This is a genomic window from Ruegeria sp. BG5 (assembly GCF_056538425.1).
On sequence record NZ_JBQFTC010000001.1, the window covers coordinates 2094742 to 2149596 of the forward strand.

Genomic DNA, 54855 nt, shown 5'->3' on the forward strand with positions numbered 1-54855 from the left:
CTCGCAGTTGCGCCTGATCAGATAAGTACCCGATCACGCCACGCCAAGCTTTGCGCGCACCTCGGCGGTCCAACCTAACGTCAATGCTCCGTCATTTTCGATCAGCGGGCGCTTCATCAGCGTCGGATGGTCTTGCAGCAATTCCAAAGCCGGGCGCGTGCGCTGCGCCTCATCCAATCCACGCCAGGTTGTCGAGCGGGTGTTGAGCAAAGCCCCGCCGAACTCGGCAAAAGCCTGCGCCAGTACAGTTTCGGGAACTCCGTCGCTGCGCACGTCTAAAAACTTGGCATCTGGTAGTGATTTCAGCGCCTTACGGCAGGTGTCGCATGTTTTCAGACCATAAAGGCGCATTTGGGGACTGCTCCGGTATTTGTTTCAATTTTAGGCGATTGTGCCAGTTTCCAGCGGTTATTCTTGATTTTTTACTTCACCGTGCAATGTTGAAAAAGGTGAAACGTGCAAATCGGACTGTAACCCGATCAGGAAACAGTCCGTTTTTTGCGGTCTTGCCAACCACCGCCCCACCAATTTGTGGGACAATGCGAAAGTAGAAGGAGACACGGGAGATGCCAACTGGCACCGTGAAATGGTTCAATACCACCAAAGGCTATGGGTTTATTGCCCCTGACGAAGGGGGCAAAGATGTGTTTGTTCATATCTCGGCCGTAGAACGGTCCGGACTGACCGGGCTCGCAGACAATCAGAAAGTCTCGTACGAGTTGCAGGACGGGCGCGATGGCCGTCAGATGGCAGCTGATTTGAAGCCGTTGTAACGACGCCCCCGTGTGACGCGGGGTTCTTCAATTAAGATTGGCGGCCAATTTCCGGCCGTCAATCGCCCCCTTTTCCGGCGAATGCCCTACCCCCGTGCTGGCTTGTCCTCGGCATGCGTGTGCCAGTCTTGTCCCATCGCAACGATGCAGGACGTACCGGCGGCATAGGTCACGACCATGGTCCAGTCGCCCCTTTCGCTGCTCCAGACCTCCATGATCTGTTCAGGGCCACGCATTCCCGTTGCCACACGCTCGGACCGGAATTGTCCCTTGAGCTTGTCATGTAGCCGTTGAGTCGGCTCGCACAACACCTCGGCAATCGGGGATTTGGCCTGCGCGGGCACAGCCAGCGCAAAGGTCAGGCCCAGAACGGAAAGAAACGAAGCATGGGTCATGAAACCAAGGTAACAGTTTCATGACAACCTGTATAGCGGATTGATATGCGCCCGGTTCAGCCTTCGCGGATGATGGCCTCAAACTCACGCCATTCGCGCGCGGTCATTCCCGAGTTGTCTTGCGTGACCGTTTCACCCGCCAACATCCGACGCAGACTGTTGACCATCTGAGCCGACAGATTGACCGCGCCAAGGCGATAATCCTCGAACGCGCGATATGCGAATGGGACCCAATCGGCCACGATCTTGCACATCATCTCGGCATAGACCCGGATCTCGTATTGCGCATGCGGGTCAGCGCGCAGGCGCAGGAAGTGGAACAGGTTGTGCAGGTCGACCTTCCAGTACCACTGCGTATAAACGTTCGCGGGCAGGTTCATCCGCGCCAATTCGCGCGCCAGCCCCTGTTGCCCGTCCTGATTGATCATCGCCTCGTAATTGTCATAGCAACGGGTGCTGTCGGCCTTCAGGATTTCCAGCACGCGCGCGGCCTCTTCCCCTTCCAGCGCCGAACCGCGCCCCTGATTGTTCACCTCGGACTGGGCGGCGACATGTTCGGGCGCGGGGATATAGAACTCACGGTCCAGAATCGAATACCGCGCCGAATATTCGTTCACATTGGCGGTCCGGTGACGAATCCACTGACGGGCCACAAAGACCGGAAGCTTCACGTGCAGCTTGACCTCGCACATCTCGAACGGGGTCGAGTGCCAGTGCCGCATCAGATAGCGGATCAGCCCTTCGTCGTTCTGGACGGATTTCGTGCCTTTGCCATAGGATACGCGCGCCGCCTGACAGATCGCGGCATCGTCGCCCATATAGTCGATCACACGGACAAAGCCGTGATCCAGCACCTGATGCGCGGTATACAGGTGATCTTCCATTCCCGCTGCAACGACGCGGCGTGTTTGATGCGACTGCGCGCGTTGCGCTTCGATCTCGGCCTGTTGGTCGGCAGACAGCGGCATGAAAACATCCTTTCCGATAATGAGTCGCCGCCTACTATATATCGTCAGTTCCGGCGCTGGAACCGCATGATGTGCCGCACATGGATGATTTCCGGAAATGTGTTCGCAGCCCCCCTCGACACGCCCCCGAAGCGCGCTAAGCTGATGGCGAACTCATGCAGAATAAGGATTGCCGTGATGGGGCTGAAATACCTTCACACTATGGTTCGGGTGAAAGATCTGGAAAAATCTCTGGCGTTCTACGAGTTGCTCGGCCTCAAGGAAACACGCCGCTATGACAGTGAAGAGGGCCGGTTCTCGCTGATCTTCATGGCGCCTCCGGGGCAAGAGGATCGACCGATTGAACTGACCTATAACTGGGATGGCGACGACGAGCTGCCAAATGACAGCCGCCATTTCGGCCACCTCGCCTATGGGGTCGACAATATTTACGAGACATGCCAGCACCTTCAGGACAATGACGTGGTGATCAACCGGCCCCCGCGTGACGGGCGCATGGCATTTGTGCGCTCGCCCGACAATATCTCGGTCGAACTGCTGCAGAACGGCGATGCGCTGGAACCGGCGGAACCCTGGGTCAGCATGGGCAACACCGGCCACTGGTGATCCGCACCTTGACAGCCGTGGGTCTGGCCGCGCTGGCCAGCCCTGCCCAGGCCGAGACCTGCCGTCTGGCCCTGGCACTGGCGCTGGATATTTCGGTGTCGGTGGATGAAAGCGAAGACTCGCTGCAACGGCAAGGGCTGGCCGCCGCCCTGATCGCGCCCGAGGTTCAAGAGGCCTTTTTCTCCTCACCCATGCCCGTTGCCCTGGCTGTTTACGAATGGAGCGGGCGGTCCACGCAGCATATCATCATGGATTGGCGGATGATCCGGAACACCGGCGATCTGCTGGCCGCCGCGACACAGATCAGCCAATCCGAACGGTCGGATGCCGGGTCGGCTACGGCGATGGGCTATGCGCTGGCCTTTGGGGCGACCTTGCTGCAACGGGCCCCGCCCTGCCTGTTTCAGACGATCGATCTGTCGGGGGACGGGTCGAACAATGACGGGTATGGCCCGCAGAACGCCTATCGGCACTTTCCGTTCCGCGACGTGGTGGTCAACGGGCTGGTCATCAATGCCGCTGATTTTGAAGGCGAATTGTTCCTGATCCCGTTTTTTGAGAACAACGTTCTGCACGGCCCCGGCGCGTTTCTTGAGGTGGCGCAGGGGTTTGAAGATTTCGAACGCGCAATGCGCCGGAAACTGGAACGGGAATTGCGGGGCCTGCAAATTGGGGCGTTGCAGGACGTGACCGAATGATGCTGCGCATCCTGATGACATCGCTGTGTCTGCTCGCGACTCACGCCACCGCTCAGTGCAGGCAGGCTCTGGCCTTGGGGTTGGACGTGTCGGGCTCGGTCGACGCGCAGGAGTACAGGTTGCAACTGCGCGGGCTTGCGGCAGCTCTGCGTCGTCCGGACGTAGCGCGTTTGATCCTGTCCAATCCTGGCGCGCCTGTACGGATTGCCGTGTTCGAATGGAGCGAACCCGATCATCAGAAACTGCTGTTGGACTGGACCGAGATCCGCACCCAGTTTGATCTGACCCGCATTGGGCAACAGCTAGATGCCGTGAAACGCAGCCCTGCCCCGCAAGGCACCGCCGTGGGTTCGGCCATGGCCTTCGGTGCCAATCTGCTGATCCGGCAAGAGTGTTGGAAGCGGACGCTGGACCTATCCGGCGATGGCAAACACAATCTGGGGCCGCATCCGCGCAAAGTAAAATCTCAACTGCACTCCACCGGCATCACAATCAACGGGCTGGTCATTGGCGCAGACGATCCGAGACAAGGCGATCAACGGCAGGTGCAGGTCGGTGAGCTTTCAGCCTATTACAACACTTGGGTCATCCTCGGCCCGGATGCGTTTGTCGAGGTCGCCCTGGGATTTGATGCCTACGAAGATGCCATGGCGCGCAAACTGATCCGAGAGCTGGAGGGCCTTGTGCTGTCGGACGCGCGCCCCGGATCAGTAGATATAGCGGATTTGGTCCGTCCAGTAACGCTCGACCCGGCGCAATGAGTTTGTAATATCATCGATCCCTTCCAGGCCCAGCACACCGCGATTTTGCAACCCTTCGGCATGGCGGGCAAACAGGTCTGACACAATGTCCCGAATCTCGCGCCCGCGCGGCGTCAGGCGCACCCGGACCGAACGTCGGTCTATCTCGCACCGTTGATGGTGCATATACCCCATCTCAACCAGTTTCTTGAGGTTGTAGCTGACATTGCTGCCCTGATAGTAACCCCGGCTCTTCAACTCACCCGCCGTCACCTCATGATCGCCGATGTTGAACAGCAACAGCGCCTGAACTGCGTTGATTTCCAGCACGCCGACCCGCTCGAACTCGTCCTTGATCACGTCCAGAAGCAAGCGGTGCAACCGTTCCACCAGGGCCAGCGCCTCAAGATAGCTGGTCATGAACCCTTTGGTCCCCGGTGCCGAGACCTGCAATTCCATACTCATCCAACCCTCCGATTCAGTCGTGCCTTTCCGACACGATGAACCGAAATCCCGAAAAATCAGTTAAGCCTGTTTTATCCTTACTTTTGAAAGGTCTGGGCGATATCCGCGATCAGGTCGGCCAGTGCCTCGGGCGGTTGGACCTGCCCTGTCACCCATTGATACAGGTCCTGATCGTTTTCGCTGAGCATCGCATCATAGGTGTCCAGACCGTCGGCATCCATTCCGTCAAGATTGCGGTCAGCATAGGCGGTCAGGATCAGGTCCATCTCTTTGATGCCCCGCCGCATCGACCGCATTTTCATCCGTTTGATCCGAATATCGCGGGGTTCGGTCATTTGCTGGCCTCCAGCATCAGGCGCAGTTTCTTTTCCAGCCGCGCGGCGCGTTCCGAGCAGGCGCGCATCTCGCCCCGGATGGCGCGCAGTTCGGCCACGGCCCCCGCCAGATCCAGATTTGCATGCTCTTCGTCCACAGGCGCATCCATCCCCTCGCCTTCGCCGGTCAGCAGCCACTTGATCGAGACGTTGACCATCCCCGCCATCATCGACAGACGGTTGGCGCGCGGCTCGGACAGGTCGTTTTCCCAATCCCCGATCGTTGACTTCTTGACCCCAAGCCGACGCGCCAGTTCGGCCTGAGTCATCCCCGCCGCCTCGCGCGCGCCTGCCAGCCGATCCCCAAATGTCGCCGCGTCTGGTCCGAACCAATCGTTTTCGTCGCTCATTCAGGTCTCCGATTCCCGGTTTCATATCGCTTGATCGTCATTCGGGCGCACCCTATGACAGTCAGGCTGAACATACAAACCGAGGCCGCCCATGAGTTTCCTGTCTGCGACATTGTCCCGCGTCAAACCTTCGCCGACCGTCGCAATGACGGCTAAAGCGGCCGAATTGAAGGCCGCCGGGCGGGATGTCATTGGCCTCAGCGCCGGTGAGCCCGATTTCGACACGCCGCAGAACATCAAGGACGCCGCCGTTGCCGCGATTGCCGCTGGCAAAACCAAATACACGGCCCCCGACGGCATCCCCGAGCTGAAACAGGCCGCTTGTGCCAAGATGAAGCGCGATCACGGTCTGGATTACACACCCGCACAGATCTCGGTCGGGACCGGCGGCAAGCAGACGCTTTATAACGCGCTGATGGCCACGATGAATGACGGGGATGAGGTTATCATTCCCGCCCCCTATTGGGTCAGCTACCCGGATATGGTGCTGCTGGCCGGTGGCACACCGGTTGTTGTCGAAACCAGCGTCGAGAACAGCTTCAAACTGACACCCGAGCAGCTTGAGGCCGCGATCACCCCCAAGACCAAGTGGTTCATCTTCAACTCGCCGTCGAACCCCACCGGCGCAGGGTACAGCCGGGATGCGTTGAAAGCTCTTACCGATGTGCTGATGCGCCACCCGCAGGTCTGGATCATGTCGGACGACATGTATGAACATCTGGCCTATGACGGGTTCGAGTTTTGCACCCCTGCCGAGGTGGAACCGGGGCTTTATGATCGCACGCTGACCTGCAACGGGGTTTCCAAGGCCTATGCGATGACCGGCTGGCGCATTGGTTACGCGGCCGGGCCGGTCGAGATCATCGCAGCCATGCGCAAGATCCAGTCTCAGTCGACCTCGAACCCCTGCACGGTCAGCCAATGGGCGGCGGTCGAGGCACTGAACGGAACGCAGCATTTTCTGGCCACCAACAACGAGATTTTCAAACGCCGCCGCGATCTGGTGATCGGCATGTTGAACGAGATTGACGGGGTGCAATGCCCCACCCCCGAAGGCGCGTTCTATGTCTATCCGTCCATCGCCGGGCTGATCGGCAAGACCACCCCTGCAGGCACCCTGATCGACAATGATGAAGCCTTTGCCACCGCCTTGCTGGAAGAGGCCGACGTCGCCGTCGTCTTTGGTGCCGCCTTTGGCCTGTCGCCGAACTTCCGCGTCAGCTACGCAACCTCGGACGAGGCACTGACCGAGGCCTGCACCCGCATTCAGACCTTCTGTGCGTCCTTAACCTAGGCGGAGCCTTTCATGTCCACTGAATTGCCAGAATACTACTTTCGTGTCCGCGAGAATGGTGCGGCAGTCTTTCGGATCGACACCGAGAACCGCCAGCGCCGGATCGAGATGGACCAGATCGCGGTCATCAATATCCGCAACGGCGAGGTCAAACCACACGGGCAACGCACGCTGAGCGAGGCCGACAAGACCGAAATCGCGCGCTGGATGGACGAACGTAAGGCCCTGCTGGCCCAGCGCGACATCGACGACATCCATCGCGCGGTCGATTACCTGAACCTGACCACCCAGTGGGCGCAGTCCAAAGCGACGGACGAACAGCTGGAAGACGTCACCGACAGGCTTTTGATGGCAATGCACGATCTGCGCTCGGTCCTGGTGCGCAAAAAAGCGGACCGGATGGGGAAAGAGTAACGGCTATTCCGCCGGAACCCCAACCTCGCGCACGGAACGCATCCAGAACCGGGCCATCAACAGCACCGCCGCGCAGGCCAGTCCAAGCACAAGGCCCAGCCAGACGCCAATTCCGTCCATCCCGCGGATAAAGCCGAAATAGTATGACGACGGAAGCCCCACGACCCAATAGCTGAGCGCCGCCATCAGCATCGGAATTTTCGCATCCTGCAAGCCGCGCAACAGCCCCAGCGCAATGACCTGAGCACCATCCACCAGTTGGAACAACGCGGCCATCGCCAGCAGCCCGGTACCGATCATCAGGATCTGCGCGCGCTGCGGGTCGTCCGCCTCCATGAACAGGGAAATCAGCGGCTCGGCGCAGGTCAGGAACAGGATGATCGTCAGCACGGACATGACCAGCGACATGGCAGTGACCGCGATTGCACCTTTCTCAAGGTGCGGGCGATCCCGACGGCCCAGCGCGTTGCCAGCCCGAATGGTCGCGGCGTTGGACAGGCCCAGATGCACCATGAAGGTGGCCGATGCCAGATTGAGCGCGATCCCGTGCGCGGCCAGAGGTACCTGCCCCAGCCAGCCCATCATGACAGCCGATGTGGCGAACAACGTCACCTCGGCCAAAGTCGTCAATCCGATGGGTACACCAAGGCGCAGAACGCTTCCGAACATCTCCCAATCGGGCCGCCAGAACCGGCGGAACAGGCTGTGTTCCGGCAGCACTTTCACGGCATAAATCACAACCGCCACCAGCGACACGACCTGCGTCACGATCGAGGCGATCGCCGCCCCCATGACCCCAAGCTCGGGCGCGCCCCAATTGCCGAAGATCAGCGCATAATTCGTCAGACCGTTGACGACCGCAGCGACAACGGTGATCCAAAGGACGATCTGTGTGCGCTCCAGCGCCGCAAGGTAGGATTTCAGCACCATCACCAGCAGCGCCGGGAACAGACCCCATCCGGCCACACGCAAGTATTCCGCTGCGGTTTCAGCCACTTGCGGCTCTTGCTTCAAGGCGATCAGGATCGGGTGCGACCACCACAGCAGCGGCATCATCAGCGCCGCATACAGCAAGGACAGCCACAGCCCCATCCGGGTCGAGCGGCGAATGCTGGTCTCATCCTCTTCGGCCGCAGCGGTGGCCACCATGGGCATGACAGCCCAGCCGAACCCGGCCCCAAACAGGAACAATACAAAGTAATAGCTGCTGGCCAGCGTCACCGCCGCCAAAGCCTCGACCCCGTACCAGCCCAGCATGATCGTATCGGTCAAGCCGATGGCAAACTGCGCCAGATGTCCACCGACCAACGGCAGGCCCAGAACAGCAATGGCCTTGAAATGGGCCGGATATGTCATCACCTTGTTCATCCGACCAGCCATATGCCCGGCTTGACGCCGGGACAAGACCAGATCAAGCAAATTTCAAATTGAGACTAATCCGGCCTCTGCCTGCCATCGGTGCAACGCGAAACAGGGGGAACCTTCAGCGCGTCTCGGGGTGCAGGGCAGTACCCAGAATATGCTCGGACCGGTGGATGACGTGATGGGCCTGCCCGACGATCAGGGGATCGGGTTCGCCAACGATCTCATGATCCTTGCCGGGGTAGTCCAGCGTCGATAGGAAATGGCGCATACAGTTCAAACGCGCGCGTTTCTTGTCGTTCGATTTGACAATGGTCCAGGGCGCATCAGCGGTATCGGTGTAGAAAAACATCGCCTCTTTCGCCTCGGTATAGTCGTCCCATTTGTCCAGGCTTGCCTTATCGATGGGCGACAGCTTCCATTGTTTCAATGGATCGGTCTCGCGGCTTTTGAACCGGCGCTGTTGCTCGTCCTGCGTGACCGAGAACCAATATTTGTAAAACTGAATGCCCGAGCGGACCAGCATCCGCTCCAGATCCGGTGTCTGCCGCATGAATTCCAGATACTCGTTGGGCGTGCAGAACCCCATCACACGTTCCACCCCTGCCCGGTTGTACCAGGACCGGTCGTAGAACACCATTTCGCCCACTGTCGGCAGTTCCTGCACGTAGCGTTGGTAATACCACTGGCCCTTCTCTTCCCATGTCGGTTTGTTCAACGCGACCACACGCGCCTGACGCGGGTTCAGATGCTCCATGAACCGTTTGATCGTGCCGCCCTTGCCGGCCGCGTCGCGCCCTTCGAACAGCAGGACAAAGCGCTGCCCTGTCTCCTGTGCCCAAAGCTGCACTTTCAGCAGCTCGGCCTGTAACAGCGCCTTTTGCTTTTCATAGGCCGGACGGGCCATCTTGCGCCCATAAGGGTATTTCCCACTTTCAAACGCCTTGCGGATTTCTTCCGGGCCGGGTGTTGAGTTTTGCGTGTTTTGAGGCGGAACCTGCTGGTTCGGAACGGATTTCAGATCGAGTTGAGCCACTGCGTCCATGCACATTTTCCTTTTTCACTGTCCTGCAGAAGCTCTAGCAGAAACAGGGAAAATGCGCTTTGATTGGTATCAAACTGATGCCCGAAAACGCCGATTGTTCCGAAGTCGTAGGAGAGAGAGTTGGACAGCACCTTCACCGATCTGAACGGCCAGACATTTTTTGTCCGAACATGGGGCGACAAGGCTAATCCTCCGTTGCTGATGCTGCACGGGTTTCCGGAATATGGCGGTGCGTGGGTCGATCTCGCCCCGTATCTTTCACAGCACTTCCTCTGCGTCGCACCGGATCAGCGCGGATACGGACAAAGCTGGGCGCCAGAAGGCGTTCGGCACTATGCGCTTTCAAAGCTGGTCGGGGACATGGCGACGCTGATCGAACAACTGGGGGCACCGCTTGCCGTTCTTGGGCACGACTGGGGTGCATCGGTGGCCTACGGGTTGGCGATGTTCCGGCCTGATCTTGTCAGCCATCTGATCATCGCAAACGGTGTGCATCCGGTTCCGTTTCAGCGGGCCATGGCGGCGGGAGGCGCGCAATCCGAGGCCTCGCAATACATCAACCTACTGCGCGCGTCCGATGCCGTGCAAAAGCTGGCCGATAACCGCTTTGCCAGGCTAGAGCGGTTCTTCCGCCACGGTATGGGCCTTGACTGGCTGTCTGATGACCGGATGGAGGACTACCGGGCCGAGTGGGCGCGCCCCGGACGGCTGGAGGCGATGTTGAACTGGTACCGCGCCTCACCCCTGGTCGTGGCCAAACCGGGTGAACCGCTGACCCACCTGCCTGAATTGCCGCTGGACCGGCTTCATATCACCTGCCCCCATCTTCTGCTGTGGGGCCCAGAGGACAAGGCCCTGTTGCCCGAAACAACAGAAGGGTTAGAGGACTTTGCGCCAGACCTGACGCGGATCGCGATTCCGGGAACCGATCATTGGCTGCACCACCAGAACCCCAAAGCCGTGGCTGAGGCAATTCTGGGCTGGCTCGGACATCCCTCATAAACCTTACCGATGCCCCCAATCGTCAGGATTGTCCGAATTGTTGGGCGACAGGCCCAGCACATCGCCCTTGGTCGAGCAGCCCAGCCCCAGAACCGTGCGGTTCGCGTAGGAGAAATAGGCGCAGACCTGATTGATCTCGAGGATTTCGCCATCGTCCCACCCGGCCTCCCGCAGGGCAATCACATCCGCCTCGACCATTTCCGCCGGAGCTTCGGTCAACTTTCGCGCATACCCCATCGCCGCAATCTGCGCCCTGTTCAGCGGCGCATCATCGGGACGACGCTGCTCAATCGCTGCTCGGATCTTATCGCCACGTGCCGGGTCCTTCAGCAGCCTTTGCAAGCCGTTGAAATGATGCTCGACACAATAGCTGCATTGATTGAGCGAACTGACCCAAACACCAAGCGTCTCAAGAAACCACTTCGGCACCGTGTTGCCCGAATGATGCAGCACGTTTTTATAGATCGCCATATGGCCTTCCATCGAATGTGGCCGCAGCGAATGCGCCATCATGATGTTGTCCACATTGTTGCCGGGCCCCGTGACCCGCTCATAAAGGGTTCGTAGCTTCCCCGTAGCTTCGGCAAAGGGAATTGTTCTGATCCAGCTCATACGCGGCCTGCCCGTTTTGGAGAGTTTCAGGCAACATATAAACAACAGAACCCATGCCCGAGAAGAGCGTGTATCGCCTGAATATCCCTGCCAGCCCCCGGTAATCACTAAACACGACTGAAATGTGTTTTTTCACACCCATGTCGTGTATTGTAGAATTCTATTTGTTGAAAAAGTTGTACCGCGCGAGTTGGCAGAATGAAATTTGTCACGATTCTAGAAATAGATAACGACCCGCTTGGCTTTACGGATGTCACCGTCCTGAATTCCTTTCAGGTCGCCGTTATTGACGATGACGATACGCTGGAAGACCCTGATGCCGATGGCAGTCAGCAGTTGGATGTATCCAGCGTTCCGGGGTTCATCGGTGATTCAACAAACTTTCAGACCTTTGAAACTTATAGCGGAGACATTGGCGGATCGCCGGTCACATTCACGCTGATTCAGTTTTCCGACCCCCAATATATCATTGTCACATCAGGCAATGTGGATGTTGGCGACACGATCGAAAACACCAACAATTCGATCATCACCGCCCCGCCGGTGGATTATGACACCCTGCCCTCTTTCGTCTGCTTCACTGCCGGGTCGCTGATCCTGACCCCGTCTGGAGACAAGCGGATCGAGACCCTGCGCCCGGGCGACCCCGTAATCGTTGCGGATGGCAGCAGCCGCCCTGTCCGGTGGATCGGACGGCGGCACCTTTCGGTGCGCGACCTGAGAAGACAACCGAAATTTTGCCCCATTCGCATCAGAGCCAACAGTTTTTCGCACGGCTGCCCGGCGCGCGACCTGCTGGTTTCGCCGCAACACCGGATCGTTGTGTCGTCTTACAATACGCAGCTGTTTTTCGGCGACGACCTGATGCTGGCCCCGGCCAAGGGTCTTGTAACCGGCGACGCGATCTCTCAACTGCCGCCGGACCGGGACGTGGATTATGTTCATATCCTGTTCGACCAGCACGAACTTGTCCGTGTCGAAGGCGTCTGGTCCGAGACATTCTTTCCCGGCGACACAAGCCTTGACGCCATGACACGTGCCACCCGGCAAGAGCTTCTGGACCTGTTTCCCGAGCTCATGACGCCCAATGGTCCATTCAGCGAAACCGCCCTACCTGTCCTGAAACCGCATGAGGCGCGTTTGCTGCGATCTGATCTAACCTCTCCTGCCGGAACTGTCTTTCCGCTTTAGCGTTTGAAAGGGACGGCACACCGTCAATCCAAGTTCGACGGTGATCGCAAGCAATTTGTCCACAACACCTCGTGGCCCTCTTCCCCCGAACCACATCCCCTGCCATAATGGGGGAAACTCAAAAGCAAGAGCAGCCCATATGCCCGACGATCTGTTGACGCCTGACGCGACCACTACCTATGACGCCTCGTCCATCGAGGTGCTGGAAGGTCTGGAACCGGTCCGCAAACGCCCCGGCATGTATATCGGCGGCACGGATGAGCGTGCGCTGCACCATATGGTGGCCGAGATCCTCGACAACTCGATGGACGAAGCGGTTGCAGGCCATGCCAACCGGATCGAGGTGGAACTGCACGCAGATTACGCCCTGACCGTTCGCGATAACGGGCGTGGCATCCCGATCGATCCGCACCCCAAGTTCCCCGACAAGTCGGCGCTTGAGGTGATCCTGTGCACCCTGCACGCGGGCGGCAAGTTCTCTGGCAAAGCGTACCAGACCTCGGGCGGTCTGCACGGTGTGGGTGCGTCGGTGGTGAACGCTCTGTCGGATTCGATGGTCGTACAGGTGGCGCGCGACAAGACGCTGTTCGAACAACGGTTCTCTCGCGGTGTCCCTCTGGGCCCCGTGGAAAAGATCGGCGCAGCCCCCAACCGGCGCGGCACCACTGTGACATTCCACGCGGATGCCGACATCTTCGGCCACCACAAGTTCAAACCCGCGCGGCTGTTCAAATCCATCCGCTCCAAGGCCTACCTGTTCTCAGGCGTCGAAATCCGCTGGAAATCCGCCATCGATGACGGTGAAACCCCGACCGAGGCCACCTTCCATTTCCCCGGCGGCTTGTCCGACTATCTGAAGGAAACGATGAACGGCTCGTCCACCTATGCCGAGCAGCCCTTTGCGGGCACCGTGGATTTTCAGGAAAAATTCGGCACCCCCGGTAAGGTCGAATGGGCGATCAACTGGACGCCCTCGCGCGATGGGTTCATTCAGTCTTACTGTAACACCGTCCCCACGCCCGAAGGCGGCACCCATGTGGCCGGGTTCTGGGCTGCGATCCTCAAGGGGATCAAGGCGTATGGCGAGCTGATCAACAACAAGAAGGCCGCGCAGATCACTCGTGATGACCTGATAACCGGCGGCTGCGCGCTGGTGTCGTGCTTTATCCGCGAACCGGAATTTGTCGGCCAGACCAAAGACCGTCTGGCCACGGTCGAAGCGCAGCGGCTGGTCGAAAACTCGGTCCGCGACCATTTCGACAACTGGCTGGCGGCTGACACGAAATCCGCCGGCGCCATTCTCGACTTCCTGATACTGAGAGCCGAAGAACGTCTACGCCGACGGGCCGAGAAGGAAACACAACGCAAGTCCGCCACTAAGAAACTTCGTCTTCCCGGCAAGCTGGTGGACTGTTCTAGTTCAACACGCGACGGCACGGAATTATTCATTGTCGAGGGCGACTCGGCGGGTGGGTCTGCCAAAATGGGCCGCGACCGCAAAACACAGGCCCTGCTGCCCCTGCGCGGTAAAATCCTGAACGTGCTGGGCGCGGCCAGTTCGAAACTGGGTACGAACGCCGAGATCAACGACCTGACCCAAGCGCTGGGTGTGGGGCTTGGCACCAAGTTCAACGTCGACGACCTGCGCTATGACAAGGTCATCATCATGACCGACGCGGATGTGGACGGGGCGCATATCGCCTCGCTGCTGATGACGTTCTTCTTCACCCAGATGCGCCCCATGATCGACGCGGGCCATTTGTATCTGGCCTGCCCGCCTTTGTACCGTCTGACCCAAGGTGCCAAACGCGTCTATTGTCTGGACGAGGCCGAGCGTGACGAATGGCTTGAGAAAGGTCTGGGCGGCAAGGGCAAGATCGACGTGTCCCGCTTCAAAGGTCTGGGCGAAATGGACGCCAAGGACCTGAAAGAGACCACAATGGACCCGGCATCCCGTAAACTGATCCGCGTCACGATTGATGAGGATGAACCCGGCGAAACCGGCGACCTGGTCGAGCGCCTGATGGGCAAGAAGCCCGAACTGCGGTTCCAATATATTCAGGAGAATGCGCGGTTTGTGGAGGAGTTGGATGTTTGAATTTCTAAATAACAGTTTTGACTAAGAAGAAAAAACGTGCCCTTAATTTCCGCTATTGAGCATGAAAACCAGTCTAAGACTCGTAAGGCGCTTTATTTTAGTACCATTTTTACTTTCGCGACTGCAAATGCGGAACTTTTAAGCAACGAGATGTCCATCTTTGGGCTTCGCATTGTCGTGGTGCAAGCAGACTTGGTCGCCTTTGGGCAGATTATTACTATACTTCTTTTTGCAATCTTCACTCTCCACTCCTCAGTGGCTGCTTCACAGGCAATCTCTGCCACTCTTAAGGAAGTGAATGTTCGCTGGAATCAACGCTCATTGACAGACATTCAAAGAATGAATGATCATCTTGACTTAGATCCCAACTATGAACACGAAGATCCACTTGGCGGCTTGGAGCCTTGGGAGTACGAACATCATAAAGAGTATCTCAAACGACAACACCAAGAAAGTATCGCAGATCTTACAGTCAAATTATTATCTCGATTGAGAAATTTTTTGATTGAGTATTTTCTAGTACTCGTCGCCACAGTGTTTGCTCTACTAAATCCGCGGATCGTCGATCAAGCTATTAAGTTTTGGCAAAGCTTGTAGTGCTTTGGAAGCAAGCTCCCAGTAATTCGCTATACAATACGCGATTGTTTAGTTGGTAAATCTACATCCCGCGAGGCCCACTACCTCGCGCCCGCCCTGGGGGGCGGGTCGGGCGCGTGCTTGATGCTTTGCATCAAGCATTGGGTGGATGGCGCAAAACATCCCTACACCCCGTAGGCCGGGCTTCAGCCCGGCACCCGCAACCCCCTTGCCTAACCCGTTGATCCCGTTCACAGTTACCCTCAACCCGTCATCCAAGAACGACATTTGAGGCTCCGGGCGTCCAAGACCCAATTTGACCACGAACAGATTTTCGAACGGGAGGACGACATGAAAACACTAACCCTCGGGCTAGCCTTTGGCCTGCTAGCCTCGGCAGCCGCCGCGCAGCAGGTGCTCAGCACTGCGTCTCCGATCCCGGATGGGGCCGAGACCCGGTTTTGCTATTACGAAGGCATGGCCTATTCGATGGACTCGTTCATCGTCATCAGCGGCGACAATACCGTCACGCCCACGGTCAACACGCGTGAGGAACGGCTGCTGCGCTGCGTCCCAAGCGAGGCCGGGCCGATGCATTGGAAGCCGCAAAGCACGTTTCAGGTCAGCAAGTAACGCCTGTCAGACCGCCAGTCCGATCAGGGCGACGCCGCCCGCCATCAGGACGGCTGCGCCGAGGCGGCGGATCCAGTTGCCCTCGTGCAGGAAGATGAACCCGATCAGGGCGGCGAAGATGACGGATGTTTCGCGCAGGGCCGAGACCGCGCCCAGCGGGGCAAAGTTCTTGGCGTAAAGCACCAGACCATAGGCGGTCATCGACACCAGCCCGCCAAGGATGCCGATCATCCAGACCTTGGCGGGCAGTGCCGCCAGAGTGTCCCGCTTTCGCGCCCCCACGAACCCTGCGATGAACAGGTGCAGGAACGCGCCCCAGGCCCAATAGCTGAGCGTATTGCCCGACAGCCGCACGCCGATTCCGTCGACCACCGAATAGATCGAGATGCAGAACCCCGTGCCCAGCGCAAAGCCCAGCGCGCTGCGCCCGACGCCGGATCGCAGGGCGCTCCAACTGCTGAGCTGGATGCCCAGCGCGATCAGGGCGATCCCGGCCCAGGCTTGCAGGGGCAGAACCTCGCCCACGAGCAGCATGGCCCAAAGCGAGACCAGCGCGGGCACGATGCCGCGCGCGATGGGGTAGACGACGCTGAGATCGCCGTGTTGGTAGGCTTTGCCCAGCATGAAATAATAGCCGAAATGCACGACGGTCGAGAGGGCGATGTAGATGAAGCTCTCAGCGCTGGGCAGCGGCAGCAGCAGGATCATCACCGAGGCCGGGATGACGTGCCCAAACGCCACAAGGCCCAGCGTTGTCGTCCGGTCGGCGGCGGTTTTGACAATGGCGTTCCAGACCGCGTGCAGCAGGGCCGCCGTGAGAATGATGAGGATGACAAACAGGGTCACGCTTGTGCCTTCCGCGCTGAGTATTGGTCCTGATTGGGTCAATTACGCAGGTTGCACAGCGTTTGAGCGATCTCAATACGGGATGTGTGGCTTAATCCAGCTTTTCCTGCAGCCAATCAGCGATTTGGGCGGCTGGTCCCTCCCACCCCGGCTCCATAAACAGGAAATGCGCGTGGTTTTCGACCGGCAGGAAGGTCGCGCGATCCCCATACAGTTTCGAAAGCGCCCGGCAGGTGTTGGGGTTCACGGCCCGATCCTCGGTGCCGGAAACAATCAGCACGGGGCAGTCGACCTTGTCGATATCGACCTTCATGGCGTGGTGGTCATCGAACATCCAGAAGAACATCTCGAACATCACCCGCCCGCTTTCGGGGCCAAGTTGGTCGAACACCTCGTGCTGCTGAGACTCGGGCATCTTGTTGAGCGCGAAGGGGGCCATCAGGTCGAACTCGACCCGCATGGGCTGTTTCCAGAACGCCCCGCCCTCCATCAACGCGCGCGGGACGGCGCGTTCGTCGTCGGTTTCGGGCAGCGTTCCCCAGGCGGCGTTTGGGTTGATCAGGACAATCGCACTGGCCAAGCCGCGCGCGGCCACCTGCTGCGCCACGACGCCCGCAATCGCGTGGCCCAGAAGGACGGGTTTGCTGTCCAATCCCTGAACGAACTCGGCAATGTCATTGGCATAATCCGTGACGCTGGTATCGATCAGGCCCGGATCCGGTTCAGCCTTCGGGTCACCGCCGTGATAGCGCAGCGCCGGGGCGTGGACGGTCCAGCCGCGATCACGGAAGAAACCTGCGTAATCTTCCATACACCATGGGCCTGCAAACGCGCCGTGGATCAGAACGATGTGTTTGGTCATGAAAATCTCCCACCTCAGCGCGTCCAGTATGAGCATCCTGTAAAACGAAACAACTGCGCGTGATCGCTGTTGCGTGAGGGGGCGGACCACTTAAACTCAGCCCTATGACATTTGTGACCGAAAACCAGTTGCCACTGCTCATCCTGTTCTTTCTGATCGGATCGGTCGGAACAGGCTTTCTGTTCCGCAAGCCAGCAGGGCACCGGGCTTGGAAACTGGCTGATCTGGTCTGGGTCGTATTGGGCGGCATCGGGGCTTTGGTGGCGGTTCTGGCGGGGCTTTACACGGCCGACAGCTCTCGGCTGGACCGACAGATTGATGTGGCATTTGCGGCCTCATCAGCCTTTGACCGCGACGCTGCGCGGTTCCGGTTGCGGTTCTGCGATCCGGCCTATGACCCGGATACAGGCGTTCTGTGCGAGAAGGTCGAGTTTCTGTCGGCCTCAACCGCCAGCAACGCAGATCTGCCCCTGTTCATCGAAGTCACGAACGAGGTCGCCCCGCTGCAAGGGCTGCATTTCCTGTTCGGCCGGGACGACAAGGACGAGATGGAGCAGATGGCCGCCAAGGCCGATGCGTTCGATATCGACCAGTTTCTGGTCTTCACCTCGATGGATGACGAAACACAAACCGCCATCGACAACATGCGCCGCAAGGTGCCCGCGATTGCCGGAGACTATCTGATCCTGGCCCAAAGCTATGACGACCTGATCCAGCAGGTCAGCAAGCTGAAAGACGAATGGGAATATCTGCAGGCCAACGCGCATATTCTGGTCTTGCAGATCGTCGCCTTGTGTCTGGTCAGTTTCGCAGCACCTTTCCGATTGGGGAAATCCATTGTCGAGCTGCGGACAACCCTTATCGCCGATACGACTGAGCCAGCTGTTCCGGATCGGCCCCAAGAAGATACCGTGTCAGAGTCCACAGATTCCGAGCACCCCGCCGCAGCCAGCCAGCCCGCTCATAGCGTTCCGCACTTGTAACGGCCCGCGGGTCAAGCAACGTGATCCGCGGCAAGGCACGGGCAAGGGCGACATCCTCCATCAACTGCTGATCTTTGTATTCCCCCGCGCGGATATAAAGATCGCGCGGGACAAGCAGACCCTGATCGCCATAGGGCAAACTGAACAGACGGCTGCGCAGATTGGCCCAACCGGCGACCCATCGCGGAGCGATCCCCTTGGCCCGAAACGCCAGCCGAAACGCCGCCGGGGTTTTGGACGCCAAATGATCTGCCACGGGTTTTGCCCATCCCGGTTCCAACACAGTATCGGCATGCAAAACCAACACCCAGTCACCTTTTGTCAGCGCGCATCCTCGCCTGAGCTGCCCCCCGCGCGAGGCGGGTCCTTCGACAACCTCGGCCCCGGCTTCCTCGGCTATGTTCAAGGTCTGGTCGGTTGATCCGCCATCGCTGATGATCAGTTCGCGGATCAGACCGGCGTGCAGCCCCTCCATTAGAGCCTGAAGGCAGGCGGGCAACGCGGTTTCAGTGTTCAGCGTGGGGATCACGATGCTGATCGGGGCGGGCACGGCGGATAACCTCTGGTCTTGGCAGCGGAACTTCCTATATCACGAGGCCAAGGCAAATGACGAGGACCCTGCCATGCCCAATCGCCGCATCCTGCGCCTGACCGGCTCGGACACCGAGAGCTTTTTGCAGGACCTCATCACCAACGATATCGGCGGATTGGACACGGGGCTGGTTTATGCGGCGCTGCTGACGCCTCAGGGCAAATATCTGGCTGACTTCTTCCTGAAGCGTGACGGCGATGCTGTGCTGCTGGACGTGGCCGAGGACATGGCGGATGGGCTGGCCAAGCGACTGGGCATGTACAAGCTGCGGGCGGATGTGACAATCGAACCGTCTGGCCTGAACCTGCAACGCGGTACCGGGCCTGCACCGGACGGCGCCCTGCCCGATCCGCGCCATGCCGATATGGGCTGGCGCGCATACTCTGACATTCCCGAAGGCGATGACGGTACCGATTGGGACGCGATCCGCGTGCGCCACTGCATCCCCGAAAGCGGGGTGGAACTGACACCGGACAGCTACATTCTGGAATCCGGGTTCGAGGGTCTGAACGGCGTGGATTTCAAAAAGGGCTGTTATGTCGGTCAGGAAGTCACCGCCCGCATGAAGCACAAAACCGAACTGCGCAAAGGGCTGCGCCGCGTCCGGATCACCGGCGATGCGTCCGCCGGGACCGAGATCACTGCCAATGGCAAACCGGTGGGCATCCTGTTCACGCGATCCGGCGACCACGCCATTGCCTATCTGCGCTTTGACCGCGCAAGCGGGCCGATGCAAGCTGCAGACGCTATTGTCACTCTAGCGGATTGATCCGACGCTGTTGCCGATCCGTTACGCTTGGGTTGCTATGCACACCCTGCCGGTTTGACGTAGTCCTCCCCACTGTCACAGTACGGGCAACGGAACCACCCGGATGCCCGCATGCTACAGCTTTACCTTGCGATTTGGCGCGCCAGTGCCGGTCGGCAGATCATCTTGATCGTGCTGTCCTTGGCCGTTGCGGCGCTGGCCGCCGTACCCCTTGAGTTTCAGCGCGACATCATCAACCACCTGACCTCGGACGATGTAGGAACCGAGCGCTTGATCCTGCTGGGTCTGGGCATGATGGGTGTCATCCTGCTGAGCCTCGGGCTGAAATGGGTTCTGGGCTACCGCGCGGGCACTCTGGGCGAAGACCTCATTCGCATGATCCGGCAACGGCTGCTTTGGCGCTCGACCGATTTGAACGAATCCGGTGAAACGGTCCGCAAGGGCGCGATGAGCACGGCCATCTCTGCCGAGGCTGAAGAGTTGGGCAAATTCGCAGGTGGCGCGTTCTCGGACCCTGTGGTGCAGATCGGCACATTGATCAGCGTGATCGGCTATATCTCGTCCACCCAGCCGGGGCTTGGGATGATTGCGTTTTCGATGATCGTGCCGCAGATCATCATTGTCCTCCTGTCCCAGCGCAAAGTGAACGTCTTCGTCGCCCGGCGCGTACAAATTCTGCGCAGTGCCACCGACAGCCTGACGGTCGAAGACCTTGAGGCCGTCGAAAAAGACATCGATGCGATGTTCGACGATATCTACGAAACCCGGCGGAGGATGTTCCTATGGAAACTGTCCGCCAAGTTCCTGCTGAGCGTCATCAACGGCGCGGGCACGGTCGGGGTTTTGATGCTGGGCGGCTGGCTGGTCCTGCAAGGCAGAACCGATGTGGGCACCGTGGTTGCCGCCGTCAGCGGGCTGGGACGCATCCAGGGGCCGACGGCCTTTCTGATCGCCTTCTACCGGCAGGTCAGCGCCAACCGCATCAAATACGAACTGATGCTAGAGCTTTTCGGCCCGGATCCGACCCGCTATCGGAAGATGCACAGAAAATAAAAGTCCGCGCGGGCGGGTGCCTGCGCGGTCTTTTCGATCCGGTAACGCAGCGTTACGCGCGTTCGGAATATTCCATGGATTCGGTGTTCACGATGATCATCTCATCCTGCCCGATGAAGGGCGGCACCATGACCTTGACGCCATTGTCCAGAATCGCCGGTTTGAACGAGTTCGCAGCCGTCTGACCTTTGACCACTGGCTCGGTCTCGACGATCTTGCAGGTCACTTTCTGGGGCAGCGTCGCGTTCAGCGCTTCGCTTTCGTAGAATTCGACCACGATGGTCATGCCGTCCTGCAGAAACGGGCGGCGTTCGCCCAGCAGGTCAGCGGGCAGTTCGATCTGCTCATAGGTCTCGGCATCCATGAACACCAGCATCCCGTCGGACTCATAAAGGAACTGCTGATCCTTCTGTTCCAGGCGCACACGTTCGACCTTGTCCGCCGAGCGGAACCGTTCGTTCAGCTTCGATCCGTTGCGCAGGTTGCGCAGCTCGACCTGGGCAAAAGCGCCGCCTTTACCGGGCTTTACGTGATCCACTTTCACAGCCGCCCACAGCCCGTCGTTATGCTCAAGCACGTTGCCGGGGCGAATTTCGTTCCCATTTATCTTGGGCATGACATAAATCCTTCACAAACGGTTGATGCGTCAGTTGCGGTCCCTATATCTGGCAGGACCAACCCTGACAAGACAACGAGACCTAGTGCTGCACTTGCAGCAAGCCATGCACATGACGCAACGCAACTATGCATTTTAGGTGTATCCGAATCGCACCTAATAGGTCATAAGGACCGTCACGCCGAAAATGCAAGAGCAAGAACAACAAGGAAGACGAGATGAGAGATTTCGTTGACGGCACTGCCTTTAACAACGAGCAAGGCAATCGTGCACGCAAACTTTTCGCGGCCGTTGTGTTGGCTGCACTTGATGACGCTATCGCCGATGACAAGAAATACGGCAATGGCCCCGAACAGATCGCCCGCTGGGCACGCTCGCGCGATGGGCGCGAGGTGCTGTCCTGCGCCGGTATCGACCCGAATGAGCGGGTTGTCAGCGGACTGATGGAGTTCGTTGGCCGTGGCGTGCGGACCTCGGTCGCGCTGTCGCGTGAAGAAAGCGAGCGTCGCAATGCCGCTCAGCAGGCCGAAGCTGCCTAGACACTGGGCGACTTCCCTTTGAAAAAGCGCGCTCCGTCAACAGGGGCGCGCTTTTCTGTTGCGGGGTCAGAAAAACAGCAGCCACTGCCGCAGCACCCAGACCTCGGCCATCAGCAGCAGGGCAAAGAACAGCTTTGCCGTGATGGACAGGCCGCGCTGCCATAAGGCGACATAGGCCAACAGGCAGATCATGGCGGATACAGGGGCCACCCACAGCGCATGATGGGTGCTGTCCCAATAGCTGACCGGGCTGTGAAAGACCCAATCGCTGATCGGCCAGAACTGAGGCCGCCCGTCGCCCGCGTGCAGGAAAAAATCCATCACCAGATGCAGCAGTCCTGCGGAAGCGGCCACCGTCAGAAACGACCAGTCCCGCCACATCCCCAACGCCAAAGCCAACCCCCACAGAATGAATGAGTTGTCGATGGCAAAGACCGTTTGCCAGGCGGGCGAGAAGTAAAGTTCGTCAAACACGACCTGTGGCGGGATGCCGAGGATATACAGCGACGTCCCCGCCATCAGATACAAGGACAGATCCGGCAGCAGTGATCCCAGCACCGCCGCCCACAGGATGCGTCCCCGTGCGGGCCGCGCAAAGGCGGCAGCACCGATCAAAAGATGCGCTGGCGTGTTCATCCGGGGCTTTCCCTTTGGCCTTAAATCAGGTCATCTGCGCGACAAGGTATAGGAGACGACCATGGTTCGCGCCATAATGATTCAGGGCACCGGCAGCAATGTCGGAAAATCGGTATTGGTAGCCGGACTGGCGCGCGCTTATACGCGACGCGGGTTGCGGGTGGCCCCGTTCAAACCTCAGAACATGTCAAACAATGCCGCCGTGACCGAAAACGGGGGCGAAATCGGGCGCGCTCAGGCCCTGCAAGCGTGGGCTGCGAACCGTCCGACGCATACCGATATGAACCCGATCCTGTTAAAACCTGAAACCGACACCGGTGCCCAGATCATCGTTCAGGGCCAGCGCGCAGGCACGATGAAGGCCGGGGATTACCGCAAGGACAAATCCAAACTGCTTGGCGCGGCTTTGGAGAGTTTCAACAGGCTGTGCAGCGACGCCGATCTGGTGCTGATCGAAGGCGCGGGCAGCCCGGCGGAAACCAACCTGCGCAAAGGCGACATTGCCAATATGGGCTTTGCCCGCGCAGCCGGTGTGCCGGTGGTGCTGGTCGGAGACATTCATCGGGGCGGTGTGATCGCGCAGATCGTTGGAACGCAGGCCGTGCTGGACCCCGGCGATCTTGACATGATCAAGGGCTTTGCCGTGAATCGGTTCAAGGGCGATGTGTCGCTGTTTGATGAGGGCCGCGACGATATAGCCGCACGCACGGGCTGGCCCTGTCTGGGCGTGGTGCCGTGGTTTCACGATGCGTGGAAGCTGCCCGCCGAGGATATGATGGACATCCGCTCACACACCGGCGGGGCGTGCAAGGTCGTTGTGCCTCAGCTTGAGCGCATGGCCAATTTCGACGATCTGGACCCTCTTTCCGCCGAACCCGGTGTGAGCGTCGAGATCATCCCCGCAGGCCGCCCCCTGCCCGGCGATGCCGACCTTGTGCTGCTGCCGGGCAGCAAATCCACCATTGGCGATCTGACCTATTTCCGGGCGCAAGGCTGGGATATTGACCTTCTCGCCCATGTACGCCGCGGCGGGCATGTTCTTGGCCTGTGCGGCGGCTATCAGATGCTGGGCAGAACAATCTCGGACCCCGACGGGGTGGACGGTCGGCCGGGCAAGGTTGAAGGGCTGGGCCTGCTGGATGTGGACACTGTCATGGCCGGTAAAAAGCATGTCACGCTGACCGAAGCCTGCGCCCTGCCCAACCGCGAACCTGTCAGCGGGTATGAGATTCATATGGGTGAAACGGAAGGCCCGGATTGTACGCGGGCCTGGCTGGAGGTTGAGGGCCGCCCCGAAGGCGCAGCCAGCGCCAATGGGCGCATTCTGGGCAGCTATCTGCACGGCATATTTTCGTCCGACGCGTTTCGGGCGCAGTTTCTGGCAAAACTGGGTGTGAAATCGGAAACCGCCTATGAGGATGGTGTCGAGCAAACGCTGGATGATCTGGCCGATCATCTAGAGCAGAACATGAACCTGGATTTACTGCTGGACCTTGCGGAGCCGCCGCAGCGGGGCTGAGCTGTTACTCCAGCTCCTGCGCTGCCAGCGCCCGGTGAATCTCGCGCCGGACCATCTTGCGCACGTTGCGGGTGATCCGCTCGCCCAGCACGCCCTGAAGCTCTTGCCGGACAACCTCGGCAATCATGTCACGCAGCGCGTCTTCGTCGATGGCCACGTCGCGCGCGGGCACAGCGTCTTCGGCCACAGGCATGACTTCGGGCGAACGAATGAAGGTGGCCGGTTGCGGTTCTTCCTGCTCGGGCTCGGCCGCTGCAGCTGCGTCCTCACCGTCTGTTGCCTGCTCTGCAGGCACATCCTCTGGCTCGGGCTCTTCGAACCCTGAATCCGTGGTCCAGGCGAGGCCCTGAGTCGGCGTCCCTGAATAGGCATCGTCACTGTCGCCATCGGGTTCCCACTGATCTTCGGTCCGTGCGATTGCAGCTTCCAGCGCTTCGATCTTCGCGCTCAGGCTGGTTGCGGGGTCTTCGGTGGCCTCAGGCTCTGGCCTGGCCTCTTCCTGACGCGGCGCATCGCTATTGGCCGCCGCATCGGCCTTCACGATGTCACAGGCGCGCAGCAGCATTGGTTTCGCCGACTCCTCGGCGCTGTATTTCGGTTCCAGCTTCAGCGGGGGCTGTTCAACCTGAGCGGGTTTTGAGATTCGCAACGCCTCGGTCAGCACCAGACGCCCGGGCTTGCGCGCGCCCGAGGACGGGGCTTTGCGCCCCTCTTCGCTGACCAGACGTTTGACCGAAGACAAAACGTCTTCGATCCCGGCTTTTACGACATTGTCCGTCATTTTGCTCTACCGCTCTTTCCTCAGGCCCGAGTGTAGCCAATCCTGTCAGAGCGAACAACAGATAGTATTGCCCGTCAGTCCCGACGCAACGCTTTGAGGACGCGATCCAGGTCTTTGCTCTGTTTGCTGACCTGTGCAGGGGCTTTCTTGACCAGATTATAATACAGCGTCGGGTCATAGATCTGCACCGCCAGACCCAGACGTTCCGCCGTCAACAGGCCCTGAGCCTGCAACAGCTGATAGGCAGCGCGCGAACGCTCTGTGCGCGAGGCGACCTCGTTCAGCTGCGCATCCAGCAAATCCTGCTGCGCGTTCAGAACGTCCAGCGTGGTCCGTGCGCCCAGGGTTGCCTCTTCGCGAATCCCGTCAAAGGCGACCTGCGAGGCGCGTACCTGCTCGGTCGATGCCCGCAGGCTGGCCGAGGCGGCCTGAAAGTTTGCATAGGCTTCGGACACGCCCTGCGTGATGTCCTTTTGCACGTTCAGAAGGTTCGCGCGCGACGCATCGCGGGTGGCCATCGCCCGGCGCACCGATGCCGCCAGACGTCCGCCGGCATAGATCGGCTGGTTGAAGTTCAGCGAGACACTCGCATTTTCGGTGTCATCGTCATTATCATAGCTTTCCGTAATGCCCGCATCTGCATTCAGCGTGACATTCGGCCCCAGATTCGCCCGCTGCTGCTGCACCTGCAAATCAAGCGCACGCACTTCGTGCTGGGCCGCAAGAATGGCCGGATGGTTGCGGCGCGCGAACGAAATCGCCTCTGACTCGGACCGGGGCAGTGACGGAAGGCTGGGCTGACCAGCGGTCGCCCCCGGTAGTTTGCCGACGGCATTTACATATTCCGCCTGCGCCGTGCTCAGGTTACCGCGTGCAACTGCCAGATCGGCCTGGGAACTGGCCAGCTGTGCCTCGGACAGGGCGACGTCCGTGCGCGTGACTTCACCCACTTCGAAACGGTCCCGCGAGGCCCGAAGTTCCTCGGCCGACACATCGACGTCATTCACCTGAATCTGCACGGTTTCTTCCTGCAGAACGACGTTGAGATAAGCGTTTGCTGCGCGGAACAGAATGGCCTGCTCGACATCGATCAGGCTTTGGCGCGTGGACAACACGATTTCCTGCGCGGATTGCTTACCGAGAATCGAGAACCCGCCATCATAGATCAACTGGGCCAGCGTGAGGCCGGTAAAGAATGTCGAAGGCTCGTTCCGGACCACTATACCGCTAGTCGTTGTCCGCGTGTAATCCTGCGAAACGCGCACTGTCCAGTTGATGATCGGACGCAGCGCGGACACCGCAATGGCAACATCTTCATCAGCGGCACGCAACAGCGCGCGGTTCTGTTCAAGAAGACCGCTGGTGTTATACGCCCCGATAAAGGCATCGGTCAGGTTGTCCGCCCATGCCAGGCGTACAGGCATAACGCTAAGGGCAAGACCAGCGGTCACCGCCAAGGCCCTGACCAGCTTACCAGTTGCCGTTCCACGCATCACCAAATCCTCTCAAATCAAAATTACACTGCCCTGCGGGAAGTTTGCGTTGCCGTTTTCAACTAATCAAGGTGGCAGAAAAAACCACCGCCCGACTATAGCGAAAATGCACACTCGACTGAAAAACTGTCCAGTGTCGGCGCACTGGCGTTGAAAGCGTCGCGCCAGCTGACCCGGTCACCAGCCTTGCGCCCGATCCGAACGACGCCCAGACCATCCTGCACAAACAGACAGGCGATGCGCCCGTTGTCTTTCAACTGACCCAGCAGAGCGTCCGGCACCTGCTGCACGCCGCCCTGTATCATGATCACGTCGTAAGGCCCGTGTTCCTCGGCCCCTTGCTCCAGCGGGCCCACATGCACCACGGCATTGTCTGCATCCGCCTCGGTCAGGGCATCCTGCGCTTCTGCGGCCAGCGCCTCATCGCTTTCAACAGCAACCACCAGTTCAGCCATGCGCGCGGCAACGGCGGTGGAATACCCCAGCCCCGGCGCGATATCCAGAACCGCCTCATCTTTGCAAATATTCACAGCGTCCAGCATCTTGGCCAGAGTCCGAGGCTCCAGCATGCTGCGCCCGTCCCCCAGATCGATTATGCCTTCAACATAGGCGGCCTCGCGCTGCGCATCCGGCACAAAATTTTCACGCGGGACGGTCAGCATGGCATCGATGATCGGGAATTTCGTGACATCAGAGGGCCGAATCTGCGTATCGACCATAGTGCGGCGTCGGGTTGCGAAATCTGTCATTTGATCTCTCGTCTGAATTCCCACGTTTTTTTGGCTTTTGCCACATCCCGCAGCAACCGGCAACGGCCCTGTTGCCACAGCCCGGCCCGTGCGACAGGTTTGTGATCCGGCCCAGATCAGCATTTCCCGCCTCAGGCGCCAAAATTACACGCAATCCTCTGGACGCCCCATAAGAAAGCTGCTAAAACGCCTGTCACACCACGGCAAGTATTTGATTTTACTTGAAAAGGCGAGTTGGCGGAGTGGTGACGCAGCGGATTGCAAATCCGTGTACACCGGTTCGATTCCGGTACTCGCCTCCACTTCCTTCAATACCTTCACCTCGCGACGCAAAGACGAAAGCGCGCCCCTCTTAGGAATCGCGCCCCGCCGGGATAACCTCATAACCCGGTTCTTCAGGTTCATCGTCCTGCATTTCAGGTGGAAAGCCGGGCGCGCGGATGTCGAGGCCGGTGGCGTCTTCCAGGCGTTTGATGATGTTGGGCGACAGTTCGCGTTCGCCGTAGCGTGCGATGCCGTCCTCGAAGATCTTGATCATGATCGGGTTGATCTCAAGCGGGACACCCGCGCGGTCGGCGACGTCCTGAAACAGGCCGATATCCTTTTTGACAAGGTCCATGGTAAAGGAAATATCGCGCGAGCCGTTCAGGATGACCTGGCTTTCGGTCTCATGCACAAATGAGGTGCCAGACGAGATCTTGATCGCCTCATAGGTCGTGTTCAGGTCCATCCCGGCGGCTTTGGCGGTCACCAGCGCTTCGGCGCAGGTGATCAGGTTGGCGGTGGCCAGATAGTTGGTCAGAACTTTCAGAACCGAGGCCGAGCCGAGATCGCCGGTATGCAACACCCGACGGCCCATCGTTGTCAGGAAGGGCAGGATTCGCTCAAAAGTATCCCGGTCGCAACCCGCGAAGATCGAGATATTGCCGGTTGCCGCCCGGTGGCATCCGCCGGAAACGGGGCAATCAACCGCCGCCCCGCCCCGTTCGATGACCATGGCACCCAGCCGCTTGGCCTCGGCCTCGTCGGTGGTGGACATTTCCATCCAAATTTTGCCGGGGCCGACCTCGGGCAACATCTCCTGCATCACCGCGTCCGAGGCGGCAGGCGATGGCAGGCAGGTGATCACCGCGTCGCAATCGTGCATCAGCTGGGCCGGGCTTTCGGCGGCCTTTGCGCCCTTTTCGACGAATTCTGCCACCAGGTCTGCATTGAGGTCATGGACCGTCAGGTCGATCCCGTTGCGCAGCAATGAGCCCGAGAGTTTTCCGCCCACATTTCCAAGTCCGATGAACCCAACTTTCATTATTCGCGTCTCCCTGCGTGTTTTCCGGTATGCGACCATGTCGCGGGCACCGCGTCATGCCGCCCAGCGACGCTGGCAGGTCGCTTTTCATCCTAGCCACGCGATGGTGGTCGCATCGCGCTTGACAACCTGCCCGCACGTGCCGCATGTCCCTGTCGTTGGTGTCGGCGACAGCCGATGAAAAGGGAATGCGTCAACGGTTTATCCGCCAAACGCAGCCGCCCCCGCGACCGTGACCGGAGAGGGTGCCCAATGCCACTGGCCTGCCAGGCCGGGAAGGCGGGACATCCGACAGAGGAGCCAGACGAACCGGGCCTCTGACATCCGCAAGCCGGGAGACCTGCCAGCACCCGAAGTTGAAACCGGGCGGGGTGTTCCGGTGTCGGGTCCATGTGCATCGCGTGGCCCGCATGAAACCCCGTCCCCCGCGAAGAGGATTTGGGGGGATGAGAGACATGACCGAGACTGCGCCGGTCGAGCTGCTGGTTTGCACCACGTGCCGCCGTGGTCTGCCCATCGAGGATGATGACCAGCGCCCCGGCACATTGCTGCACAAAGCGCTGGAACAGGCGGACCTGCCCGAGGGCGTCACACTGAAAGCCGTCGAATGCCTGTCGAATTGCGATCAGGGCTGTTCCATCGTGCTGCGTGGCGGGCCGGATCGCTGGACCTTTGTCTATGAGAACCTCAACGAAACCGATCACGTTGACGTCATCGTCGACGGAGCGACCAAGTATCTGGCCACCGAGGACGGCTTGGTCAAATGGCGCGAGCGCCCCGAACATTTTCGCAAAAACTGCGCCTCGCGCATTCCCCCGATTGGAGCCCTGAAATGAGCAACCTCGAAAAACTCCCCGTCACCGTCATCACCGGCTTTCTGGGCTCGGGCAAAACGACGCTGGTCAAGCATCTGATGCAGAACCCGCAAGGCAAACGTCTGGCCGTGGTGGTCAACGAGTTCGGCGATGTGGGCGTTGATGGCGACATCCTGAAATCCTGCGCGATCCCGGATTGCCCGGCGGAAAACATCATGGAACTGGCCAATGGCTGCATCTGCTGCACCGTGGCCGATGACTTCATCCCCACCATCGAGGCGCTGATGGCGCTGGAGCCGCGCCCGGATCATATCCTGATCGAAACTTCAGGCCTCGCCCTGCCGAAACCGCTGCTGAAGGCGTTCGACTGGCCCGATATCCGGTCGAAGATCACCGTGGACGGCGTGATCGCCTTGGCAGATGCCGAGGCTGTCGCCGCCGGTCGCTTCGCCCCGAATGTCGAGGCGGTGGATGCCCAGCGCTTGGCCGATGACTCGATCGACCACGAAACACCTTTGTCGGAGGTGTTCGAGGACCAGATCTCCTGCGCCGACATCATCCTGCTGACCAAACCCGATCTGGCCGGTCCCGAAGGTGTGGCGAAAGCCAAAGAAATCATCGCGGCCGAAGCCCCGCGCCCTCTGCCCGTGGTTGAAGTGGCCGAAGGTGCCGTGGACGTGCGCGTCGTGCTGGGCCTTGAGGCCGCCGCCGAGGATGACATGGACGCTCGACCGTCGCATCACGACGGCCACCACGACCACGAGCATGACGATTTCGAAAGCATCATCGTCGAACTGCCGGAACAGACCGAACCCGCCGATCTGGTCGCCAAGATCGAACGTCTGGCGAATGAGCTGAACATCCTGCGCGTCAAGGGCTATGCCGCCGTTCAGGGCAAACCCATGCGTCTGCTGGTGCAGGCCGTCGGTGCCCGCGTCCGGCACCAATATGACCGCCCCTGGGAGCCCGGCGAGGACCGTCGCTCACGTCTGGTCGTGATTGCCGAGCATGACGACATCAAAGAGGCCGCGATCCGCGATATCCTCGTGGGTGTGACCGAGGCTGCCGAGTAAACCATGCACGTCGTCTTCCGCGAAAGCCACGGGTTAGAGGAAACCGAGACCCCGACCGATCTGGGCCAGAGCCCGGCGGATCTGGTGGTGCTGTCGTTCTCGGACAGTGACCTCGGCGCCTTTGCGGCGGGCTGGCATCGCGGTGGCGGCCCCGAGGGGCGGATGCCGACGATGCGGCTGGCGAACCTAACGGCGCTCAAGCACCCTCTGTCGGTCGATACCTATGTGGAACAGACGCTGGAGGGCGCAAAGGGTATACTGATCCGCCTGATCGGCGGTGTGCCCTACTGGTCCTACGGGTTGCAACAGGTTCTGGCACTGGCGCAGGCCAAGGGCATCGCGCTGGCGGTCCTGCCTGCGGACGGGCGCGAGGATACGCGGCTGGATGACTATTCCACCCTGCCCATCTCGACCCTGCGGCGATTGGCGCATCTGTGCGACACCGGCGGAGAGGTCGCGGCGCAGGCCGCCCTGGCGCAAATGGCGCTGGCGGCGGGGCTTTATGCCGGGCCGGTGATGGGGGCCAAGACGTTGCCCGAATGCGGCGCGTGGTGCCCGGATCGCGGCGTGATCCCGGTGGATGCCGCCTTCACGGGCGATGCAAAACGCATCCTTGTGACCTTCTACCGGGCCTATCTGACCTCAGCCGACACCGCTCCTGTCGCGGCTCTGATCCGCAGCCTCCGCGTGCGGGGTTTTGAGGCGGTGGGCCTGTTCGCTCCGTCTCTGAAAGCGCCCGCAGCAGCCGATTGGCTGCGTGAGCAGGTCGTGGCGCTGGCCCCGTCGGCCATCATCAACGCCACCTCATTCTCGGGCAAAGGCGCGTCGGGCACCTCGCCTCTGGACGCCGCCAACGTGCCGGTATTTCAGGTCGCGCTGGCCACCTCGCGCCGCAAGGCATGGGCCGAGGCGGAACGCGGGCTATCCCCCGCCGACCTCGCCATGCATGTGGTACTGCCCGAAGTGGACGGGCGGATTTCAGCGGGCATCGCCTCGTTCAAGGAACCGGGCAAGCGCGACCCGCATCTGGAATATTCCCGTTTCGCCCACCGGGCCGAGCCCGAGCGGATCGAAGCGATCATCGACCGCGTGTCAGGCTGGCTTAACCTGCACGACAAACCCAAAGCCGATCAGACGCCTGCGCTGGTGCTGTCCACCTATCCCGGCAAGGACTGGCAGATGGCCCATGCGGTAGGCCTCGACGCGCTGACCTCGGCCGAGGCGATGCTGTCCGATCTGCAAGGCGCAGGCTATGACACCACCCCTGCCGAGCCGATTGCCGATGCGCTGCCGGATGTCCGGATTTCATGGCCGCTGCAGGACTACCTGACCGCATTGGCCGAATTGCCCGAAACCCTGCGCAGTGATCTGCAATCCGTCTGGGGCAAGCCCGAAGATGATCCGGCCTGCGCCGATGGAGCCTTCCATTTCACCGCCCTGCGACGCGGCAAGGCCCTGATCGCACTGCAACCGGAACGCGGCTCGCCCGAGCTGCGCGATGACGATTACCACGACCTCTCGCGCACTCCGCGCCACGGCTATGTGGCGTTTTACCTGTGGCTGCGCCAAGGGCTGGGTGCGGATGCGCTGATCCATATCGGCGCGCATGGCACGCTGGAATGGCTGCCCGGCAAATCCGTCGCCCTGTCCGCCGATTGCTGGCCCGAGGCGCTGATCCGCGATCTGCCGGTCATCTACCCGTTCATTGTCAACGACCCCGGCGAGGCCGCGCAGGCCAAACGCCGGATCGGGGCCGTCACGCTGGGCCATATCCCGCCCGCGCTCAAGGAAAGCGGTACGCCGGATCGGATGGTGCGGCTGGAATCTCTGCTGGACGAGTTTTCAAACGCCGATGGGCTGGACCCCAAGCGCCGCGACCGCCTGCAAGAGGATATCCGGGATGAGGCGCAGGCCATCGGGCTGGAAAGCGACCTGGACCTCGATCAGGCCACCTGTACCGCCGAGGCGATTACCCGCATCGACCGCTTTGTCTGTGACATCAAGGAAAGCCAGTTCGGCGACGGGCTGCATGTCTTTGGCCGGGTGCCCGACGTGACCGGCAATTTCGACCCCGCGCCCTCGGCCCATGCCGAACGCACCGCTTTGCTGGACGCATTGGCGGGCAAACGGATCGAGGCTGGCCCTTCGGGTTCCCCCTATCGGGGTCGGTCGGATGTGCTGCCCACCGGGCGCAACCTCTACACCACCGATCCACGGTCCGTGCCCACGCGTGCCGCCTATACCCAAGGGGTCAAACTGGCCGAGGAACTGGTGCGGAGGCATTTGCAGGAAGAGGGCGATTATCCCAAGGGGCTGATCGTCGACCTCTGGGGCTCGGCCACCATGCGCACCGCCGGGGAAGAATTCGCCATGGCGCTGCACCTGCTGGGCGTCAAGCCGGTCTGGGACAAGGGGTCCGAGCGCGTCTCAGGCATCGAAGTTCTGCCGATCACCGACCTCAGCCGCCCGCGTCTGGATGTCACCCTGCGCGTCTCGGGACTTTTCCGCGACGTGTTCCCGACGCTCTCTGCGCTTTACGGTCAAGTGGTGCGGGTCTTGTCCGAACGGGATGAGGCACCGGACTGGAACCCCTATGCCGGGCAGGCCCCGGCTGCGCGCGTGTTCGGCCCCGCGCCGGGCAGCTATGGCGTGAACATGACGCAACTGTCTGAAATTTATACGGATGAGGCCCGCACGCAGGCGGGTGAAGCATGGTTGCAGGCCAGTTCCTATGCGCTGGAAGGCGAGCATATCGCGCAGGACGTCGATGGGATCACGCAGCGCGTCGCCAATGCCGACAGCTTTGTCCACCTGCAGGACCTGACCGAGACCGACCTGCTGCTGGCCAACGATTACGCCACGCACGAGGCCGGGTTTGCAGCGGCCAAAAAGGTGACCGGCGGCGAGGCGCAGCTGTACCATCTGGACAACACCAACCCGGACAATCCCCGCGCGCGCACCCTGCCCGAAGAGATCAGCCGCGTTGTCCATGCCCGCGCCGCCAACCCTGCTTGGATCGCCGGAATGCAGCGGCACGGGTTCCGGGGCGCTGCCGAGATCGCGGCAACATTGGATCACATGGCGTCCTTCGCGCATCTGTCGGGCACGGTCGCGCCGCATCTGTTCGATCTGTATCACGACGCGACGCTGGGCGATCCGCAGGTCGATGCCTTTCTGGCCGAGGCCAACCCGCAGGCGCATCAGGCCATGCAGGACCGGTTCCGCGCCCTTTTGGAGGCGGGGCTTTGGAACACCCGCCGGAACTCGATCCGCGCGGATTTGGAGGGGCTGGGATGAGCGCCCCCGTTGTTCAAGGTTGGTGCCCGGGCGCGCACCGCCCGATGATGTCGGGCGACGGTCTGGTGGTGCGGGTACGGCCTCGGCTGGCGCGCCTGACGGTCGATCAGGCGCTGGGTCTGTGCGACCTTGCAGATCGGTTTGGAAATGGCTCGATCGACCTGACCAACCGCGCCAATCTGCAACTGCGGGGGGTCGAGGACTATGACCACCAGCCACTGCTCAAGGAACTGGCGGCACTGGACCTGCTGGATGCGGAACCGGGCATCGAGGTGCGGCGCAACATTCTGGTCACGCCGCTGTATCAGGCGGGCGATCTGACCGCGCGCCTGACTCAGGAACTGATTGACCGGCTGGCGGAACTGCCTGCCCTGCCCGCAAAGTTCGGCTTTGCCATCGACACCGGGCCCGCGCGACTGCTGAGCGCGGATTCGGCGGATATTCGTCTGGAAACCGGCGCTGACGGTCTGATCCTGCGCGCCGACGGCTGCGAGACCGGGCGGCCTGTGGCCGAGGCCAATGCCATTGTCCATGTCATCGCTTTGGCACGGTGGTTTGCAGAAACATATACGCCCGAGACGCGCCGCATGGCACGGGTCATCGACGCGCTGCCGCAGGAATGGCAGGGACACGCGCCCGGCCCGGTCGGCGAAAAACTGCACCCCGGCCTTTATGAACTGGGTGCGCTGTATGGCGCAGCTTTTGGGTCGCTGCCGGCCCGCAAACTTTACGATCTGATTGACGACAGTGGCGCAACAGCCCTGCGTGTCACTCCGTGGCGGCTGATCCTGCTGGAAGGCGGGGCGGCGATACCTGCCCCGGACTTTGTCACGGATGGTGCCGACCCGCTGATGACCACCGACGCCTGCCCCGGCGCGCCATTCTGCCCGCAGGCGCATGTGGAAACCCGCGACATCGCCCGCGCTTTGGCCGCGCGCGTTCCCGGCAGCCTGCATGTCTCGGGCTGCGCCAAGGGATGTGCCCGCATGGGCCCCTCCGACGTCACTTTGGTCGGCAACAACGGACGATTTGATCTTGTCAAACGGGGCCGCGCGGGGGATGAGCCCTGTCAGCGCGGGCTCAGCCCCGAAACACTTTTGACCATGGACCTGACCTGATGCCTTATGAATACGAAACCGACGGCGCAGCGATCTACAAAGAGAGCTTTGCCACCATCCGGTCCGAGGCCGATCTGGCCCGTTTTGATACCGACGAGGAGCAGGTCGCCGTCCGCATGATCCACGCCGCTGGCATGGTTGGTCTGGAAGAGTTCGTGCATTTCTCGCCCGGTTTCGTGACCGCCGCCCGCACCGCGCTGGAAAATGGCGCGCCGATCCTGTGCGACGCGCGGATGGTCAGCGAAGGTGTGACCCGCTTCCGCCTGCCCGCCGACAATGAGGTGATCTGCACCCTGCATGACGACCGCGTGCGCCCGCTGGCGGCTGAGATGAGCAACACCCGCTCGGCTGCCGCGCTGGAGCTTTGGCGGCCGCATCTGGAGGGCGCTCTGGTCGCCATCGGCAACGCGCCCACGGCGCTGTTCCACCTGCTGAACATGCTGGAAGACCCCGACTGCCCGCGCCCTGCCGCCATCATCGGCTGCCCGGTGGGCTTTGTCGGCGCGATGGAATCCAAGGACGCGTTGTGGGAGGCACAGCCCGTGCCGTCCTGCATCGTCAAGGGCCGTCTGGGCGGCAGCGCCATCACCGTGGCCGCAATCAACGCCATCGCGAGCCGCGCCGAATGAGCGTAGGTAAAATCTACGGCGTGGGCCTCGGCCCCGGCGACCCGGATCTGATGAGCGTCCGGGCCGACCGGCTGCTGCGCAATGCCCGCCACGTGGCGTTTTTCCGCAAGTCGGGCCGCAGCGGTCAGGCGCGCAAGATCGTCAACGGCATGATACCCGGAGACGCGGTGGAATTCCCAATGGAATACCCTGTTACCACGGAAATTCCCGTGACAGACCCGCGCTACAACGAATTGCTCGCCGCTTTCTACGAAGACTGCGCACGACATCTGAAAACGCTAGCCGACAAAGGCGAGGACGTTGTTGTTCTGTGTGAGGGTGATCCGTTCTTCTACGGGTCATTCATGCATCTTTACAGCCGCTTACGCGATGAAGCTGATGTAGATGTGGTGCCTGCAATCACTGGCATGTCCGGCGCGTGGACGGCAACGGGCGACCCGATCACATGGGGCGATGATGTGCTGACCGTGCTGGTCGGAACCTTGCCCGAAGATGATCTGGCGCGACGTATGGCGCAAACCGATGCGTTGGTTGTGATGAAGATCGGGCGCAATATCGACAAGGTCAAACGGGCGCTGAAGACTGCCGGTCTTTTTGACCGGGCCTGGATCGTCGAGTTTGCGCAGATGCCCAATCAACGCGTGCGGAAACTGTCCGAGGACGGGGACGGCATTACCCCTTATTTCTCGATTATCATCGTGCATGGCCAAGGACGCAGACCATGAGCGGGTGGGTCAAGATCGCCGGCCTGGGCCCCGGTGATGAACAACTGGTGACGCCCGAAGTATCCGCAGCGCTGGCCGAGGCTACTGATGTTGTCGGCTACATTCCGTATGTTGCCCGTGTGGCTGACCGTGAGGGATTAACCCTGCATGCCAGCGACAACCGGGTCGAAATCGACCGGTCCCAACATGCGTTGCAAATGGCGGCTGAGGGGAAGCGCGTGGTCGTGGTGTCGTCGGGTGATCCGGGCGTGTTTGCCATGGCGGCGGCAGTGTTCGAGGCGATGGAAAACGGGCCGCGTGAATGGCGTGATATTCCGGTGGACGTACTGCCGGGCATCACCGCGATGCTGGCCGCCTCGGCCCGTGTCGGTGCGCCTTTGGGCCATGACTTTTGCGCCATTAACCTGAGCGACAACCTCAAGCCATGGTCCCTGATCGAAAAGCGCCTGCGCCTTGCGGCACAGGGCGATTTCGCCATGGCGTTCTATAATCCGCGCTCAAAGTCCCGCCCGGAAGGTTTTGTAAAAACGCTGGAAATCCTGCGGGAAGAATGTGAGCCAGAACGCTTGATCCTGTTCGCACGGGCCGTGACTCGGGTGGATGAAGCGATCCGAATCTCAACGCTGGCCGAGGCGACACCGGATATGGCCGACATGCAGACGGTTGTGATTGTCGGATCCTCTCTGACGCGCGTGATCGAACGCGACGGCGCGCCGATTGTCTACACGCCAAGGTTCACTCTGGCCGAGGGTCAGGGATGAGCCAGCCAGTCCAGAACTTGCGCGACCGAGGACAGTTCCTGCCGGGGCGGCAGGCTGGGCCGGTCGATCATCAGGACTGGCACGCCCAGCGCCCGCGCGGCGTCCAGCTTGGCGCGCGCGCCGGTGCCGCCGGCGTTTTTCGAAATCACCAGTTCGGTGGCGTGGCGTTTCATCAGCGCAAGATCGCCCTCAACCGTGAACGGCCCGCGCGAGACGACAATATCGGCGTTTGGCAGCGGCACATTGTCAGGTTCGTCAACCAGCCGCAGCAAATAGTCATGCTGGGGTTGCGCGGCAAAATCCTGCAGGTGCATCCGGCCCACAGCCAGAAAGACGCGCCGAGCGGGGCCTGCCAGTGCTGCAACGGCCGCCGGAATGTCCGGAACATGCTGCCAGCGGTCGTCGTGCTGCGGAATCCAGGCCGGTCGGGTCAACGCAACCAGCGGAACACCTGCGGCTTCGCAGGCGGCGATGGCATTCCGGCTCATCTGCGCGGCAAAGGGATGCGTTGCGTCCACGACATGCGTGATCGCGTTGTCGCGGATATAGCTGTGCAGTCCGTCGGCCCCTCCGAACCCGCCGACGCGCACCGGCAAAGGTTGCGGGCGAGGATTGTCCACACGCCCGGCGTAAGAGTAGATTGCGCGCACCCCCCTTTCGGCAAGGCTGCGGGCCAGTGCATTGGCTTCGGTCGTGCCGCCAAGAAGCAGGAGGTTGGGCATGATTAAGGCTCCGTGGCTGACCATTCTGGGGCTGGGCGAAGATGGACTGGATGGCCTGCCGCCCGCAAGTCGTCAAGTGCTGGATCGGGTCGAGGTCGTCATGGGCCCGCCCCGTCATCTGTCGCTGATCCCCGAAACACAGGCTGAACGGATCGAATGGCCCGTGCCGTTTGCCGATGGCATCCCGATACTGACGGGTCTGCGCGGGCGGCCAACGGTTGTGCTGGCCTCGGGCGATCCGTTCTGGTTCGGTGCGGGATCGGTCATTGCCAGAACCTTTGACGCGGGTGAATGGACTGCCCTGCCCGGTCAATCCACCTTTTCGCTGGCCGCTGCCCGGTTGGGTTGGCCGCTGGAAAGTACGCTGACCTTTGGGCTGCACGCCGCGCCGCTGACCCGGCTGAGACCGCATCTGGCGGCGGGGTTGCGTGCCATTTTGCTGCTGCGCGATGGCAAGGCGGTGGCTGAATTGGCCACCTATCTGACCGAGACCGGTTTCGCCGACAGCGCGCTGCATGTGATGCAAGCCCTGGGCGGGCCACGCGAAAACACGCAGACCGTGACACTGACCGAAGCCTTGCTGGGCACGTTCGATCACCCGGTCTGTGTTGGGCTTGAGGTCACCGGCCCCGGACTGGCTTTCCCCAAAGCAAGCGGAAAACCGGACGACATCTTTGAAACGGATGGTCAGATCACCAAGCGGCCCATCCGGGCGCTGACCCTGTCCGCGATGGCACCGCTACGGGGCGAGCATCTGTGGGACATCGGTGGCGGTACCGGTTCGATCAGCATCGAGTGGCTGATGTGCGACCCGACCCTGACCGCAACCTCGATCGAGCCGCTGGCCGAGCGTGCAGACCGAATTAGGCGCAACGCGGACACGTTGGGGCAGGATCGGCTGGAGGTCGTTCATGGCACCGCGCCCGATGCTCTGCCGGGCTTGGCCATGCCTGATGTGGTTTTTATTGGCGGCGGGCTGTCCGAGGCTTTGCTGGTCTGGCTGCGCGACAACCTGAAACCGGGCACGCGGCTGGTCGCCAATGCCGTGACGCTGGAAAGCGAGGCTTTGCTCGCCCAATGGCACGAGGCCCTTGGCGGCGACTTGCTGCGGATTGAATTGGCGCAGGCGGGCGCTCTGGGCCCCCGCCGCGGATGGAAATCCGCCTATCCGGTGGTGCAGTGGAGCGTGACCCTATGATCGTCGCCGGTCTTGGTTTTTCCAGCTCCGCCACGGTGGACAGCCTGAAGGCGGCCTATGATCAGGCGTCCTCGGGCCATGCCGTGGATGCGCTGGCGACGGTCGCGGACAAGGACGGCCACGCCGCGTTGGACGCCTTTGCGGCAATCGTCGACCTGCCCTTGCACCTTGTTGCACCCGCTGACCTGGCCGGACAGCGCACCCTGACATGCTCAGCCCGCAGCGGCGCCAGCTATGGCACCGGCAGCGTGGCCGAAGCATCCGCTTTGGCTGCCGCCGGGTTCGGCGCGCGGCTGCTTACACCCAGACACATCTCAGACGACCGGCTGGCCACGTGTGCCATTGCCATCGGAGGACAGACATGACCGTTCATTTCATTGGTGCCGGGCCGGGTGCCGCCGACCTGCTGACCCTGCGCGGGCGCGATATCATCGCCTCTTGCCCGGTGTGCCTTTATGCGGGCTCGCTGGTGCCGGAGGAGATCCTGAGCCATTGCCCCGAAGGCGCGAAGATCGTGAACACCGCGCCGATGGATCTGGACCAGATCATGGCCGAGATTGAAGCGGCCCATAAAGCGGGGCAAGACGTGGCCCGGCTGCATTCAGGCGATCTGTCGGTCTGGTCGGCAATGGGGGAACAGATCCGTCGTTTGAAAGAGATGGGCATTCCGGTCAGCGTCACGCCCGGTGTGCCGTCTTTTGCCGCGGCGGCGGCGGCTCTGGGCACTGAACTGACCTTGCCCGGACTCGCGCAATCGGTGGTGCTGACCCGCACGCCGGGACGTGCATCTTCCATGCCCGAAGGTGAGACGTTGGAGAACTTCGCCCGCACCGGGGCCACGCTGGCCATTCACCTTTCGATTGGCAATCTGGACAAGGTTATCGCTGACCTGACCCCGGCCTACGGCGCGGATTGCCCGGTGGCCGTTGTCTATCGCGCCAGTTGGCCGGATGAGCGGATCATCCGCGCGACCTTGGAAACGTTGAAAGATGCACTGGATGAGGGCATCTCGCGCACTGCACTGATCATGGTCGGACCAGCGCTGGCGGGCGAAGGGTTCGACGAAAGCTGCCTGTATTCCAAGTCCTATGACCGCCGGTATCGCCCGCAAAGCGCGGACAGCCCGTGGTCAAGCTGGAGCCACGGTGATGACTAATCCTCCGGGCATTCTGATCTCGGCCCCGTCTTCGGGAACCGGGAAGACCACCGTAATGCTGGGTCTGCTGCGTGCACTGACCGAGGACGGCCTGACCGTGCAACCGTTCAAAAGTGGCCCCGACTATATCGACCCGGCCTTTCACCGGGCGGCGGCAGGACGGGCCTCGTTCAACCTCGACAGTTGGGCGATGGGCGATCCGCTGTTGAACGCGATCTCTGCGCAGGCGGACGGGGCGGATATTGTGGTCGCCGAAGGCTCGATGGGGTTGTTTGATGGCGTCGCGAAGCCCGGAGAACTGGGGCATGGCTCCAGCGCCGAGACAGCGCAGCGGATGGGCTGGCCGGTGGTGCTGGTGCTGGATGTGGGCGGACAGGCGCAATCGGCGGCGGCGACGGCGCTGGGGTTCAAGATGTACAACCCCGATCTGCCCTTTGCCGGCGTGATCCTGAACCGCTGTGCCAGCCCGCGCCACGAGCGTCTGACCCGCCTGGGCATGGAGCGCGCAGGCCTGCCGGTTCTGGGCGTGCTACCAAGACGCGGTGATCTGACCCTGCCCGAGCGGCATCTGGGCCTGATCCAGGCCGTTGAGCACCCCGATCTGGAAAGCGCCATCGCCGGATATGCGGCCTTCCTGCGTGAGCATGTAGATCTGGAAGCGATCAAGCGGGCGGCCTCCTCAGGCCCGGCTGGGCCATCGTCAGCCGCGCTGCCGCGCCCCCCGGCCCAGCGAATTGCATTGGCGCGGGATGCGGCATTTTCCTTTACCTACCCACATTTGCTGGAAGGCTGGCGCAGGGCTGGGGCCGAGGTGTTGCCCTTCTCGCCTTTGGCGGATGAAGCTCCGGCGACGGATGCCGATCTGGTCTGGTTGCCGGGTGGATACCCTGAGTTACATGCGGGCACTCTGGCCGCTGCTGATACCTTCCTGACCGGAGTGCGTCGCCACGCCGAAACCAAACCGGTTCACGGCGAATGCGGCGGGTACATGGCGTTGGGCGAAGGGTTGATCGACAAGGACGGCACGCGGCATAAGATGGCTGGACTGCTTGGGCTGGTCACATCCTACGAAAAGCGCAAATTCAATCTGGGCTATCGCCGGGCTGAACTGCTCGCCCCGATGCCGGGACTTGCGGCAGGGACAGCCCTGCGGGGGCATGAGTTCCACTATTCCTCGATTATCGAACAGCCCGATGCCCCCTTGGCGCGGGTGTTTGATGCCGAGGGAACCGAAGGTCCCCAAACTGGATCAGTGCGCGGCAACGTCACCGGCACGTTCTTTCACCTGATTGCCGAGGCCTCGGCATGAGCGGTTTTGTCTCTTTCGTAGGCTCAGGCCCCGGCGACCCGGAGCTGTTGACGCTCAAGGCCGTGGACCGGATGCAAAAGGCCGACGCGGTGCTGTTCGATGACCTGAGCAGTGGGCCGATTCTGACGCATGCGCGCGAGGATGCGGATCTGGTCGGCGTCGGTAAACGCGCCGGACGCCCCTCGCCCAAGCAGGATCACGTGAGCCGCCTGTTGGTCGAATATGCGCAGACCGGTCAGCGCGTGGTGCGGTTGAAATCCGGCGATGGCGGGCTGTTCGGGCGGCTGGAGGAGGAACTGGTGGCATTGCGCGAGGCCGGGATCGAGTACGAGGTCATTCCGGGCATCCCCTCGGCTGTCGCAGCAGCCGCCGCTGCTGGTATCCCGCTGACACGTCGCCTGACGGCACGTCGGGTGCAATTTGTCACCGGCCATGATGTCAGCGGGCAGTTACCGGACGATCTGAACCTGTCCGCTTTGGCCGACGGAATGGCCACAACGGTGGTCTTCATGGGCAAGCGCACCTTTCCCCTGCTGGTCGAGGCGCTGCATGCGCATGGCCTGCCATTGGACACGCCCGCGCTTATGGCGGAATCCGTGTCGACCCCCGAACAGGTGCTGCATCGATCCACCATCGGTGCGCTTGCGGACTCGCTGAAATCCGAAATCGGCACGGCCCCTGCCCTGATCCTTTATGGTCCATTGGCGGAGTTGGATGATGTATGATCTGACCCTGATCGGGATCGGCACCGGCAACCCCGATCATGTGACCCGGCAAGGCATTGAGGCAATCCGCGAGGCCGATCTGATCCTGATCCCGCGCAAGGGTGAGAACAAGGCCGATCTGGCCGGGCTGCGCGAAGAGATCATCGCCACGGTCACGGACACCTCGCCGCAGATCGCCTATTTCGACATTCCCAAACGGCGGTCCGACGACGGTTATCTGCAAGGCGTGGATGAGTGGCACGACGCAATTGCGCTGCGCTGGCAAAAGGCGATCTCGGCCCATCCGACGGCCAGCAAGGTTGCCCTGCTGATCTGGGGCGACCCGTCGCTTTATGACAGTTCTTTGCGCATTGCGGCCCGGCTGAATCCGCAGCCGAACAAGCGGGTGATCCCGGGCATCACCGCGTTGCAAGCGCTGACGGCGGCCCACGCAATCCCGATCAACGAGATCGGTGCGCCTTATGTCGTCACCACGGGGCGACGTTTGCGGGACGAAGGTTGGCCCCCGGGCGCATCGAATGTCGCCGTCATGCTGGATGGAGAATGTTCGTTCCAGTCACTGGAGATGGCAGATTATGACATCTGGTGGGGCGCCTATGTCGGAATGAAGGAAGAGATTCTGATCCATGGGCCTCTGGCCGACGTGGCCGAAGAGATTCTGGCCAATCGCGCCAGACATCGGGCCGCACATGGATGGATCATGGATATCTATCTGTTGAAGCGACGCGCTGACTAACAGGTAACGGCACAAGAATGTGAGTGCGCCGACACGCGAATTCTGGCATCAAGCAGGCAGCCAAGTTGACGGAGGGCCTGCGATGAAACCTGTCGTTGCGTTTGCGTGTTTGCTGGCTCTGCCCGCCTTTGCGGATGAGCCTTTGCCCGGATGGGCCGTGTTTGACAGCAAAAAATCCTATGAGGCGCTGGTCGCTGACACGAAAGCGGCAGTGAAAGCCAATGGGCTGATCGTGGTCACGCAGGCCGGTCCGACCAAGGCCGCTGCGGCGCGTGGGATTACCATCCCCGGCAACCGCGTGATCGGCGTGTTCAACAACGATTTTGCCGTGCGCGTTCTGGAAACCTCGACCGCTGCGATGATCGAAGCGCCGATCCGGTTTTACGTCACCGAAAATGACGATGGCACGGCGACCTTGTCTTACAAAACACCCAGCTTTGTCTTCCAGCCTTACGCTGACGAAGGCGGCGCGGCGCTGTCTTCGATTGCCGAAGAATTGGACGCAAAGTTTCAATCCATCGCGGATTCCGCAGTCAAATAGTCACACTGGCGTGATCCGGCTTGCCTCTGTTAGGGATGTCAGACATTTGCTTCCCATTGGCTAATTCGGAGCATGACTGATGCAGGACCTGTCCCCCCGCGCTGCGGACCTTCTGGCCCAACGGCTGTACGAGGCGGGTTGCCGCCACGCATTCGGGATGCCGGGCGGCGAGGTTCTGACGCTGGTTGATGCGCTGGAAAAGGCGGGCATCACCTTCCATCTGACCAAGCACGAAAACGCCGCGGGCTTCATGGCCGAGGCCGTGCATCACCGCGACGGCGCGCCCGCCATTCTGGTTGCGACCATCGGGCCGGGTGCGATGAACGGGATCAACGTGGTGGCCAATGCGTTTCAGGACCGGGTGCCGATGATCGTGCTGACCGGCTGTGTGGATGCAGACGAGGCGCTGACCTATACCCATCAGGTCATGGACCATTCACAGGTCTACCGCTCGATCACCAAGGCCACCTATGTGATGACCGCCGAAGGCGCGGATATCATTGCGGATAAGGCAGTCTCTCTGGCCAATCAGCCCCGCCCCGGCCCGGTCCATATCGACGTGCCAATCTCGGTTGCGGATGCGCGTATGTCTTCGCCCAAACGCCGCCGCCTGGCCAAGGTGGCGGCTGTAGCCCCGGAAGGCGACTGCCTGTCCAAGGCCCGCCGCTGGGTGGCCGAGGCCGAACGTCCCGTCGCGATCATCGGGCTGGATGTGCTGTATGACGACTCGCGCAGTGTGGTTCAGGCGTTTCTAGAACATTTCAGCATTCCTTTTGTCACCACTTACAAGGCAAAGGGCGTGATCCCCGAGGATCACCCTTTGTGTCTGGGCGGCGCGGGGCTGTCGCCTCTGGCCGACAAACATCTGGTGCCGCTGATCGAACAGTCCGATCTGGTTCTGTGCCTTGGCTATGACCCCATCGAAATGCGCCCCGGCTGGCGCGAGATCTGGGATCCGGACGAAAAGCGCGTCATCGACATCTCGGCCGTGGTGAACGATCACTACATGCATCAGGCCGGCCTGAATCTGGTGGCCGATACCGGCCAGACGCTGGAGGCGATTGCCAAAGGCAACCCGGCCCGCGCCACGTGGCCCGGTGGAGAGCCCGCTCAGGTCAAGGCCGCGCTGGCGCAAGCCTTCCCGCAGGACGACGATTGGGGGCCTGCGGGTGTGATCGCCGAAACCCGCGCCGTGCTGCCCGGCAACACGCTGGCCTCGGCCGATAGCGGCGCACACCGCATCCTGCTGAGCCAGATGTGGGAGTGCCAAGAGCCGCGCGGGCTGATCCAATCTTCTGCTTTGTGCACAATGGGTTGCGCCCTTCCGATGGCGATGGGCCTGAGCTTGGCCGAACCCGACCGCCCGGTGATCAGCTTTTCGGGCGATGCAGGGTTCTTGATGATCGCCGGAGAGCTGTCGACCGCTGCCGAAATGGGCGGAAATCCGATCTTTCTCGTGTTCGTCGACGCCTCGCTGGCGCTGATCGAATTGAAGCAACGCCAGCGCCAGATGGGCAACCGGGGCGTCGATTTCGACCGTCACGACTTTGCCGCCATGGGCCGCGCCTTTGGCGGCTATGGACATACCGTGCGCAACCGCGCAGAACTGCGCGCAGCATTGAACGAGGCGATGAAGGCCGACCGCTTTACTGTGATCGCCGCCGAGATTGATCGTGGAGGGTATGATGGCCGCATCTGAAGGACCGCTGAAGGGCGTCAAGGTTCTGGACCTGTCGCGCATTCTGGCCGGACCGACCTGCACGCAATTGCTGGGCGATCTGGGTGCAACCGTCATCAAGATCGAAAACCCCGCGACCGGCGGGGACGATACGCGGCAATGGGGCCCTCCGTATGTTGCGGATGGGGATGGCAACCGCTCGGACCTGAGCGCCTATTTCATGTCGGCCAACCGCAACAAGAAATCCGTTGCCATCGACATCGCAACGCCCGAGGGACAGGCTGAAATCAAACGCCTTGCCTCGCATGCCGATATTCTGATCGAGAACTTCAAGCCCGGCGGGCTGGCGAAATACGGGCTGGATTACAACAGCTTGTCTCAGGATCTTCCGGGACTCGTCTATTGCTCAATCTCCGGATACGGGCAGACCGGACCCAATTCCAGCAAGCCCGGTTATGACCTGATGGCGCAAGGCTATGGTGGGATCATGTCGCTGACCGGCGATACCGATGGCGCGCCGATGAAAGTGGGTGTTGGCATCGCCGATGTCATGTGCGGCATGTATGCGACTGTCGGCATTCTGGCGGCGCTGCGTCACCGCGATCTGACCGGCGAAGGCCAGCAGATCGATCTGGCGCTGGTGGATTCGCAGGTGGCCTGGCTGATCAATGAGGGCGTGAACTATCTGACCTCGGGCGATGTGCCCCAGCGGCGTGGCAACGGGCATCCCAATATCGTGCCTTACGAGGTTTACGAAACCTCCGATGGCCACGTGATTCTGGCAGTTGGCAATGACAGCCAGTTCCGCCGCTTCTGCGATTTCATCGGCCATTCCGAACTGGCCAACGATCCGCGTTTTGCAACCAACCCCGCGCGGCTTGAACATCGCGATGCGCTGAACGCGGTGCTGCGTCCGGCAATGAAATCCCAGGCAACAGCCACGGTGATTTCCGAGCTTGAAACCCGCAAGGTGCCGGTTGGCCCGGTGCGGACGCTGGATAAGGTTTTTGCCTCGGATCAGGTGGCAGCCCGCGGCATGCAGATCGCCATGCAGGCCGATCCTGCCGAGGTGAAACTGATCGGGAATCCCCTGAACCTGTCACGCACGCCTGTAACATATCGGCATGCCCCGCCGGTGTTTGGTGCGGATACTGATGCAGTTTTAGGCGCTGAAAACCCCTTCGAAGACTGAAACACTTGCCCATTTCGGCGGCAAGTTGCTGAAACATGCCCTTGAATCGGCGGTTTTTTTCAATTTTTACACACACGGCTTTTCACCAATTCGAGAGCAGGGTCGATACTGTTACGACGCGCCCGCACACTCTGATAAATCGAACAGTGTCAAATATCGCAATCAGATTGGACCCAAGTATGAAACAAGACGTTTTTGGACAATTGAACACCCTCAGCCACCCGGCAGCCGTCGAAGCGTGGGATGGTGTTCTGCTTGGGTTCATGGCGCACGCGGCAATCACCCCTCAGCATCTGGGCAAGGTGCTCGAGCTTGAGCCGGACTTCGCATTGGGTCATGCGATCAAGGGTCTGTTCATGGTTCTGCTGGGTCGGCGCGAGATGTTGCCCGTCGCGACCGAGGCTTTGGCCGCAGCCAACACCGCAATGACACGCCAGACCGTGTCGGCGCGTGAGAAGCTGTATGTCGATGCCTTGTCGCTCTATCTAGCCGACCTGCCCTCGCAAGCTGTGCAGAAATTCGAAGAGGTCCTGCGCGCCCATCCGACCGACACGCTGGCGATGAAACTCAGCCACGCGACACGGTTTGTGCTGGGAGACGCGGCGGGAATGCGTCGGTCGATTGAACGGGTTCTGCCCGCCTACGAGCCGGATCATGCCGGACGCGGCTATCTGCTGGGCTGCCATTCCTTCGCGCTGGAAGAAACTGGCGCCTATGAAAAGGCCGAGATTGCCGGTCGACAGGCCCTGTGGATGGTGTCGGACGATGCCTGGGGTCTGCATGCTGTCGCTCACGTCCACGAGATGACAGGCAACGCGCAACTGGGTCTGGACTGGCTTGCCGGGCGCGAGGACGCCTGGGCGCATTGCAACAACTTTCGCTATCACGTCTGGTGGCACAAGGCGCTGATGCATCTGGATCTGGGTCAGGTCGATCAGGTGATGGCGCTGTATGATCAGCATATCCGCAAGGACAAGACGGATGATTATCGCGACATCTCGAACGCGACCTCGCTGCTGTCGCGGTTGGAGCTTGAGGGCATCGATGTCGGCAACCGCTGGGAAGAACTGGCTGATCTCAGCGCGGCGCGGACCGAGGATGGCTGCCTGATCTTCGCCGACTTGCACTACCTGCTGGCGCTGACCGGTGACAACCGCGCAGACGCGACGGGAAAAATGTTGCAGCGCATTCAGAAGGATGCGCAGCGCAATCAGGGGGACACCCCGATCCGCATGTCCGATCCGGGCATTGCTGCCGCCAAGGGCCTAGAGGCCTTCGGTGACGGGCTTTATGGCGCGGCCTTCGATTTCCTGTCGACAGCGCGCGCTGGCATGCAAATGGCAGGTGGCAGCCACGCACAACGTGATGTATTCGAGCGCATCACAATCGATTCCGGCCTGCGCGCCGGGCGTCTGGACGCGGTGGAGCGCATCCTGGACGACCGGCGCGCCAAACGTGCCGGGGGCGAGGACAATTACGCACTTGCGCGCCGCGCCCTGATCGACGCGGCCCGCGACAGCGGAGACGCTCAAAGCGTCCCGGCCGAATAACAAAGAGACCAAGAAGGACAGAAAACGTATGGCGACTGCATCGCCCGCTTCTGATTTTGCGCCTGTGGCGGCCCCGGTGGCCGCTCCGGCAACCGTGCGCGACCCGCGACTGGATTTCTATCGCGGCATCGCGATGTTCATCATTCTGGTTGCCCATATCCCCGGCAACCCCTGGACAAGCTGGATTCCGGCGCGCTTCGGGTTTTCCGACGCTACCGAGATCTTTGTGTTCTGTTCCGGCATGGCCTCGGCCATCGCCTTTGGCGGCGCGTTCCTGCGCAAGGGCTGGTGGATGGGCACCGCCCGCGTGGCGTTCCGCATTTGGCAGGTCTATTGGGCGCATATCTGTCTGTTCTTTTTTGTGGCCATGACAATGGCCGCGCTTGATAATTCCGGCCTGTTTACAAAGAATTACGTCTCGTCCCTGAACCTGCAGCATTTCTTCAACGATCCGCTGCCACAGATGGTCGGGATTTTCACCCTGACCTATGTGCCCAACTACTTTGACATCCTGCCGATGTATCTGGTTGTGCTGGCGATGATGCCGCTGTTCATGGCGTTGTCGCGTATCGGGTTCTGGGCCGTCGCGCTGGCTTCGGTGTCGATCTGGCTGGTGGCTCAGACCGGCGCGCTTGCCCTTCCGGCCGAACCTTGGTCGGACCGGCAATGGTTCTTCAACCCGTTCGGCTGGCAGTTGCTGTTCTTCACCGGCTTTGCCTTCATGCGCGGCTGGATCCCGGCCCCGCCGGTGTCAAAAACACTGATCTGGGCGGCGATTGCGTTTCTGGTTCTGTCCGCGCCTATCGGGTCGTGGAAAGTGTTCTTGTGGGTGCAATCTGCAGCCCCCGGCCTGGCCGAAGAAATCCGCGAGATCTGGCCCCTGACCAAGGAACTGCGCGGCAAGACCGAGTTCGGCCTGTTCCGTTACATCCACTTCCTGTCGCTGGCCTATCTGGGCTGGGTCGTCGCGGGTGAACATGGCCACCGCCTGATCGCCTCGGGCCACAGTGTCGGCGCGCGGGTTTGGCAGGTGGTGCTGAAGCTGGTGACTAAAGTCGGCCAGCAATCCCTTGCCGTATTCGTCTTCTCGATGGCGGCAGCCCGTCTGATCGGCGTTGCGCTGGATCAGGCTGGGCGGGATGGCGCCACCGTTTTCGCCGCCAACATGATTGGCTTTGCCATGATCATCGCAGTGGCCTATCTGGCCGGCTGGTTCAAATCTCATCCGTGGAAATCTAAGAAATGACTTTGACGCGCCGCGCATTTCTGGCCTCAACCTCCGCACTGTTTCTGGCGCCGGCCACCTTTGCCTCGGGCGGGGACGTGCCGTTTGACCGCGATCATGTGATCGAGCTGGCCCGTGAACTGGCCAGCCGCCCCTTTGCCGAGCGCGAGATGGTGCCGCAGGAATGGCAGGACCTGACGTACCAGCAATACCGCTCGATCCGGTTCCGATTGGATCGCGCCCTTTGGTACGAGACCGAGACCCCCTTCAACGTCGATTTCTTCACGCCGGGCCTGTACTTCCCGCGCACGGTCAAAGTGTCGACGGTGGAGAATGGCATGACCAAACCGGTGGCCTTCGATCTTGCGATGTTCGACAAGTCGGATGAGGTTCCGACCCTGCCTATCGACGACACGCTGGGCTTCTCGGGCCTGCGCCTGCGCACCGAAATGCACCGCCCCGGCAAAACAGATGAGTTCTGCGTCTGGCAGGGGGCCAGCTATTTCCGCGCCATCGGCCTGCACGAGGTTTACGGTCTGTCCGCCCGCGGTCTGGCGCTGAAAACCGGCGATCCGGATGGTGAGGAATTCCCGGAATTTATCCGCTTCTGGCTGGAACGCCCGGAACCGGGCCAGCGCAACATGGTGGTCCACGCGTTGATGGACAGCCCCAGCGTGACCGGGGCCTATCGTTTCAACGTTACCGCCGGTGCCGACTGCATCATGGATGTCGAAGCCACCCTGTTCCCGCGCACCGAGCTGGATCACGTCGGCATCGCGCCTGGAACCTCGATGTTCCTGTTTGATCAGACCAACCACAGCCGGTTCGACGATTTCCGCCCCGCCGTGCACGACAGTGACGGGTTGCTGATCCGCAATGGCGCGGGTGAGGTTATCTGGCGGCCTCTGGCCAACCCGACGCGCCTGCAAATCTCATCTTTCGTGGACACCAACCCCAAAGGGTTTGGTCTTATGCAGCGCAAGCGCGAATTCTCGGACTATGCGGATCTTGAGGCGAATTATCACAAGCGCCCCAGCCTGTGGGTCGAACCGGGGGATGACTGGGGCAAGGGCACCGTCACACTGGTCGAGATTCCGGCCGATCAGGAAATCTATGACAACATCGTTGCCTATTGGCGTCCGGCGGAACCCTATGCTGCAGGCAGTCAGGTGGACCTCAGCTATCGCCTGATCTGGGGTGAAGAGCCGCAGCGCACCTCGATGCCGCGTGTCATCAACACGGCGATGGGTGAGAATACCTTTGGCGAAGGCCGTCTGGCCGTGATCGATTTCGAACCCAGCGAGTTGTTCGACGATCTGGACGCCATTCGCATTTTTGCCAATTCGCCCCATGCCGAAACCTCGGACGGCGTGTTGCAACGCAACCCGGACACAGGCGGTGTGCGTCTGGCCTTCTCGTTCCAGCCCGGCGACCGCGATTATGTTGAACTGCGCGCGCAGCTGCTGGTGGGCAAGCAACCGGCCTCCGAAGTCTGGCTGTACCGTTGGACCACATGAGCCGCGATCTGCATATCATGCCGCCCGAGGCGCCCTTGGCCATGCCCGCGCAGGATTTCCGCGCGGGGTTCCGCGATGCCGGGGTGCCGTCGGGCAAACGCCGATCCGCCGGGTTCTGGCGCGCGCTGGCCTTTTCGCCCGCCATGGCGGCAACGCTGGGCCTGCTCTGGGTCATGAGCGACTGGTTCGGGGCCGAGGGGATCAATCTGGTCGAAGGCATTCTGCTGGCACTGATCTCGTTCAACTTCTTCTGGATTTCCTTCACCGTCTGCACGGTGCTTCTGGGCATGATTTCCCTGTCCCGGCAGGACCGTCCGGTCAGACGCGAACGCGCGCAACCGTTGCGCGTGGCCCTGTTGATGCCGACCTATAATGAGGTCCCGTGGTTCGTACTGGGCAATGCCCGCACCATGCTGGAAGAACTGCGCGCGCGCGGTGGTCAGCATGAATACGCGATGTTCATCCTGTCGGACACGCGCGACCCGGATATCGCCGCGCAAGAGCAAGCCAGTATCGAAGCGCTGCGCACGACCTTGGCCCAGGACCTGAAGCTCTACTACCGCCGCCGTCCGCAAAACACGGACCGCAAGGTTGGCAATATCGCCGATTGGGTCAGCCGCTGGGGCGCGGATTGGGACGCGATGCTGGTTCTGGACGCCGACAGCCTGATGACCGGCCGCGCCATTGCCCGCCTGACGGATTCGCTGGCGCGCGACCCCGGCGCGGGGCTGATCCAAAGTTACCCGCAACTGATCGGCGCGCAGTCCGTTTTTGCCCGGATGCAGCAGTTTGCCAATGGCGTTTACGGCATCGCCTTTGCCGAAGGTCTGGCCCGCTGGTGCGGGCAAGAGGGCAATTATTGGGGCCACAACGCCATCATTCGCACCAAGGCCTTCGCCACTTGTGCCGGTCTGCCCAAGCTGCGGTCCTTGACCGGGCAGGAAAAGCTGATCATGAGCCACGATTTCGTCGAGGCCGGTCTACTGCGCCGCGCCGGATGGGCTGTGCGGTTCCTGCCGCGCATCCGGGGGTCTTACGAAGAAACCCCGCCCACCCTCATCGACCACGCCATGCGGGATCGCCGCTGGTGTCAGGGCAACCTGCAGCATCTGAAACTTCTGGGCTCGCGCGGGTTCCGCTCGGTCTCGCGGTTTCACATGTTCCATGGGGCGGTTGGATATCTGATGTCGCCACTGTGGTTTGCGCTGCTGCTGATGTGGGCGCTGATCGGTCAGGGCGAAGAGGCCTCGGTTCTGCATTACTTCAGCCCCGATAATCCGCTGTTCCCGCAATGGCCCGAAATGACCGAGACGCGCCACGTGCTGATCATTCTGGTCATGTACGCCATGCTGCTGGCCCCCAAGGTTCTGGGCGTCGTCGCCCTGCCCCTCAGCGGTGTGCGCTATTCGGATTTCGGCGGCTGGCGGCGGTTCTTCACCTCGTTCCTGTTCGAAGTCATCTTGTCGATCCTCTATGCACCGATCCTGATGGTGCAGCAGATGATTGCCGTGTTCCGCACCGCCCTGGGCTTGCAAAAGGGCTGGTCGCCGCAAGCACGCGATGGCGGCAGCTATTCCTTGCGCACCCTGATCCTGTGCCACACGCTGGAAACTATCAGCGGCATCGCGCTGAGCGTTGGCATTCTGGCCGGATTGGTCTCGGTCTGGCTCGCCCCGATTGCGATCAGCCTTGCGCTGGCGATCCCGCTGTCCGCGCTCAGCGGCGTGTCCGCAGGCACCGCCCGCCGCATGGTTGGCATGCGCGAGGATTTTGCCGAACCGGCCATCACCCGCTCGGCCCGTCGTCACCGGGATGAATTGAAGCGGCTGATCGAAGGCAAAGGCACAATGACCCCGGCGGAGTAATCAGCCGCCGGGCAACCCCTCGTACCAGTCCAGCATCATGTCAGCCCAGCCACTTGGCACGTTGTGACCGCCGGGAAACAGCGCAAATTCCAGCGCACTGCCTTCGGCGCACCCCATCCAGTTGCGCCGCATGAACTGCCCTGTGGTCGAAAACCCGCTGGGCTTCGTATCCTCGCATTCATTGGCGATGCGCCAGATTTCAAGCCCCGCAAAGATATCGCCCTGATGAAAGCGCCCGCCGCCCAGCAGACGCCCTTCCAACGGGACCACATTGTCGGTCCAGCCATGGGTGTGGAACATCCGAACCGGCCCTTCGCAGGCTTCGGGATGCGGACGCCAGAACCCGCCCGAGACGGGCACATAGGCCGAGAACGTATCGGGTGCCGCGCAGGCCAGGTAATTCACCATGAAGCCACCAGCCGAGAACCCGCCAAGTATCGCGCGTTCACTGTCGATGCCAAAGCGCGTGGCCGCATCTTCGACCGTTTCGCTAAGAAACGCGGTTTCATCGCGATCCCCGAAACCCGGATAGAAGTTCCAGCTTTTGGTGCCGCCCCTGTCCGGTCGTTCAAGCGCTTCCGGAGCCATGACGGCATAGCCACGCTCCAGCAATGGGTCCACCATGCTGCGATTGTTCATGGTTCCGGCACCGCTGCCCCCATAGCCATGCAGGAAAACCACCAATGGCGGGTTTTCGGCGTTGGGCAATTCTATGTGATATTCGCCCGACGGCGTCTGGCAGGTCCCTTGATCCGGACCACAATCGGCAAGGGCCGAGCTTCCTGCGCAAGCCAAACAAAAAGACAGCCAGTATTTCGTTTCCATTACGTCCCCTCGGTATAAGCTTCGACCGGCAACCCGGCGCGCACCCAGCCCGGCCCGGCGGCAGACCCCAGCATGCCTTCGGGCACATCGATGATATTGGTGAAACCCGCCTCGGTCAGTTGGTTGCTCAGCCGGGCTGAGCGGACCCCGCGGGCGCAGATCAGGGCAACGGGGGCGGATTGATCTCCGCCCGTCAACGTCGTCAAAGCCTGAACAAAATCGTCCCGCCGCATATCCAGAGGCTGCGCCCCCTGCCCGATGCCGGTTGCGCGCCATTCACGCGGCGTGCGGATATCCACCAGCAGAACATCGCCCGAAACCGCCTGTTGATGCGCCTGAGATACGTCCAGCTGACCACCAGAATAATCCTGCGGGATCAGACGATATTCCCGTATCGCAAACCCGGCTGCGATGGCGGCCCCGCCACCCAGCAAAACCCACCTTCGGGTCCGGTTTGTCCTGTCCGCCATGCGGCGCCCTCCTGCGCTGACGGGTGTTTTCTAACACAGCAGCGGGGCCGGTGCTGCGCGGAAAACCGGCCACCCGTTCAAGTTCGCGTCATTATTACGCAGGTTAATCACATCCGGAATACATCTTTTGAGGCCGTTCGAAACCTTGCAATTTTTGGACAGTCAATAAATTATCCTTACCAATTCAATCATATTGACCGCTCAGACCGGAGTATCGCACTTGTCCCTATTCCTCATCGCGGCCCTTCCCTTTATCGGAGCTGTGTTTCCAGCCCTCCTGATCCGGGCGGGACGAAACGCAGCCGCCTCGGCCGCTGGGTTGACCACCTTCCTGGCCCTGATGGGGTTGTTGATCCACATCCCCTCGGTCATGCGAGGTGAGGTCGTGACCGCCCGGTACGACTGGATACCGGGCCTGGGGCTGAACGCGAACTTCATGCTGGACGGGCTTGGTTTTCTGTTTGCCCTGCTGATCTTGGGCATCGGTCTGCTGATCATCCTCTATGCGCGGTTTTACCTGTCGCGCGAAGATCCGATGGGGCAGTTCTATACCTATCTGCTGCTGTTTCAGGGCGCGATGGTCGGGATCGTTCTGTCCGACAACATCCTGCTTTTGTTGATCTTCTGGGAGTTGACCTCGTTAAGTTCCTTCCTGCTGATCGGCTATTGGAAACACCTGCCCGAAGGCCGTCAGGGCGCGCGAATGGCACTGGCCGTCACCGGTGGCGGCGGGCTGGCGATGATCGCCGGGATGCTGATCCTGGGCAATATCGTGGGGTCCTACGATCTGAGTGTGATTCTGCAGAACAAGGAACTGATACAGGCATCGCCCTATTACATGCCCGCGCTGATCCTGATCCTGCTGGGCTGTTTCACCAAGTCGGCGCAGTTCCCGTTCCATTTCTGGCTGCCGCACGCGATGGCCGCACCGACGCCGGTTTCGGCCTATCTGCACTCGGCCACGATGGTGAAAGCGGGCCTGTTTCTGATGGCGCGGATGTGGCCGGTTTTGTCGGGCACCGATGCGTGGTTCTATATCGTTGCCACCACCGGTCTAGTAACCATGCTGCTTGGGGCGGTGATCGCGCTGTTCAAGGATGATCTGAAGGCGCTGCTGGCGTTTTCAACCGTCTCGCATCTGGGTTTGATCACCATGCTGCTGGGCTTTGGCACCAAGTTTGCCGCCGTGGCCGCCGTGTTCCACATCATCAACCACGCGACGTTCAAAGCCGCCTTGTTCATGACCGCCGGGATCGTCGATCACGAGACCGGAACGCGTGATGTCAAACGGCTGGGGGGTCTAAGGCACCTGATGCCGATCACCTTCACAATCGGCACAATCGCGGCACTGTCGATGGCCGGCCTGCCGCCGCTGAACGGGTTCCTCT

At 61.1% G+C, this 54855-nt stretch carries 57 protein-coding genes, 1 tRNA gene, 1 pseudogene and 1 riboswitch (1 of these 60 only partly in view); of the genes and pseudogenes, 38 read left to right on the plus strand and 21 right to left on the minus strand.

The genetic code is table 11. The features are described from left to right. Positions 1–33: 33 nt before the first annotated feature. Entirely contained in the window at positions 34–351 is a 318-nt protein-coding gene (locus ACR0KX_RS09960; protein ID WP_170622039.1) for an ArsC/Spx/MgsR family protein, read from the minus strand. Positions 352–566: 215 nt separating this feature from the next. Between ACR0KX_RS09960 and ACR0KX_RS09965 the strand changes: the two genes are divergently transcribed. After that, complete coding sequence (locus tag ACR0KX_RS09965; RefSeq protein WP_008758035.1) at positions 567–773, plus strand: cold-shock protein; 207 nt, start codon at positions 567–569, stop codon at positions 771–773. Positions 774–859: 86 nt separating this feature from the next. On the opposite strand, the gene ACR0KX_RS09970 is transcribed toward ACR0KX_RS09965, so the two are convergent. Together ACR0KX_RS09970 and thyX are read right to left on the minus strand one after the other, a co-directional pair. After that, positions 860–1168 carry a hypothetical protein gene (locus tag ACR0KX_RS09970; RefSeq protein WP_170519620.1) on the minus strand — a complete coding sequence of 103 codons (309 nt, stop codon included), beginning with the start codon at positions 1166–1168 and terminating at the stop codon, positions 860–862. Between the two features lie 56 nt (positions 1169–1224). Continuing rightward, positions 1225–2136: an FAD-dependent thymidylate synthase gene (thyX, locus tag ACR0KX_RS09975; RefSeq protein ID WP_170622040.1), complete on the minus strand. Its 912-nt coding sequence runs from the start codon at positions 2134–2136 to the stop codon at positions 1225–1227. A 177-nt stretch (positions 2137–2313) separates the two neighbouring features. Between thyX and ACR0KX_RS09980 the strand changes: the two genes are divergently transcribed. Genes ACR0KX_RS09980 through ACR0KX_RS09990 form a run of 3 tightly spaced genes read left to right on the plus strand, consistent with a single transcriptional unit; the run spans position 2314 to position 4201 of the window. Continuing rightward, positions 2314–2742, plus strand: coding sequence for a VOC family protein (locus ACR0KX_RS09980; protein WP_170449626.1), 429 nt, complete (start codon positions 2314–2316; stop codon positions 2740–2742). After that, positions 2739–3440 carry a DUF1194 domain-containing protein gene (locus tag ACR0KX_RS09985; RefSeq protein ID WP_170622041.1) on the plus strand — a complete coding sequence of 234 codons (702 nt, stop codon included), beginning with the start codon at positions 2739–2741 and terminating at the stop codon, positions 3438–3440. The genes ACR0KX_RS09980 and ACR0KX_RS09985 overlap by 4 nt, the downstream gene beginning before the upstream one ends. Next, a complete protein-coding gene (locus ACR0KX_RS09990; RefSeq protein WP_480626202.1) occupies positions 3437–4201 on the plus strand; it encodes a DUF1194 domain-containing protein in 765 nt (254 codons plus the stop codon). The genes ACR0KX_RS09985 and ACR0KX_RS09990 overlap by 4 nt, the downstream gene beginning before the upstream one ends. On the opposite strand, the gene ACR0KX_RS09995 is transcribed toward ACR0KX_RS09990, so the two are convergent. The 3 genes from ACR0KX_RS09995 to ACR0KX_RS10005 form a co-directional block, all read right to left on the minus strand. Beyond that, complete coding sequence (locus tag ACR0KX_RS09995) at positions 4148–4645, minus strand: winged helix DNA-binding protein (protein ID WP_170449617.1); 498 nt, start codon at positions 4643–4645, stop codon at positions 4148–4150. The two genes, ACR0KX_RS09990 and ACR0KX_RS09995, sit on opposite strands and share 54 nt — an antisense overlap. A 77-nt stretch (positions 4646–4722) precedes the next feature. Beyond that, a complete protein-coding gene (locus ACR0KX_RS10000; protein ID WP_170519632.1) occupies positions 4723–4980 on the minus strand; it encodes a succinate dehydrogenase assembly factor 2 in 258 nt (85 codons plus the stop codon). After that, the gene (locus ACR0KX_RS10005; protein WP_170622043.1) at positions 4977–5369 is read right to left on the minus strand and encodes a helix-turn-helix domain-containing protein; all 393 of its coding nucleotides are present in this window, start codon (positions 5367–5369) and stop codon (positions 4977–4979) included. The genes ACR0KX_RS10000 and ACR0KX_RS10005 overlap by 4 nt, the downstream gene beginning before the upstream one ends. 91 nt (positions 5370–5460) lie before the next feature. On the opposite strand from ACR0KX_RS10005, the gene ACR0KX_RS10010 reads away from it, so the two are divergent. Next, positions 5461–6663 (plus strand): pyridoxal phosphate-dependent aminotransferase, encoded by a 1203-nt coding sequence (locus ACR0KX_RS10010; protein ID WP_170622044.1) that lies wholly within the window; start codon positions 5461–5463, stop codon positions 6661–6663. 12 nt (positions 6664–6675) lie between these two features. Beyond that, a complete protein-coding gene (locus tag ACR0KX_RS10015; RefSeq protein WP_170622045.1) occupies positions 6676–7077 on the plus strand; it encodes a hypothetical protein in 402 nt (133 codons plus the stop codon). Between the two features lie 3 nt (positions 7078–7080). Here ACR0KX_RS10015 and ACR0KX_RS10020 read toward each other — a convergent pair whose 3' ends face one another. Both ACR0KX_RS10020 and ppk2 read right to left on the minus strand, forming a co-directional pair. Next, complete coding sequence (locus tag ACR0KX_RS10020; protein WP_480626204.1) at positions 7081–8433, minus strand: MATE family efflux transporter; 1353 nt, start codon at positions 8431–8433, stop codon at positions 7081–7083. Between the two features lie 127 nt (positions 8434–8560). Further along, on the minus strand, positions 8561–9484 hold the full coding sequence (gene ppk2 / locus ACR0KX_RS10025) for a polyphosphate kinase 2 (protein WP_170449603.1): 924 nt from the start codon (positions 9482–9484) through the stop codon (positions 8561–8563). A gap of 120 nt (positions 9485–9604) precedes the next feature. On the opposite strand from ppk2, the gene ACR0KX_RS10030 reads away from it, so the two are divergent. Then, complete coding sequence (locus ACR0KX_RS10030) at positions 9605–10486, plus strand: alpha/beta fold hydrolase (RefSeq protein ID WP_480708376.1); 882 nt, start codon at positions 9605–9607, stop codon at positions 10484–10486. 3 nt (positions 10487–10489) lie between these two features. Here the strand turns inward: ACR0KX_RS10030 and ACR0KX_RS10035 are convergent, their stop codons facing one another. Further along, positions 10490–11098, minus strand: a complete 609-nt coding sequence (locus ACR0KX_RS10035; protein WP_170449600.1) for a peroxidase-related enzyme — start codon at positions 11096–11098, stop codon at positions 10490–10492. A 198-nt stretch (positions 11099–11296) separates the two neighbouring features. Between ACR0KX_RS10035 and ACR0KX_RS10040 the strand changes: the two genes are divergently transcribed. The 4 genes from ACR0KX_RS10040 (at position 11297) to ACR0KX_RS10055 (ending at position 15596) form a co-directional block, all read left to right on the plus strand. Continuing rightward, complete coding sequence (locus ACR0KX_RS10040; protein WP_170449597.1) at positions 11297–12289, plus strand: Hint domain-containing protein; 993 nt, start codon at positions 11297–11299, stop codon at positions 12287–12289. Between the two features lie 139 nt (positions 12290–12428). After that, positions 12429–14387: a DNA topoisomerase IV subunit B gene (parE, locus tag ACR0KX_RS10045; RefSeq protein WP_170622046.1), complete on the plus strand. Its 1959-nt coding sequence runs from the start codon at positions 12429–12431 to the stop codon at positions 14385–14387. Positions 14388–14423: 36 nt separating this feature from the next. Next, positions 14424–14984, plus strand: coding sequence for a hypothetical protein (locus ACR0KX_RS10050; protein WP_170622047.1), 561 nt, complete (start codon positions 14424–14426; stop codon positions 14982–14984). Between the two features lie 330 nt (positions 14985–15314). After that, positions 15315–15596 carry a hypothetical protein gene (locus ACR0KX_RS10055; RefSeq protein ID WP_170622048.1) on the plus strand — a complete coding sequence of 94 codons (282 nt, stop codon included), beginning with the start codon at positions 15315–15317 and terminating at the stop codon, positions 15594–15596. A gap of 6 nt (positions 15597–15602) precedes the next feature. Here ACR0KX_RS10055 and ACR0KX_RS10060 read toward each other — a convergent pair whose 3' ends face one another. Together ACR0KX_RS10060 and ACR0KX_RS10065 are read right to left on the minus strand one after the other, a co-directional pair. Continuing rightward, positions 15603–16442 (minus strand): EamA family transporter, encoded by an 840-nt coding sequence (locus tag ACR0KX_RS10060; protein WP_480708377.1) that lies wholly within the window; start codon positions 16440–16442, stop codon positions 15603–15605. 91 nt (positions 16443–16533) lie between these two features. Then, positions 16534–17304: an alpha/beta fold hydrolase gene (locus ACR0KX_RS10065; protein WP_170622050.1), complete on the minus strand. Its 771-nt coding sequence runs from the start codon at positions 17302–17304 to the stop codon at positions 16534–16536. 104 nt (positions 17305–17408) lie between these two features. Between ACR0KX_RS10065 and ACR0KX_RS10070 the strand changes: the two are divergent. Then, a pseudogene (locus ACR0KX_RS10070) lies at positions 17409–18155 on the plus strand (hypothetical protein); the annotation flags it as partial. 7 nt (positions 18156–18162) lie between these two features. Here ACR0KX_RS10070 and ACR0KX_RS10075 read toward each other — a convergent pair. Then, a complete protein-coding gene (locus tag ACR0KX_RS10075; RefSeq protein WP_170622051.1) occupies positions 18163–18837 on the minus strand; it encodes a TIGR04283 family arsenosugar biosynthesis glycosyltransferase in 675 nt (224 codons plus the stop codon). Positions 18838–18910: 73 nt separating this feature from the next. Between ACR0KX_RS10075 and ygfZ the strand changes: the two genes are divergently transcribed. Next, positions 18911–19648, plus strand: a complete 738-nt coding sequence (gene ygfZ, locus ACR0KX_RS10080) for a CAF17-like 4Fe-4S cluster assembly/insertion protein YgfZ (RefSeq protein ID WP_170452989.1) — start codon at positions 18911–18913, stop codon at positions 19646–19648. A 111-nt stretch (positions 19649–19759) separates the two neighbouring features. Further along, positions 19760–20701: an ABC transporter transmembrane domain-containing protein gene (locus ACR0KX_RS10085; RefSeq protein ID WP_170449579.1), complete on the plus strand. Its 942-nt coding sequence runs from the start codon at positions 19760–19762 to the stop codon at positions 20699–20701. Positions 20702–20753: 52 nt separating this feature from the next. Here ACR0KX_RS10085 and efp read toward each other — a convergent pair whose 3' ends face one another. Next, positions 20754–21317: an elongation factor P gene (gene efp / locus ACR0KX_RS10090; protein WP_170449576.1), complete on the minus strand. Its 564-nt coding sequence runs from the start codon at positions 21315–21317 to the stop codon at positions 20754–20756. Between the two features lie 218 nt (positions 21318–21535). On the opposite strand from efp, the gene ACR0KX_RS10095 reads away from it, so the two are divergent. Next, positions 21536–21856 carry a DUF6280 family protein gene (locus tag ACR0KX_RS10095; RefSeq protein WP_037310273.1) on the plus strand — a complete coding sequence of 107 codons (321 nt, stop codon included), beginning with the start codon at positions 21536–21538 and terminating at the stop codon, positions 21854–21856. A 66-nt stretch (positions 21857–21922) separates the two neighbouring features. On the opposite strand, the gene ACR0KX_RS10100 is transcribed toward ACR0KX_RS10095, so the two are convergent. Continuing rightward, on the minus strand, positions 21923–22492 hold the full coding sequence (locus ACR0KX_RS10100) for a cobalamin biosynthesis protein CobQ (protein WP_170449573.1): 570 nt from the start codon (positions 22490–22492) through the stop codon (positions 21923–21925). A gap of 61 nt (positions 22493–22553) precedes the next feature. Here ACR0KX_RS10100 and ACR0KX_RS10105 point away from each other — a divergent pair, with 61 nt between their 5' ends. Next, positions 22554–24011: a cobyric acid synthase gene (locus ACR0KX_RS10105; protein ID WP_170622052.1), complete on the plus strand. Its 1458-nt coding sequence runs from the start codon at positions 22554–22556 to the stop codon at positions 24009–24011. Positions 24012–24015: 4 nt separating this feature from the next. Here ACR0KX_RS10105 and ACR0KX_RS10110 read toward each other — a convergent pair whose 3' ends face one another. The 3 genes from ACR0KX_RS10110 to ACR0KX_RS10120 all read right to left on the minus strand — a co-directional run bounded on the left by ACR0KX_RS10110 (position 24016) and on the right by ACR0KX_RS10120 (position 27034). After that, entirely contained in the window at positions 24016–24792 is a 777-nt protein-coding gene (locus ACR0KX_RS10110; protein ID WP_170622053.1) for a hypothetical protein, read from the minus strand. A gap of 74 nt (positions 24793–24866) precedes the next feature. After that, positions 24867–26285: a TolC family outer membrane protein gene (locus ACR0KX_RS10115; RefSeq protein ID WP_170449564.1), complete on the minus strand. Its 1419-nt coding sequence runs from the start codon at positions 26283–26285 to the stop codon at positions 24867–24869. Between the two features lie 95 nt (positions 26286–26380). Then, positions 26381–27034, minus strand: coding sequence for a protein-L-isoaspartate O-methyltransferase family protein (locus ACR0KX_RS10120; RefSeq protein WP_170449561.1), 654 nt, complete (start codon positions 27032–27034; stop codon positions 26381–26383). A gap of 228 nt (positions 27035–27262) precedes the next feature. Between ACR0KX_RS10120 and ACR0KX_RS10125 the strand changes: the two genes are divergently transcribed. Beyond that, a tRNA-Cys gene (locus ACR0KX_RS10125) sits at positions 27263–27336 on the plus strand. Positions 27337–27386: 50 nt separating this feature from the next. Here ACR0KX_RS10125 and ACR0KX_RS10130 read toward each other — a convergent pair. Next, on the minus strand, positions 27387–28379 hold the full coding sequence (locus ACR0KX_RS10130; protein ID WP_480708378.1) for an NAD(P)-dependent oxidoreductase: 993 nt from the start codon (positions 28377–28379) through the stop codon (positions 27387–27389). Between the two features lie 103 nt (positions 28380–28482). Beyond that, a riboswitch (cobalamin riboswitch) is annotated at positions 28483–28702 on the plus strand. 93 nt (positions 28703–28795) lie between these two features. Here ACR0KX_RS10130 and ACR0KX_RS10135 point away from each other — a divergent pair. From ACR0KX_RS10135 to cobJ, 7 genes are read left to right on the plus strand one after another with little or no spacing between them, the layout of a single operon-like run. Then, entirely contained in the window at positions 28796–29176 is a 381-nt protein-coding gene (locus ACR0KX_RS10135) for a DUF1636 domain-containing protein (RefSeq protein ID WP_170735228.1), read from the plus strand. Then, a complete protein-coding gene (gene cobW, locus ACR0KX_RS10140) occupies positions 29173–30228 on the plus strand; it encodes a cobalamin biosynthesis protein CobW (protein WP_170735229.1) in 1056 nt (351 codons plus the stop codon). The genes ACR0KX_RS10135 and cobW overlap by 4 nt, the downstream gene beginning before the upstream one ends. A 3-nt stretch (positions 30229–30231) precedes the next feature. Continuing rightward, the gene (gene cobN / locus ACR0KX_RS10145) at positions 30232–33525 is read left to right on the plus strand and encodes a cobaltochelatase subunit CobN (RefSeq protein WP_480708379.1); all 3294 of its coding nucleotides are present in this window, start codon (positions 30232–30234) and stop codon (positions 33523–33525) included. Continuing rightward, a complete protein-coding gene (cobG, locus tag ACR0KX_RS10150) occupies positions 33522–34643 on the plus strand; it encodes a precorrin-3B synthase (protein ID WP_170622058.1) in 1122 nt (373 codons plus the stop codon). Before cobN ends, cobG begins: the two co-directional genes overlap by 4 nt. Beyond that, positions 34643–35272 (plus strand): precorrin-8X methylmutase, encoded by a 630-nt coding sequence (locus ACR0KX_RS10155; protein ID WP_170622059.1) that lies wholly within the window; start codon positions 34643–34645, stop codon positions 35270–35272. The genes cobG and ACR0KX_RS10155 overlap by 1 nt, the downstream gene beginning before the upstream one ends. Next, a complete protein-coding gene (locus tag ACR0KX_RS10160; protein ID WP_170622060.1) occupies positions 35269–35997 on the plus strand; it encodes a precorrin-2 C(20)-methyltransferase in 729 nt (242 codons plus the stop codon). The genes ACR0KX_RS10155 and ACR0KX_RS10160 overlap by 4 nt, the downstream gene beginning before the upstream one ends. After that, on the plus strand, positions 35994–36758 hold the full coding sequence (gene cobJ / locus ACR0KX_RS10165; protein WP_170449422.1) for a precorrin-3B C(17)-methyltransferase: 765 nt from the start codon (positions 35994–35996) through the stop codon (positions 36756–36758). Before ACR0KX_RS10160 ends, cobJ begins: the two co-directional genes overlap by 4 nt. Here the strand turns inward: cobJ and ACR0KX_RS10170 are convergent. Beyond that, the gene (locus tag ACR0KX_RS10170) at positions 36749–37480 is read right to left on the minus strand and encodes a cobalt-precorrin-6A reductase (protein ID WP_170449420.1); all 732 of its coding nucleotides are present in this window, start codon (positions 37478–37480) and stop codon (positions 36749–36751) included. The two genes, cobJ and ACR0KX_RS10170, sit on opposite strands and share 10 nt — an antisense overlap. On the opposite strand from ACR0KX_RS10170, the gene cbiE reads away from it, so the two are divergent. The 13 genes from cbiE to mdoH all read left to right on the plus strand — a co-directional run bounded on the left by cbiE (position 37479) and on the right by mdoH (position 52172). Further along, positions 37479–38678, plus strand: coding sequence for a precorrin-6y C5,15-methyltransferase (decarboxylating) subunit CbiE (cbiE, locus tag ACR0KX_RS10175; protein WP_170622061.1), 1200 nt, complete (start codon positions 37479–37481; stop codon positions 38676–38678). The two genes, ACR0KX_RS10170 and cbiE, sit on opposite strands and share 2 nt — an antisense overlap. Beyond that, a complete protein-coding gene (locus tag ACR0KX_RS10180) occupies positions 38675–39043 on the plus strand; it encodes a cobalamin biosynthesis protein (protein WP_170452982.1) in 369 nt (122 codons plus the stop codon). Before cbiE ends, ACR0KX_RS10180 begins: the two co-directional genes overlap by 4 nt. Then, the gene (gene cobM / locus ACR0KX_RS10185) at positions 39040–39834 is read left to right on the plus strand and encodes a precorrin-4 C(11)-methyltransferase (RefSeq protein ID WP_480708380.1); all 795 of its coding nucleotides are present in this window, start codon (positions 39040–39042) and stop codon (positions 39832–39834) included. The genes ACR0KX_RS10180 and cobM overlap by 4 nt, the downstream gene beginning before the upstream one ends. After that, positions 39827–41143 carry a cobyrinic acid a,c-diamide synthase CobB gene (locus ACR0KX_RS10190; protein ID WP_170622063.1) on the plus strand — a complete coding sequence of 439 codons (1317 nt, stop codon included), beginning with the start codon at positions 39827–39829 and terminating at the stop codon, positions 41141–41143. Before cobM ends, ACR0KX_RS10190 begins: the two co-directional genes overlap by 8 nt. Next, positions 41140–41868: a uroporphyrinogen-III C-methyltransferase gene (gene cobA, locus ACR0KX_RS10195; RefSeq protein ID WP_170622064.1), complete on the plus strand. Its 729-nt coding sequence runs from the start codon at positions 41140–41142 to the stop codon at positions 41866–41868. Before ACR0KX_RS10190 ends, cobA begins: the two co-directional genes overlap by 4 nt. After that, positions 41861–42604, plus strand: a complete 744-nt coding sequence (gene cobF, locus ACR0KX_RS10200; protein WP_170449409.1) for a precorrin-6A synthase (deacetylating) — start codon at positions 41861–41863, stop codon at positions 42602–42604. The genes cobA and cobF overlap by 8 nt, the downstream gene beginning before the upstream one ends. Positions 42605–42686: 82 nt before the next feature. Next, entirely contained in the window at positions 42687–43145 is a 459-nt protein-coding gene (locus tag ACR0KX_RS10205) for a DUF302 domain-containing protein (RefSeq protein WP_170622065.1), read from the plus strand. Positions 43146–43224: 79 nt separating this feature from the next. Beyond that, positions 43225–44844 carry a thiamine pyrophosphate-binding protein gene (locus tag ACR0KX_RS10210; RefSeq protein ID WP_170449405.1) on the plus strand — a complete coding sequence of 540 codons (1620 nt, stop codon included), beginning with the start codon at positions 43225–43227 and terminating at the stop codon, positions 44842–44844. Continuing rightward, positions 44831–46015 carry a CaiB/BaiF CoA transferase family protein gene (locus ACR0KX_RS10215; RefSeq protein ID WP_170622066.1) on the plus strand — a complete coding sequence of 395 codons (1185 nt, stop codon included), beginning with the start codon at positions 44831–44833 and terminating at the stop codon, positions 46013–46015. Before ACR0KX_RS10210 ends, ACR0KX_RS10215 begins: the two co-directional genes overlap by 14 nt. Positions 46016–46194: 179 nt before the next feature. Continuing rightward, positions 46195–47565 (plus strand): tetratricopeptide repeat protein, encoded by a 1371-nt coding sequence (locus tag ACR0KX_RS10220; RefSeq protein ID WP_170449399.1) that lies wholly within the window; start codon positions 46195–46197, stop codon positions 47563–47565. Positions 47566–47593: 28 nt separating this feature from the next. Further along, on the plus strand, positions 47594–48811 hold the full coding sequence (locus tag ACR0KX_RS10225) for an OpgC domain-containing protein (RefSeq protein WP_170524797.1): 1218 nt from the start codon (positions 47594–47596) through the stop codon (positions 48809–48811). After that, positions 48808–50307, plus strand: coding sequence for a glucan biosynthesis protein G (locus tag ACR0KX_RS10230; protein WP_170622067.1), 1500 nt, complete (start codon positions 48808–48810; stop codon positions 50305–50307). The genes ACR0KX_RS10225 and ACR0KX_RS10230 overlap by 4 nt, the downstream gene beginning before the upstream one ends. Further along, positions 50304–52172 (plus strand): glucans biosynthesis glucosyltransferase MdoH, encoded by a 1869-nt coding sequence (mdoH, locus tag ACR0KX_RS10235; protein ID WP_170622068.1) that lies wholly within the window; start codon positions 50304–50306, stop codon positions 52170–52172. Before ACR0KX_RS10230 ends, mdoH begins: the two co-directional genes overlap by 4 nt. On the opposite strand, the gene ACR0KX_RS10240 is transcribed toward mdoH, so the two are convergent. Continuing rightward, positions 52173–52997 (minus strand): alpha/beta fold hydrolase, encoded by an 825-nt coding sequence (locus tag ACR0KX_RS10240; protein WP_170622069.1) that lies wholly within the window; start codon positions 52995–52997, stop codon positions 52173–52175. It lies immediately after the preceding gene. Beyond that, positions 52997–53467 carry a rhodanese-like domain-containing protein gene (locus tag ACR0KX_RS10245; protein ID WP_170524806.1) on the minus strand — a complete coding sequence of 157 codons (471 nt, stop codon included), beginning with the start codon at positions 53465–53467 and terminating at the stop codon, positions 52997–52999. Before ACR0KX_RS10245 ends, ACR0KX_RS10240 begins: the two co-directional genes overlap by 1 nt. A gap of 220 nt (positions 53468–53687) precedes the next feature. Here ACR0KX_RS10245 and ACR0KX_RS10250 point away from each other — a divergent pair, with 220 nt between their 5' ends. Beyond that, positions 53688–54855 carry the 5' end (the start) of a monovalent cation/H+ antiporter subunit A gene (locus ACR0KX_RS10250; protein ID WP_170622070.1) on the plus strand. 1703 nt of this gene lie beyond the right edge of the window, so the window shows 1168 of its 2871 coding nt (coding positions 1–1168); its start codon is at positions 53688–53690; the stop codon falls past the right edge of the window.

Excerpts from the sequence above, each read along its gene's own strand:
- ACR0KX_RS09960 (WP_170622039.1), bottom strand. The coding sequence starts at position 351 with ATGCGCCTTTATGGTCTGAAAACATGCGACACCTGCCGTAAGGCGCTG.
- ACR0KX_RS09965 (WP_008758035.1), top strand. The coding sequence starts at position 567 with ATGCCAACTGGCACCGTGAAATGGTTCAATACCACCAAAGGCTATGGG.
- ACR0KX_RS09970 (WP_170519620.1), bottom strand. The coding sequence starts at position 1,168 with ATGACCCATGCTTCGTTTCTTTCCGTTCTGGGCCTGACCTTTGCGCTG.
- thyX (WP_170622040.1), bottom strand. The coding sequence starts at position 2,136 with ATGCCGCTGTCTGCCGACCAACAGGCCGAGATCGAAGCGCAACGCGCG.
- ACR0KX_RS09980 (WP_170449626.1), top strand. The coding sequence starts at position 2,314 with ATGGGGCTGAAATACCTTCACACTATGGTTCGGGTGAAAGATCTGGAA.
- ACR0KX_RS09990 (WP_480626202.1), top strand. The coding sequence starts at position 3,437 with ATGATGCTGCGCATCCTGATGACATCGCTGTGTCTGCTCGCGACTCAC.
- ACR0KX_RS09995 (WP_170449617.1), bottom strand. The coding sequence starts at position 4,645 with ATGAGTATGGAATTGCAGGTCTCGGCACCGGGGACCAAAGGGTTCATG.
- ACR0KX_RS10000 (WP_170519632.1), bottom strand. The coding sequence starts at position 4,980 with ATGACCGAACCCCGCGATATTCGGATCAAACGGATGAAAATGCGGTCG.
- ACR0KX_RS10005 (WP_170622043.1), bottom strand. The coding sequence starts at position 5,369 with ATGAGCGACGAAAACGATTGGTTCGGACCAGACGCGGCGACATTTGGG.
- ACR0KX_RS10010 (WP_170622044.1), top strand. The coding sequence starts at position 5,461 with ATGAGTTTCCTGTCTGCGACATTGTCCCGCGTCAAACCTTCGCCGACC.
- ACR0KX_RS10015 (WP_170622045.1), top strand. The coding sequence starts at position 6,676 with ATGTCCACTGAATTGCCAGAATACTACTTTCGTGTCCGCGAGAATGGT.
- ACR0KX_RS10020 (WP_480626204.1), bottom strand. The coding sequence starts at position 8,433 with ATGACATATCCGGCCCATTTCAAGGCCATTGCTGTTCTGGGCCTGCCG.
- ppk2 (WP_170449603.1), bottom strand. The coding sequence starts at position 9,484 with ATGGACGCAGTGGCTCAACTCGATCTGAAATCCGTTCCGAACCAGCAG.
- ACR0KX_RS10035 (WP_170449600.1), bottom strand. The coding sequence starts at position 11,098 with ATGAGCTGGATCAGAACAATTCCCTTTGCCGAAGCTACGGGGAAGCTA.
- ACR0KX_RS10040 (WP_170449597.1), top strand. The coding sequence starts at position 11,297 with ATGAAATTTGTCACGATTCTAGAAATAGATAACGACCCGCTTGGCTTT.
- parE (WP_170622046.1), top strand. The coding sequence starts at position 12,429 with ATGCCCGACGATCTGTTGACGCCTGACGCGACCACTACCTATGACGCC.
- ACR0KX_RS10055 (WP_170622048.1), top strand. The coding sequence starts at position 15,315 with ATGAAAACACTAACCCTCGGGCTAGCCTTTGGCCTGCTAGCCTCGGCA.
- ACR0KX_RS10065 (WP_170622050.1), bottom strand. The coding sequence starts at position 17,304 with ATGACCAAACACATCGTTCTGATCCACGGCGCGTTTGCAGGCCCATGG.
- ygfZ (WP_170452989.1), top strand. The coding sequence starts at position 18,911 with ATGCCCAATCGCCGCATCCTGCGCCTGACCGGCTCGGACACCGAGAGC.
- ACR0KX_RS10085 (WP_170449579.1), top strand. The coding sequence starts at position 19,760 with ATGCTACAGCTTTACCTTGCGATTTGGCGCGCCAGTGCCGGTCGGCAG.
- efp (WP_170449576.1), bottom strand. The coding sequence starts at position 21,317 with ATGCCCAAGATAAATGGGAACGAAATTCGCCCCGGCAACGTGCTTGAG.
- ACR0KX_RS10095 (WP_037310273.1), top strand. The coding sequence starts at position 21,536 with ATGAGAGATTTCGTTGACGGCACTGCCTTTAACAACGAGCAAGGCAAT.
- ACR0KX_RS10100 (WP_170449573.1), bottom strand. The coding sequence starts at position 22,492 with ATGAACACGCCAGCGCATCTTTTGATCGGTGCTGCCGCCTTTGCGCGG.
- ACR0KX_RS10105 (WP_170622052.1), top strand. The coding sequence starts at position 22,554 with ATGGTTCGCGCCATAATGATTCAGGGCACCGGCAGCAATGTCGGAAAA.
- ACR0KX_RS10110 (WP_170622053.1), bottom strand. The coding sequence starts at position 24,792 with ATGACGGACAATGTCGTAAAAGCCGGGATCGAAGACGTTTTGTCTTCG.
- ACR0KX_RS10115 (WP_170449564.1), bottom strand. The coding sequence starts at position 26,285 with ATGCGTGGAACGGCAACTGGTAAGCTGGTCAGGGCCTTGGCGGTGACC.
- ACR0KX_RS10120 (WP_170449561.1), bottom strand. The coding sequence starts at position 27,034 with ATGACAGATTTCGCAACCCGACGCCGCACTATGGTCGATACGCAGATT.
- ACR0KX_RS10130 (WP_480708378.1), bottom strand. The coding sequence starts at position 28,379 with ATGGTCGCATACCGGAAAACACGCAGGGAGACGCGAATAATGAAAGTT.
- ACR0KX_RS10135 (WP_170735228.1), top strand. The coding sequence starts at position 28,796 with ATGACCGAGACTGCGCCGGTCGAGCTGCTGGTTTGCACCACGTGCCGC.
- cobW (WP_170735229.1), top strand. The coding sequence starts at position 29,173 with ATGAGCAACCTCGAAAAACTCCCCGTCACCGTCATCACCGGCTTTCTG.
- cobN (WP_480708379.1), top strand. The coding sequence starts at position 30,232 with ATGCACGTCGTCTTCCGCGAAAGCCACGGGTTAGAGGAAACCGAGACC.
- cobG (WP_170622058.1), top strand. The coding sequence starts at position 33,522 with ATGAGCGCCCCCGTTGTTCAAGGTTGGTGCCCGGGCGCGCACCGCCCG.
- ACR0KX_RS10155 (WP_170622059.1), top strand. The coding sequence starts at position 34,643 with ATGCCTTATGAATACGAAACCGACGGCGCAGCGATCTACAAAGAGAGC.
- ACR0KX_RS10160 (WP_170622060.1), top strand. The coding sequence starts at position 35,269 with ATGAGCGTAGGTAAAATCTACGGCGTGGGCCTCGGCCCCGGCGACCCG.
- cobJ (WP_170449422.1), top strand. The coding sequence starts at position 35,994 with ATGAGCGGGTGGGTCAAGATCGCCGGCCTGGGCCCCGGTGATGAACAA.
- cbiE (WP_170622061.1), top strand. The coding sequence starts at position 37,479 with ATGATTAAGGCTCCGTGGCTGACCATTCTGGGGCTGGGCGAAGATGGA.
- ACR0KX_RS10170 (WP_170449420.1), bottom strand. The coding sequence starts at position 37,480 with ATGCCCAACCTCCTGCTTCTTGGCGGCACGACCGAAGCCAATGCACTG.
- ACR0KX_RS10180 (WP_170452982.1), top strand. The coding sequence starts at position 38,675 with ATGATCGTCGCCGGTCTTGGTTTTTCCAGCTCCGCCACGGTGGACAGC.
- cobM (WP_480708380.1), top strand. The coding sequence starts at position 39,040 with ATGACCGTTCATTTCATTGGTGCCGGGCCGGGTGCCGCCGACCTGCTG.
- ACR0KX_RS10190 (WP_170622063.1), top strand. The coding sequence starts at position 39,827 with ATGACTAATCCTCCGGGCATTCTGATCTCGGCCCCGTCTTCGGGAACC.
- cobA (WP_170622064.1), top strand. The coding sequence starts at position 41,140 with ATGAGCGGTTTTGTCTCTTTCGTAGGCTCAGGCCCCGGCGACCCGGAG.
- cobF (WP_170449409.1), top strand. The coding sequence starts at position 41,861 with ATGTATGATCTGACCCTGATCGGGATCGGCACCGGCAACCCCGATCAT.
- ACR0KX_RS10205 (WP_170622065.1), top strand. The coding sequence starts at position 42,687 with ATGAAACCTGTCGTTGCGTTTGCGTGTTTGCTGGCTCTGCCCGCCTTT.
- ACR0KX_RS10210 (WP_170449405.1), top strand. The coding sequence starts at position 43,225 with ATGCAGGACCTGTCCCCCCGCGCTGCGGACCTTCTGGCCCAACGGCTG.
- ACR0KX_RS10215 (WP_170622066.1), top strand. The coding sequence starts at position 44,831 with ATGGCCGCATCTGAAGGACCGCTGAAGGGCGTCAAGGTTCTGGACCTG.
- ACR0KX_RS10220 (WP_170449399.1), top strand. The coding sequence starts at position 46,195 with ATGAAACAAGACGTTTTTGGACAATTGAACACCCTCAGCCACCCGGCA.
- ACR0KX_RS10225 (WP_170524797.1), top strand. The coding sequence starts at position 47,594 with ATGGCGACTGCATCGCCCGCTTCTGATTTTGCGCCTGTGGCGGCCCCG.
- ACR0KX_RS10230 (WP_170622067.1), top strand. The coding sequence starts at position 48,808 with ATGACTTTGACGCGCCGCGCATTTCTGGCCTCAACCTCCGCACTGTTT.
- mdoH (WP_170622068.1), top strand. The coding sequence starts at position 50,304 with ATGAGCCGCGATCTGCATATCATGCCGCCCGAGGCGCCCTTGGCCATG.
- ACR0KX_RS10240 (WP_170622069.1), bottom strand. The coding sequence starts at position 52,997 with ATGGAAACGAAATACTGGCTGTCTTTTTGTTTGGCTTGCGCAGGAAGC.
- ACR0KX_RS10245 (WP_170524806.1), bottom strand. The coding sequence starts at position 53,467 with ATGGCGGACAGGACAAACCGGACCCGAAGGTGGGTTTTGCTGGGTGGC.